At 67.1% G+C, this 56,382-nt stretch carries 57 protein-coding genes and 1 tRNA gene (2 of these 58 only partly in view); 26 read left to right on the forward strand and 32 right to left on the reverse strand.

The window, feature by feature from the left end; translation table 11 throughout:
* From QSJ19_RS09220 to QSJ19_RS09240, 5 genes are all read left to right on the forward strand, one after another.
* Positions 1–2,273: the 3' portion of a glycoside hydrolase family 65 protein gene (locus QSJ19_RS09220; protein ID WP_286319832.1), read on the forward strand. The gene continues 79 nt to the left of window position 1, outside the view; 2,273 of the gene's 2,352 nt are visible here — the last part of the coding sequence; the start codon falls outside the window, past its left edge; the stop codon is at positions 2,271–2,273.
* Positions 2,274–2,813: 540 nt separating this feature from the next.
* A complete protein-coding gene (locus QSJ19_RS09225) occupies positions 2,814–3,347 on the forward strand; it encodes a hypothetical protein (RefSeq protein ID WP_286319833.1) in 534 nt (177 codons plus the stop codon).
* Positions 3,348–3,444: 97 nt separating this feature from the next.
* The gene (gene metG, locus QSJ19_RS09230) at positions 3,445–5,007 is read left to right on the forward strand and encodes a methionine--tRNA ligase (protein WP_286319835.1); all 1,563 of its coding nucleotides are present in this window, start codon (positions 3,445–3,447) and stop codon (positions 5,005–5,007) included.
* Positions 5,004–6,185 carry an aminodeoxychorismate synthase component I gene (locus tag QSJ19_RS09235; protein ID WP_286319837.1) on the forward strand — a complete coding sequence of 394 codons (1,182 nt, stop codon included), beginning with the start codon at positions 5,004–5,006 and terminating at the stop codon, positions 6,183–6,185. The genes metG and QSJ19_RS09235 overlap by 4 nt, the downstream gene beginning before the upstream one ends.
* A 205-nt stretch (positions 6,186–6,390) precedes the next feature.
* The gene (locus tag QSJ19_RS09240; RefSeq protein WP_286319839.1) at positions 6,391–7,575 is read left to right on the forward strand and encodes a helix-turn-helix domain-containing protein; all 1,185 of its coding nucleotides are present in this window, start codon (positions 6,391–6,393) and stop codon (positions 7,573–7,575) included.
* Here the strand turns inward: QSJ19_RS09240 and rsmI are convergent.
* Positions 7,496–8,467, reverse strand: coding sequence for a 16S rRNA (cytidine(1402)-2'-O)-methyltransferase (gene rsmI / locus QSJ19_RS09245; protein ID WP_286319841.1), 972 nt, complete (start codon positions 8,465–8,467; stop codon positions 7,496–7,498). The two genes, QSJ19_RS09240 and rsmI, sit on opposite strands and share 80 nt — an antisense overlap.
* Positions 8,468–8,505: 38 nt before the next feature.
* Here rsmI and QSJ19_RS09250 point away from each other — a divergent pair, with 38 nt between their 5' ends.
* Positions 8,506–10,110, forward strand: a complete 1,605-nt coding sequence (locus QSJ19_RS09250; protein ID WP_286319843.1) for a dolichyl-phosphate-mannose--protein mannosyltransferase — start codon at positions 8,506–8,508, stop codon at positions 10,108–10,110.
* Here QSJ19_RS09250 and QSJ19_RS09255 read toward each other — a convergent pair.
* From QSJ19_RS09255 to QSJ19_RS09285, 7 genes are all read right to left on the reverse strand, one after another.
* Positions 10,046–11,806, reverse strand: coding sequence for a BCCT family transporter (locus QSJ19_RS09255; protein WP_286319845.1), 1,761 nt, complete (start codon positions 11,804–11,806; stop codon positions 10,046–10,048). The genes QSJ19_RS09250 and QSJ19_RS09255 overlap by 65 nt on opposite strands.
* A 55-nt stretch (positions 11,807–11,861) precedes the next feature.
* Complete coding sequence (locus QSJ19_RS09260) at positions 11,862–12,260, reverse strand: GntR family transcriptional regulator (RefSeq protein WP_286319846.1); 399 nt, start codon at positions 12,258–12,260, stop codon at positions 11,862–11,864.
* Entirely contained in the window at positions 12,257–13,483 is a 1,227-nt protein-coding gene (locus tag QSJ19_RS09265; RefSeq protein WP_286319847.1) for an arginine deiminase, read from the reverse strand. Before QSJ19_RS09265 ends, QSJ19_RS09260 begins: the two co-directional genes overlap by 4 nt.
* Before the next feature lie 50 nt (positions 13,484–13,533).
* Positions 13,534–14,757, reverse strand: coding sequence for an MFS transporter (locus QSJ19_RS09270; RefSeq protein ID WP_286319848.1), 1,224 nt, complete (start codon positions 14,755–14,757; stop codon positions 13,534–13,536).
* Positions 14,758–14,860: 103 nt separating this feature from the next.
* Positions 14,861–15,793 carry a patatin-like phospholipase family protein gene (locus QSJ19_RS09275; RefSeq protein WP_286319849.1) on the reverse strand — a complete coding sequence of 311 codons (933 nt, stop codon included), beginning with the start codon at positions 15,791–15,793 and terminating at the stop codon, positions 14,861–14,863.
* Positions 15,794–15,824: 31 nt separating this feature from the next.
* On the reverse strand, positions 15,825–16,271 hold the full coding sequence (soxR, locus tag QSJ19_RS09280) for a redox-sensitive transcriptional activator SoxR (RefSeq protein ID WP_286319851.1): 447 nt from the start codon (positions 16,269–16,271) through the stop codon (positions 15,825–15,827).
* Between the two features lie 76 nt (positions 16,272–16,347).
* Positions 16,348–17,208, reverse strand: coding sequence for a universal stress protein (locus QSJ19_RS09285; protein ID WP_286319852.1), 861 nt, complete (start codon positions 17,206–17,208; stop codon positions 16,348–16,350).
* A 162-nt stretch (positions 17,209–17,370) separates the two neighbouring features.
* Between QSJ19_RS09285 and QSJ19_RS09290 the strand changes: the two genes are divergently transcribed.
* Positions 17,371–17,718 carry a hypothetical protein gene (locus tag QSJ19_RS09290; protein WP_286319853.1) on the forward strand — a complete coding sequence of 116 codons (348 nt, stop codon included), beginning with the start codon at positions 17,371–17,373 and terminating at the stop codon, positions 17,716–17,718.
* On the opposite strand, the gene QSJ19_RS09295 is transcribed toward QSJ19_RS09290, so the two are convergent.
* The gene (locus QSJ19_RS09295) at positions 17,697–17,948 is read right to left on the reverse strand and encodes a type B 50S ribosomal protein L31 (RefSeq protein ID WP_286319854.1); all 252 of its coding nucleotides are present in this window, start codon (positions 17,946–17,948) and stop codon (positions 17,697–17,699) included. The two genes, QSJ19_RS09290 and QSJ19_RS09295, sit on opposite strands and share 22 nt — an antisense overlap.
* A complete protein-coding gene (gene mrf, locus QSJ19_RS09300; RefSeq protein WP_286319856.1) occupies positions 17,945–19,342 on the reverse strand; it encodes a ribosome hibernation factor-recruiting GTPase MRF in 1,398 nt (465 codons plus the stop codon). The genes QSJ19_RS09295 and mrf overlap by 4 nt, the downstream gene beginning before the upstream one ends.
* A 118-nt stretch (positions 19,343–19,460) precedes the next feature.
* Here mrf and rpmB point away from each other — a divergent pair, with 118 nt between their 5' ends.
* The 4 genes from rpmB to rpsR are packed head-to-tail and all read left to right on the forward strand — an operon-like array spanning position 19,461 to position 20,439.
* On the forward strand, positions 19,461–19,697 hold the full coding sequence (gene rpmB, locus QSJ19_RS09305; protein ID WP_286319857.1) for a 50S ribosomal protein L28: 237 nt from the start codon (positions 19,461–19,463) through the stop codon (positions 19,695–19,697).
* On the forward strand, positions 19,697–19,861 hold the full coding sequence (gene rpmG / locus QSJ19_RS09310) for a 50S ribosomal protein L33 (protein ID WP_286319858.1): 165 nt from the start codon (positions 19,697–19,699) through the stop codon (positions 19,859–19,861). Before rpmB ends, rpmG begins: the two co-directional genes overlap by 1 nt.
* A complete protein-coding gene (rpsN, locus tag QSJ19_RS09315) occupies positions 19,861–20,166 on the forward strand; it encodes a 30S ribosomal protein S14 (RefSeq protein WP_286319859.1) in 306 nt (101 codons plus the stop codon). The genes rpmG and rpsN overlap by 1 nt, the downstream gene beginning before the upstream one ends.
* Before the next feature lie 9 nt (positions 20,167–20,175).
* Complete coding sequence (rpsR, locus tag QSJ19_RS09320) at positions 20,176–20,439, forward strand: 30S ribosomal protein S18 (RefSeq protein ID WP_286319860.1); 264 nt, start codon at positions 20,176–20,178, stop codon at positions 20,437–20,439.
* A 34-nt stretch (positions 20,440–20,473) separates the two neighbouring features.
* Here the strand turns inward: rpsR and QSJ19_RS09325 are convergent, their stop codons facing one another.
* Complete coding sequence (locus QSJ19_RS09325) at positions 20,474–22,279, reverse strand: cation:proton antiporter (RefSeq protein ID WP_286319861.1); 1,806 nt, start codon at positions 22,277–22,279, stop codon at positions 20,474–20,476.
* Positions 22,280–22,494: 215 nt separating this feature from the next.
* Between QSJ19_RS09325 and QSJ19_RS09330 the strand changes: the two genes are divergently transcribed.
* From QSJ19_RS09330 to QSJ19_RS09345, 4 genes are all read left to right on the forward strand, one after another.
* Positions 22,495–23,511 (forward strand): AurF N-oxygenase family protein, encoded by a 1,017-nt coding sequence (locus QSJ19_RS09330; RefSeq protein WP_286319863.1) that lies wholly within the window; start codon positions 22,495–22,497, stop codon positions 23,509–23,511.
* Positions 23,512–23,567: 56 nt separating this feature from the next.
* Positions 23,568–25,106, forward strand: coding sequence for a 4Fe-4S binding protein (locus tag QSJ19_RS09335; protein WP_286319865.1), 1,539 nt, complete (start codon positions 23,568–23,570; stop codon positions 25,104–25,106).
* A 130-nt stretch (positions 25,107–25,236) separates the two neighbouring features.
* The gene (locus tag QSJ19_RS09340; RefSeq protein WP_286319867.1) at positions 25,237–25,734 is read left to right on the forward strand and encodes a hypothetical protein; all 498 of its coding nucleotides are present in this window, start codon (positions 25,237–25,239) and stop codon (positions 25,732–25,734) included.
* A 188-nt stretch (positions 25,735–25,922) separates the two neighbouring features.
* On the forward strand, positions 25,923–26,729 hold the full coding sequence (locus tag QSJ19_RS09345; RefSeq protein ID WP_502876122.1) for a maleylpyruvate isomerase N-terminal domain-containing protein: 807 nt from the start codon (positions 25,923–25,925) through the stop codon (positions 26,727–26,729).
* Here QSJ19_RS09345 and QSJ19_RS09350 read toward each other — a convergent pair whose 3' ends face one another.
* Positions 26,730–27,344, reverse strand: a complete 615-nt coding sequence (locus QSJ19_RS09350; protein ID WP_286319870.1) for a helix-turn-helix domain-containing protein — start codon at positions 27,342–27,344, stop codon at positions 26,730–26,732. It abuts the gene before it with no gap.
* A 19-nt stretch (positions 27,345–27,363) separates the two neighbouring features.
* Between QSJ19_RS09350 and QSJ19_RS09355 the strand changes: the two genes are divergently transcribed.
* Together QSJ19_RS09355 and QSJ19_RS09360 are read left to right on the forward strand one after the other, a co-directional pair.
* A complete protein-coding gene (locus tag QSJ19_RS09355; protein ID WP_286319871.1) occupies positions 27,364–28,107 on the forward strand; it encodes an AzlC family ABC transporter permease in 744 nt (247 codons plus the stop codon).
* On the forward strand, positions 28,104–28,424 hold the full coding sequence (locus QSJ19_RS09360) for an AzlD domain-containing protein (RefSeq protein ID WP_286319872.1): 321 nt from the start codon (positions 28,104–28,106) through the stop codon (positions 28,422–28,424). Before QSJ19_RS09355 ends, QSJ19_RS09360 begins: the two co-directional genes overlap by 4 nt.
* Before the next feature lie 21 nt (positions 28,425–28,445).
* Here the strand turns inward: QSJ19_RS09360 and QSJ19_RS09365 are convergent, their stop codons facing one another.
* Positions 28,446–29,909: a DEAD/DEAH box helicase gene (locus QSJ19_RS09365; protein ID WP_286319874.1), complete on the reverse strand. Its 1,464-nt coding sequence runs from the start codon at positions 29,907–29,909 to the stop codon at positions 28,446–28,448.
* Positions 29,910–30,398: 489 nt separating this feature from the next.
* Between QSJ19_RS09365 and QSJ19_RS09370 the strand changes: the two genes are divergently transcribed.
* Entirely contained in the window at positions 30,399–30,893 is a 495-nt protein-coding gene (locus tag QSJ19_RS09370; protein WP_286319875.1) for an FBP domain-containing protein, read from the forward strand.
* Between the two features lie 39 nt (positions 30,894–30,932).
* Here QSJ19_RS09370 and QSJ19_RS09375 read toward each other — a convergent pair whose 3' ends face one another.
* The 5 genes from QSJ19_RS09375 to QSJ19_RS09395 form a co-directional block, all read right to left on the reverse strand.
* Positions 30,933–32,702 (reverse strand): putative bifunctional diguanylate cyclase/phosphodiesterase, encoded by a 1,770-nt coding sequence (locus QSJ19_RS09375; RefSeq protein WP_286319876.1) that lies wholly within the window; start codon positions 32,700–32,702, stop codon positions 30,933–30,935.
* A gap of 903 nt (positions 32,703–33,605) precedes the next feature.
* On the reverse strand, positions 33,606–34,007 hold the full coding sequence (locus tag QSJ19_RS09380; RefSeq protein ID WP_286319878.1) for a TIGR03618 family F420-dependent PPOX class oxidoreductase: 402 nt from the start codon (positions 34,005–34,007) through the stop codon (positions 33,606–33,608).
* Positions 34,008–34,025: 18 nt separating this feature from the next.
* Positions 34,026–34,838: a mycofactocin-coupled SDR family oxidoreductase gene (locus QSJ19_RS09385; protein WP_286319879.1), complete on the reverse strand. Its 813-nt coding sequence runs from the start codon at positions 34,836–34,838 to the stop codon at positions 34,026–34,028.
* 46 nt (positions 34,839–34,884) lie between these two features.
* Complete coding sequence (locus tag QSJ19_RS09390; protein ID WP_286319881.1) at positions 34,885–35,487, reverse strand: TetR family transcriptional regulator; 603 nt, start codon at positions 35,485–35,487, stop codon at positions 34,885–34,887.
* Positions 35,488–36,073: 586 nt separating this feature from the next.
* Positions 36,074–36,241, reverse strand: coding sequence for a hypothetical protein (locus QSJ19_RS09395; protein WP_286319882.1), 168 nt, complete (start codon positions 36,239–36,241; stop codon positions 36,074–36,076).
* Between the two features lie 156 nt (positions 36,242–36,397).
* Here QSJ19_RS09395 and QSJ19_RS09400 point away from each other — a divergent pair, with 156 nt between their 5' ends.
* Both QSJ19_RS09400 and QSJ19_RS09405 read left to right on the forward strand, forming a co-directional pair.
* A complete protein-coding gene (locus QSJ19_RS09400) occupies positions 36,398–36,598 on the forward strand; it encodes a hypothetical protein (protein ID WP_286319885.1) in 201 nt (66 codons plus the stop codon).
* Positions 36,595–37,032 carry a type II toxin-antitoxin system VapC family toxin gene (locus tag QSJ19_RS09405; protein ID WP_286319887.1) on the forward strand — a complete coding sequence of 146 codons (438 nt, stop codon included), beginning with the start codon at positions 36,595–36,597 and terminating at the stop codon, positions 37,030–37,032. Before QSJ19_RS09400 ends, QSJ19_RS09405 begins: the two co-directional genes overlap by 4 nt.
* Before the next feature lie 216 nt (positions 37,033–37,248).
* Here the strand turns inward: QSJ19_RS09405 and QSJ19_RS09410 are convergent.
* Positions 37,249–37,321 (reverse strand) — tRNA-Ala (locus QSJ19_RS09410).
* Between the two features lie 132 nt (positions 37,322–37,453).
* Between QSJ19_RS09410 and QSJ19_RS09415 the strand changes: the two genes are divergently transcribed.
* A complete protein-coding gene (locus QSJ19_RS09415) occupies positions 37,454–38,197 on the forward strand; it encodes a hypothetical protein (RefSeq protein ID WP_286319889.1) in 744 nt (247 codons plus the stop codon).
* 135 nt (positions 38,198–38,332) lie between these two features.
* On the opposite strand, the gene sepX is transcribed toward QSJ19_RS09415, so the two are convergent.
* The 5 genes from sepX to QSJ19_RS09440 all read right to left on the reverse strand — a co-directional run bounded on the left by sepX (position 38,333) and on the right by QSJ19_RS09440 (position 43,673).
* Positions 38,333–39,691, reverse strand: coding sequence for a divisome protein SepX/GlpR (gene sepX / locus QSJ19_RS09420; RefSeq protein ID WP_286319890.1), 1,359 nt, complete (start codon positions 39,689–39,691; stop codon positions 38,333–38,335).
* 225 nt (positions 39,692–39,916) lie between these two features.
* Complete coding sequence (locus tag QSJ19_RS09425) at positions 39,917–40,576, reverse strand: SIMPL domain-containing protein (RefSeq protein ID WP_286319892.1); 660 nt, start codon at positions 40,574–40,576, stop codon at positions 39,917–39,919.
* 29 nt (positions 40,577–40,605) lie between these two features.
* Complete coding sequence (locus QSJ19_RS09430; protein WP_286319894.1) at positions 40,606–41,262, reverse strand: GNAT family N-acetyltransferase; 657 nt, start codon at positions 41,260–41,262, stop codon at positions 40,606–40,608.
* 21 nt (positions 41,263–41,283) lie between these two features.
* On the reverse strand, positions 41,284–42,588 hold the full coding sequence (gene glp / locus QSJ19_RS09435; protein ID WP_286319896.1) for a molybdotransferase-like divisome protein Glp: 1,305 nt from the start codon (positions 42,586–42,588) through the stop codon (positions 41,284–41,286).
* Between the two features lie 128 nt (positions 42,589–42,716).
* Positions 42,717–43,673: a UTP--glucose-1-phosphate uridylyltransferase gene (locus tag QSJ19_RS09440; RefSeq protein WP_286319897.1), complete on the reverse strand. Its 957-nt coding sequence runs from the start codon at positions 43,671–43,673 to the stop codon at positions 42,717–42,719.
* Between the two features lie 90 nt (positions 43,674–43,763).
* Here QSJ19_RS09440 and QSJ19_RS09445 point away from each other — a divergent pair, with 90 nt between their 5' ends.
* A complete protein-coding gene (locus tag QSJ19_RS09445; RefSeq protein WP_502876123.1) occupies positions 43,764–44,333 on the forward strand; it encodes a 5-formyltetrahydrofolate cyclo-ligase in 570 nt (189 codons plus the stop codon).
* Between the two features lie 49 nt (positions 44,334–44,382).
* On the opposite strand, the gene QSJ19_RS09450 is transcribed toward QSJ19_RS09445, so the two are convergent.
* Positions 44,383–44,703 carry an FmdB family zinc ribbon protein gene (locus tag QSJ19_RS09450; protein ID WP_286320028.1) on the reverse strand — a complete coding sequence of 107 codons (321 nt, stop codon included), beginning with the start codon at positions 44,701–44,703 and terminating at the stop codon, positions 44,383–44,385.
* 199 nt (positions 44,704–44,902) lie between these two features.
* Positions 44,903–46,195, reverse strand: coding sequence for a Na+/H+ antiporter NhaA (gene nhaA, locus QSJ19_RS09455; protein ID WP_286319900.1), 1,293 nt, complete (start codon positions 46,193–46,195; stop codon positions 44,903–44,905).
* A gap of 234 nt (positions 46,196–46,429) precedes the next feature.
* Between nhaA and QSJ19_RS09460 the strand changes: the two genes are divergently transcribed.
* Both QSJ19_RS09460 and mscL read left to right on the forward strand, forming a co-directional pair.
* Positions 46,430–47,107 (forward strand): SAF domain-containing protein, encoded by a 678-nt coding sequence (locus tag QSJ19_RS09460; RefSeq protein ID WP_286319902.1) that lies wholly within the window; start codon positions 46,430–46,432, stop codon positions 47,105–47,107.
* 185 nt (positions 47,108–47,292) lie between these two features.
* Positions 47,293–48,072 carry a large conductance mechanosensitive channel protein MscL gene (gene mscL / locus QSJ19_RS09465; protein WP_286319903.1) on the forward strand — a complete coding sequence of 260 codons (780 nt, stop codon included), beginning with the start codon at positions 47,293–47,295 and terminating at the stop codon, positions 48,070–48,072.
* A 495-nt stretch (positions 48,073–48,567) separates the two neighbouring features.
* Here the strand turns inward: mscL and QSJ19_RS09470 are convergent, their stop codons facing one another.
* The 6 genes from QSJ19_RS09470 to QSJ19_RS09495 all read right to left on the reverse strand — a co-directional run bounded on the left by QSJ19_RS09470 (position 48,568) and on the right by QSJ19_RS09495 (position 55,039).
* Entirely contained in the window at positions 48,568–49,236 is a 669-nt protein-coding gene (locus QSJ19_RS09470; RefSeq protein WP_286319905.1) for an MspA family porin, read from the reverse strand.
* 77 nt (positions 49,237–49,313) lie between these two features.
* Positions 49,314–49,958 (reverse strand): MspA family porin, encoded by a 645-nt coding sequence (locus tag QSJ19_RS09475; protein WP_286319907.1) that lies wholly within the window; start codon positions 49,956–49,958, stop codon positions 49,314–49,316.
* Between the two features lie 635 nt (positions 49,959–50,593).
* Positions 50,594–51,187, reverse strand: coding sequence for a MogA/MoaB family molybdenum cofactor biosynthesis protein (locus QSJ19_RS09480; RefSeq protein WP_286319909.1), 594 nt, complete (start codon positions 51,185–51,187; stop codon positions 50,594–50,596).
* Between the two features lie 39 nt (positions 51,188–51,226).
* Entirely contained in the window at positions 51,227–52,645 is a 1,419-nt protein-coding gene (locus QSJ19_RS09485) for a S1C family serine protease (protein ID WP_286319910.1), read from the reverse strand.
* Positions 52,646–52,847: 202 nt separating this feature from the next.
* Positions 52,848–54,266 carry a sensor histidine kinase gene (locus QSJ19_RS09490; protein ID WP_286320029.1) on the reverse strand — a complete coding sequence of 473 codons (1,419 nt, stop codon included), beginning with the start codon at positions 54,264–54,266 and terminating at the stop codon, positions 52,848–52,850.
* Between the two features lie 86 nt (positions 54,267–54,352).
* A complete protein-coding gene (locus QSJ19_RS09495) occupies positions 54,353–55,039 on the reverse strand; it encodes a response regulator transcription factor (RefSeq protein ID WP_286319911.1) in 687 nt (228 codons plus the stop codon).
* 109 nt (positions 55,040–55,148) lie between these two features.
* Between QSJ19_RS09495 and QSJ19_RS09500 the strand changes: the two genes are divergently transcribed.
* The gene (locus QSJ19_RS09500) at positions 55,149–55,679 is read left to right on the forward strand and encodes a DUF8021 domain-containing protein (protein ID WP_286319913.1); all 531 of its coding nucleotides are present in this window, start codon (positions 55,149–55,151) and stop codon (positions 55,677–55,679) included.
* Positions 55,680–55,811: 132 nt separating this feature from the next.
* Positions 55,812–56,382, forward strand: the 5' end (the start) of a protein-coding gene (locus QSJ19_RS09505) for a bifunctional nitrate reductase/sulfite reductase flavoprotein subunit alpha (RefSeq protein WP_502876127.1). It continues 3,515 nt past the right edge of the window; 571 of the gene's 4,086 nt are visible here — the first part of the coding sequence; its start codon is at positions 55,812–55,814; the stop codon falls past the right edge of the window.

A 56,382-nucleotide genomic window follows, 5' to 3' on the forward strand; every position in this document is an offset into this window, starting at 1 on the left:
TCGGCCGCACCGAGACGCTGTTCGCGTTGTCGAACGGCCACATCGGGTTGCGTGGCACCTTCGAGGAGGGTGAGCCGGTCGATCATCCCGGCACCTACCTCAACGGGTTCTACGAGACGCGCGGACTGCCGTACGCCGAAAGTGGCTACGGCTACCCGGAATCCGGGCAGACCGTCGTCAACGTCACCGACGGCAAGATCATCCGCCTCCTCGTCGAGGACGAGCCGATGGACCTGCGCTACGGACGCACCGTCGAACACGAACGCACCCTCGATTTCCGCACCGGCACGCTGCGCCGCCACACGCTGTGGACCTCGCCGACCGGACGCACGGTCCGCATCCGGTCCGAACGTCTGGTGTCGTTCACCAAACGCACGATCGCGGCCATCCGCTACGAGGTGGAGCCGATCGGCGAGGACATGAAACTCGTGCTGCAGTCGGACCTGCTGGCCAACGAACCGATCCCGACGCCGGGCAACGATCCGCGTCTGGCCGCTGCGCTCGATCAGCCGCTCGTCTCCGATCTCGCCGCGTGCCGCAACTACTGGGGCATGCTCGTCCACCACACCAAGACCTCCGGACTCCACCTCGCGGCCGGGATGGACCACGAGATCGACTTCCCGGACAAGGCGGACGCCTTCATCCGCGCCGACTCGGATCTGGCCCGCCTCACCGTCGCCGCGAATGTGCCGCAGGGCAGCAAACTCTCGCTGACCAAGTACATGGGGTACGGATGGTCGGCGCGACGTTCGGTGCCCGCCCTGCGCGCACAGGTCGACGCCGCCCTGGCGATGGCGATGGAAACCGGCTGGGACGCACTGAAAGCCGACCAGATCGCCTACCTCGAGGACTTCTGGCGCGACGCCGACGTCGAACTCGACGGCGATCCCGAACTCCAGCAGGCGGTCCGGTTCGCACTGTTCCACGTGCTACAGGCGGGCGCTCGCGGGCAGTCGCGCGCGATCCCCGCCAAGGGTCTCACCGGCCCGGGCTATGACGGCCACACCTTCTGGGACACCGAGAGTTTCATCCTGCCGATGCTGACCTACACCGTTCCCGCCGCGGCCGGCGAGGAACTGCGCTGGCGGCACGCGACGATGGACAAGGCGAAGAGCCGCGCCGCCGAACTCGGGCAACGGGGCGCCATGTTCCCCTGGCGCTCCATCAACGGCGACGAGTGTTCGGGCTACTGGCCCGCCGGAACGGCGGGTGTCCACGTCAGCGCCGACATCGCGAACGCGACGGCCCGCTACCTCCGCGCCACCGACGACGAGCAGTTCGAGACCGAATGCGGCGTCGAACTTCTCGTCGAGACAGCCCGACTCTTCGCCGGCCTGGGCCACCACGACGTCAACGGCAAGTTCCGCATCGACGGCGTCACCGGTCCCGACGAGTACACCGCCGTCGTGAACAACAATGTGTTCACCAATCTGGCTGCGCAGCAGAACCTTCGGGATGCCGTCGCGGCCGTGCACCGCCGCCCCGACGTCGCCCGCGAACTCGGGGTCACCGTCGCTGAGGCGGCGCACTGGGAGTCGTGTGCCGACGACATGTCGATCCCGTACGACGAGGCGCTCGGCGTCCATCAGCAGTGTGAATCGTTCACCTTGCTCGGCGCATGGGATTTCGAGTCGTCGGTCGGTAAATATCCGCTGCTGCTGAACTATCCCTACTACGACCTGTACCGCAAGCAGGTGGTCAAGCAGGCCGACCTCGTGTTCGCGATGTACATGTTCGGCGGCGCGTTCACACCGGAACAGAAGCTGCGCAACTTCGATTACTACTACCCGCTGACGGTGCGCGATTCGTCGTTGTCGGCGTGCTGTGAGGCCGTCGTCGCGGCGGAGGTCGGCTACCTCGACCTGTCCTACGACCTCATGTGCGAGTCGGTGTTCACCGATCTGCACGATCTCCACGACAACGTCTCGAGTGGCTTGCACATCGCGGCCCTCGCCGGCGCGTGGACCGACTGCGTCGCCGGCTTCGGCGGCATGCGTGACTTCGGCGGGAAGATCACCTTCGCGCCGCGTCTGCCGAGCCGACTCACCTACCTGTCGTTCCGCATGGCCGTGGGCGAGTCCAAGATCGTGGTCGCCATCGACCGTGACACCACCACCTATCGCCTGCTGTCGGGCCCGCCGATCGACCTCGCCCACCACGGCGACAAGTTCACCCTCGACGACGCACCCGTGAGCAAGCCGATCCCCGAGATGGTGCGTCGCGAGGCCCCCAAGGCCCCACCCGGTTGCGAGCCGTACCGCCGGATGGACTGAGGCTGTCGGCGGCCGGGCCCGCGGGGGACTGCCGGTAGCCACCTCATCTGTCGGCAGCCACCTTCGCCCGGGTGAAGGTGGCTGCCGACAGATGAGGTACGTGGCGTCGGCGACAACTCCGTGGGAGCCGATCCGACCGCCCCGGCGTCCAAATGACATGGACGACCTCCGCAAGTGCCGTCGCGCAGTCAACCGGCAGGAAATGCTCCGCGACGGGTACACCGACGCCGACCTGCGCATGGCGATCACGCTCGGCCAGCTCGAATCACTGGCGCCGGGTGTACTGATCCCTTCCGGAATCCTCGACGGGACGGACGAACACCGCCACCGCGAGCTGGCGCGCGCCTGGATTCGGCGGCCGCCGACCAAGAACCGCGCGCTCGCGGGTGTGTCAGCGGTGGCGACATACGGGCTACCGGTGTGGGGGCCTCGACACGAAGCGTGTCGTCGTCCTCGACACCGGGCGGTCGCCGGGATCGCGGACAACGACGGGGATGCGTCTCGTGACCGATCGCCGGAAACCGGACATCGTGGACGTCGATGGTGTCCCCCTCGTCACTGCCGCGCGCCGTGATCGATCTGGCCCGCACGTCGCCGCGAATCCCGGCGATCGCCGTCGGCGATGCGGCCCTGCACGCCGAATTGTGCACTGCCGGCGATCGGGAGAACGAACTCGATCTCATCAATGGCATGGTGGGGGCGTCACGTGCGCGGCGGATCGTGCCCGAGATGGACGGGCGCGCGGAATCCGTCCTGGAATCCCGCAGTCGGATCGAACTGACCGACGGCGGCCTGCCGATGCCCGAACTGCAAGTGGATCTGTACGACGACACGGGTGAGTGGGTGGCACGTGTCGACTTCCGCTGGAAGGAGTTCTCGGTCGTCGGCGAAAGCGACGGCGAGAAGAAGTACACGGGCGCCGACGGCACCTCGGTGATCTTGTACGAGAAGAACCGTACCGACGCTATCGTCGAGCTCGGCAATCGCGTGGTCCCCTGGGGCTGGTCTGATCTGGACGACCCCGCCGCGCTCATCGCTCGGCTCCGCCGCGCGATGAACCGGCCGGCCGCTTGAGGGTCGCTCTGACAGCTACCGGCGGCGGCGCGGGTGACACCGACAGCCCAGTGGGCGCGAACTGAGGCGACGGACCACCACGTATCCTGGCAGCACCATGACCTCTGACCAGATCAGCTCCTCGCACGGTGCGGGTGAGCCGTACTACATCACCACGGCGATCGCCTATCCGAACGGCGCACCGCACATCGGCCACGCCTACGAGTACATCTCGGCCGACGCCCTGGCCCGGTTCAAGCGCCTCGACGGCTTCGACGTCCGCTTCCTGACGGGTACCGACGTGCACGGTCAGAAGATGCAGCAGACGGCCGAGGCCGAGGGCATCCCGACCGCCGACCTGGCCAACCGCAACTCCGATCGGTTCCAGAAGCTGCAGGAGCGGCTGGGGTCGAGCTTCGACAGGTTCATCCGCACCAGCGACGCCGACCACAAGGTGGCGTCCGAGGCGATCTGGCAGCGGATGTTCGACGCCGGGGACATCTATCTCGACGCCTATTCCGGCTGGTACGACGTCCGCGACGAGACGTTCTACGCCGAGGGCGACACCGCGGTCGACGACGCCGGCAATCGCATCGCCGCCGACACCGGCCACGTCCTCACCTGGACCGAGGAGCAGACCTACTTCTTCCGCCTGTCTGCCTATCAGGACAAGCTCCTCGAGCTCTACGAGACCCATCCCGAGTTCGTGCGTCCCGATGTCCGTCGCAACGAGGTCGTCAGTTTCGTCAAAGGCGGGCTCACCGACCTCTCGATCTCGCGGACGACTTTCGACTGGGGCGTGCCCGTGCCCGGGCATCCCGACCACGTCATGTACGTGTGGGTCGACGCCCTGACGAACTATCTCACCGGCGTCGGATTCCCCGACGACGCAGAGACATTCGGCCGCTACTGGCCGGCGGACCTGCACATCATCGGCAAGGACATCATCCGGTTCCACTGCGTGTACTGGCCGGCATTCCTGATGAGCGCGGGGATCGAACTGCCGAAACGTGTGTTCGCACATGGCTTCCTGTTCAACAAGGGCGAGAAGATGAGCAAGTCCGTCGGCAACGTCGTCGACCCGGACAACCTGATCGACGAGTTCGGCCTCGACCCGGTCCGCTACTTCTTCCTGCGCGAGGTCTCCTACGGCCAGGACGGGTCGTACTCGACGGACGCCATCATCGGGCGGATCAACGCCGACCTCGCCAACGAGTTCGGCAATCTCGCCCAGCGCACCCTGTCGATGATCGGCAAGTACTTCGATGGCGCGGTGCCGGCCCCCGGCGACCTGACCGCCGACGACATCGCGCTTCTCGACAAGGCCGCGCGTCTGCTGCCGCGGGTCCGTGAGCACTTCGAGGTACAGGCCATCCACCTCGGCATCGAGACACTGTGGTCGGTGCTCGCCGACACCAACCGCTACATCTCGTCGCAGGAGCCGTGGAAGCTCGCCAAGACCGACCTCGACCGGACTGCGACCGTGCTGTACGTCTGCGCCGAGGTGGTGCGCGTGGTGGCGCTGCTGTCGCAGCCGATCATGCCGGAGTCGTCGAACCGACTGCTCGACCTGCTCGCCGTCGACGCCGACCACCGGACGTTCACCGCTGTCGACGACCGGCTCACGCCCGGGACCGGCCTGCCCAAGCCGTCGCCGGTCTTCCCCCGCCACGAGGCGTGACCGCGCCGGCGCTCGACGTCCTGCGTGCACTGCACACGTACACCAGGGCGGCCGGGCTGCCGCCCCCGGCCGCACTGATCGGTGACTGGTGGGATGCCGACGCCGTGATCGCACCGTCGATCAGGCTACGACCGGGTTTCCCGCCGCCCGACGATCCCGACCGGTTCTGGTTCGGCTATCTCGGATTCCCCGTGCGCGCCACCGAATCCGCACTCCCCACCGCCGTCGGCGGGCTGACCGCAGAGGTACTCGTCCTGCGTGACGGCCGATGGCACCACCACAGCGTCGACGGAACCCCCTGTGCCCCATGGGTCACCGACGCCCTCTCGACTCCCACTGCCGCCGAGAACGCGTGGTCGGCGACCTGGGCGGCCCCCGAACGGCAACCACATCTGGCCGCGATCGGGGAATGCCTCGAGGCCATCCGCGCAGGCGAGGTGTACCAGGCGTGCGTGTGCACCCGGTTCACCGGAGAGATCACCGGCGACGCGGCGGAGTTCTTCAGTTCGGTCACCTCCACCACGCGACCAGCGAAAGCAGCTTACCTGCATGGCGATTGGGGAACCGTGGCGAGTTTCTCGCCCGAGTCGTTCCTGCGCCGCACCGGAAATCTGGTGTCGTCGGCGCCGATCAAGGGCACCGTCGGCGCCGATGCCGCACCGGAGTCGCTGTCGGCGTCGTCGAAGGACATCGCCGAGAACGTGATGATCGTCGACCTGGTGCGCAACGATCTCGGACGAATCGCGGTGACCGGGACGGTGCGGGTCGCCGACCTCTTGTCGGTGGTGCCCGCACCCGGCGTCTGGCACCTCGTCTCACGGGTCGAGGCCATCGTCGACCCCGCCGTCGGCACGAATGAACTGCTACGCGCGACCTTTCCCCCGGCATCGGTCACCGGCACACCGAAGCAGCGGGCCGCGGAACTCCTCGCGGGATGGGAGGAGCATGCGCGCGGCGTGTATTGCGGCGCCGTCGGGATGGCCGGCCCCGGGCGCGGCCTCGACCTCAACGTGGCCATCCGGACGGTTGCGCTGACCCCGGACGGGAGCGCCACGCTCGGAGTCGGCGGCGGCATCACGCTCGACTCGGATCCGCTGAGGGAGTGGCAGGAATGCCTCGACAAGGCGGCCAGCATCGTCGGCCTGAGCGCGCGATCCGGCGTGAGTCGCGTCCGATGAGGCGTCGGGCGAGTCGTGGCCGGTGCGTTTATCGTGGTAGATCAAACGCTCGACGCCTGATGTGAGCCACTTGACCCATTTGCCGAATCCACGAACCGTGCCGGTCACAACACTGGGGTAACATCGCACTATGCGTCGATCCATACTGCCGAGTACGGATGATTCGCGGGCGCTCGACGGTCGGGGAGACCACTCCCCAGCTGAGATGACGGTCGATCTACCCGCACCGACCACCAGGGGTGATCTCATCGCCTCCTGGCAACGGGCCATGGACGCCGGGTTCCGCGCGGACCGACACGCCCCCCGTCATCTCGCACCCGCCGAGGTGACCGATCGTCGGCGCGACAACGCGCTCGGCGAGGGTGCGCGCCGACTGCAGCAGGTGTTCAGCGAGACGACCGACGACTCCGATCTCATGATGGGTGTCTTCGACGCCGACGGCGTCCTGCTGTGGCGCGGTGGTACGTCCCGCTGGCTCGATGCCGCCGACAACCTCGAACTCGTCGAGGGCAGCCGATGGGACGAGGCATCCACCGCGACCACCGCGGTGAGTCTGGTGATGACCGATCACCGGCCCACGCGGGTCGCCGGTGCTGAGCACTTCAACCACGCGCTGCACACGCTCTACTGCGCAGCGGCACCGATCCACGACCCACGCACGGGTTCGATGGCAGGCATCGTCGGGCTCGCCGGCCCAGTCGAGGCTCTGCAGCCGTCGTCGACGGCGTTCGCCGCGAGCATGGCCGCGCTCGGCGAACACGAGATCGCCGCCGCCCATTCGCGTTCGCTCATCGAACTGCGACGTGCGGCCCACGCCCGACTCGCCGGAATCCGCGGTCCGGCGCTACTCGTCGACCGCGACGGGTGGGTGGCCGACAGCCGTGGCTGCACCGCGCCGGACGCCGTCGCCACACCGACCGAGGGCGCCCATCAGTTCGTCCCGGGGATCGGCACCTGCGTCGCGATCCCCGTCGGCTCCGGGTGGCTGTTGCGCCGCGTCGGGCCTGCCAACCCGATCATCGCCGAGTTGGACCTGCGTGGCGAACCCTCACTGAGCGTGGTCGGCGGCGGCGAGGAGTGGCGCACCGTCCTGACCCGTCGCCACGCGCAGATCCTTCTGCTGCTGGCCGAGGCATCCGAATCGGGTCTGACCTCGGCCCGGTTGAGCCGCCTCATCTTCGGCGACACCGGCCACGTGGTCACGGTCCGCGCCGAGATGTCGCGGTTACGACGCGCTGTCGGGGCACTGCTGGCCAGTCGTCCCTATCGCCTCGCCCCCGGTGTGACGCTCCGCATCGCGAAGGACGGCTCTAGTCCTGCTGATCGCCCTCTCGACTATCAAGCACTGCTTGATACACCTCTCGGCGGGAAGCACCGCCGCCCCGCGTGACGTGTGCGCACGCATCCTTCAGTCGCATGCCACCCGCGACGAGCTGTTCGGCGTCGTCGACGAGATCGGCCATGTCGCGGACACGAGGGCTGCCACCCGCGACGACGACGGTGATCTCGCCGCGCACCCCGTCGGCCGCCCACTGCGCGAGTTCGGCCAGTGTCCCGCGCCGGATCTCCTCGTAGGTCTTGGTGAGTTCCCGGCACACCGCCGCGCGCCGATCGGCACCGAGGACCTCGACGGCGTCGGCGAGGGTGTCGGCCAGGCGATGCGGCGATTCGAAGAACACGGTCGTGCGGGGCTGATCGACCAGACCGGCCAGCCAGTCGCGTCGCGCCCCCGACCGGCGCGGGGCGAAACCGTCGAAGCAGAACCGTTCGGACGGCAACGCCGACACCGCCAGCGCCGTCGTGACCGCCGACGGACCGGGCAGACAGGTCACCCGGAGTCCGGCGTCGGCGCACGCCGCGACCAGCTTGAAGCCGGGGTCGCTGACCGACGGCATCCCGGCGTCGGTGATCAGCAGGACCGTCGACCCGCCGGCGATCGACTCCAGGAGACCCGGCGTCCGCGACGCCTCCACATGGTCGTAGTAGCTGACCAGGCTTCCGCCGATGGTCACGCCCAAGCCGGTGGCCAACGATCGTGCGCGCCGCGTGTCCTCCGCGGCGACGACGTCGGCGGACTCCAGCGCCGCCCGCAATCGAGGCGATGCGTCGCCTACCTGGCCCATCGGGGTCGCGGCCAGGACCAGACGGCCGCCGGCGCGCGCGGGGGGCTCGTCCCGGTTGGCGGACGGTCGGTCGACGGACGGTTGGTCGACGGACGGTTGGTCGACGGAGTGGTCGGTGAGGTCGGCGGTCGTCTCGTCGACCGGTTCCGGGGAGTTCATCACCGATCAGCTTACGAGGGGCCACTACGATCGGACGGGTGACCAACCCCGCCCTCCTCGATCGTCGACTCGACGGGGAGCGCGGTCTCTCCGTCGACGGCGATCGCGGCCTCGCCGAGGACCTCGGCACCACCCCCCACCGTTCCGTGCCCGCCGCCGTCTTCGGCGCCCCCGACCGGTTGCGCGGACTCGTCGTCGGACTGGTGATCGCCGGGGTCGCGCTGATCACCCGGCTGTGGGGTCTGGCACGCCCGACCGACCAGGGGACGCCGGTCTTCGACGAGAAGCACTATGTGCCACAGGGCTGGCAGGTGCTGACGGGTGGCAACTGGATCGAGGACAACCCCGCCTACGGTCTGGTCGTGCATCCACCGGTGGGCAAGTGGCTGCTGGCTGCCGGTGAGGCCGTCTTCGGCTACGGCCCGGTCGGCTGGCGGATCACCCCGGCGCTCGCCGGGGTGGCGATCGTCGTGATGATCTACTGCTGCGTGCGCCGGATGACACGATCGACGCTGATCGGCGCCATCGCCGGGGTCTTCGCCATCTGCGACGGCGTGCTGTTCGTGCAGTCGCGGATGGGCATGCTCGACATCTTCCAGGCGCTGTTCGTGGTCGCCGCCTTCGCCGCCCTCATCGCCGACCGCGATCAGGTTCGGGCACGCATGCACCGGGTCCACCTCGAGGGGCGCATCGCCGACAGCCCGTTCGGACCGCGACTCGGCTTCCGCTGGTATCGGTTCACTGCCGGAGTCATGCTCGGATTGGGCTGTGGCACCAAGTGGTCCGGCATCTACTTCGTCATCTTCTTCGTCGTGCTCGCACTCGGCTTCGACGTCGCCGCGCGCAAGGCCTACCACGTCCGGCGGCCCTGGATGGGGGTCCTGCGCCGCGACCTGCTACCGTCCGGCGCCGGTCTGGCGGTGATGCCGGTCCTCATCTACTTCGCGACGTTCGTGCCGTGGTTCACCAATGAGACCGCCGTGTATCGGTACGAGGTGGGCAATCAGATCGGCGTCGGCGGGCCGTTCGCGTGGCTGCCGGGCGCCTGGCGATCTCTGTGGTTTTACGAGGCCGGGATTCTGGAATTCCATGCCGGTCTGACGAATTCGGCCGGCAATCACCATCCATGGGAGTCCAAGCCGTGGACGTGGCCGATGAGTCTGCGACCCATGCTCTACGCGATCGAGAACGGACCGGATCAGTGCGGCGGCGGAGAGTGCATCCGCGCGCAGATGTTGATCGGGTCTCCGGCGCTGTGGTGGCTGGCGTTGCCGATGCTGGCGTGGGGCCTGTGGTCGTGGCTGGTGCGTCGCGATTGGCGCTATGCCGCCGTCGTCACCGGCTACGCGGCCGGACTGCTCCCCTGGTTCGCCGACCTGGACCGACAGATGTACTTCTTCTACGCGACGGTGATGGCGCCGTTCCTCGTGATGGGACTTGCGCTGTGCTGCGGTGATCTGCTGCGTGTCGGGGTCAGAACCGCGAGGGCACGTCCGGAACGACGTACCCTCGCGATCCTGGTGGTGGCGATCTACATCAGCCTGGTGGTGGTCAACTTCATCTGGTTGTGGCCGATCCTCACCGCGAGTCCGATCTCCCCGGCTCAGTGGCATCAGCAGATCTGGTTGCCGAGCTGGGGCTGACGACCTGGGCGAGCGGCGACTCCGACAACACCTCGTCGGCCGGGGCGTCGTCGGCGGCCGAGCCGTCGCGCGCCACCTCGACGGCGACGAATTCGCCGGTCCCGATCTCGTTGGCCTGCTGACGGATGTGCTCGTCGACCTGATCGCGCAGTTCGAGTCGCGCGACGATCAGCGGGTCGCGTCGGAGATCGCGATAGAGAGAGAAGCACATCGCGATCATGACGACGACGAACGGCAGTGCCGCGATGATGGCCATCTGCTGCAGACCACTCAGGGCGTCGTCACCGCTGATCGCGAGCAGCAGTGCGGCCACCGTACCCGTGAGCACACCCCAGAAGATCGTGACCCACCGCGACGGATCGTGCGTACCGCGTTGCGACAGCGATCCCATCACGATCGACGCCGAATCCGCACCGGAGACGAAGAAGATCGCCACCAGCAACATGACGAGCGCGGACGCGATCGCGGTCCACGGCATGTTCGCGAGCACGTCGAACAGGGTGTCCTCGCTGTTGTCCAGCGGGAGGCTGGCGCCGTCGGTCTGCTGGCGGATCGCGGTGCCACCGAACACACAGAACCAGACCAGCGACACCGTCGTCGGCACGACCATCACGCCGATGACGAACTCGCGGATGGTGCGTCCGCGGCTGATCTTGGCGAGGAACAGCCCGACGAACGGTGTCCACGACACCCACCACGCCCAGTAGAAGATCGTCCACGACGCGAGCCAGGACTGACCGTCGACGTCGACGGTGGCGCCCGACCGGGCGGACAGGAACGGCAGATCGTTGAGATAGGCACCGAGGGTCGTCGGGAGCAGGTTCATGATGAACACCGTCGGACCGACGACGAACACGAACACGGCGAGGATCAGCGCCAGCACCATGTTGATGTTCGAGAGCCATTGGATACCGCGGGCGATGCCGGAGACCGCCGAGGCGACGAAGCAGGCCGTCAAGATCGCAATGATCGCGACCAGCAGCATCGTCGACGGCTCGTTCACCCATTCGACCTTCACCAGGCCCGAACCGATCTGCAGCGCACCGAGTCCCAGCGACGCGACCGTGCCGAACAGCGTCGCGAAGATCGCGAGGATGTCGATGATCTTGCCGATGGGCCCCTTCGACCGACTGCCGAGCAGCGGCTCGAAGACCGCGCTCATCAACTGACCGCGGCCCATCCGATAGGTGCTGTAGGCGATCGCCAAGCCCACCACCGCGTACATCGCCCACGGGTGGAATCCCCAGTGGAACATGGTCGTCGCCATCGCGGCGCGGACGTCCTCGGCGGCCATCTCGGGCGGCGCGTTGACGAAATGATAGAGCGGCTCGTACGCACCGAAGAACATCAGACCGATGCCCATGCCGGCGCTGAACATCATCGCGATCCAGCTGACGGTGCGGAACTCGGGTTTCTCACCGTCCTGACCGAGCGGGATGCGACCGTACTTGCTCACTGCGAGGAAGATCGCGAAGACCACGAATCCGGTTGCCGACAGAATGAACAACCACCCGAGGTTGTCGGTGATCCAGGCGAGAGCGTTGTCGCCGGAGCTCTTCAGACTGTCCTTGTCGGCGATGCCCCAGATCAGGAAGCCGATGACGATGAGAGCAGTGATCCCGAACACCCAGGGATCGATGGTCGGTTTCCGTCGCGTGCTGCGCCCAGTACTGATGGCGCCGGCGCGCGACGTCATGTCCGTTTTCTGTTCTGTTGTCACCAGTTCACACAATCAAAGGTTGGTACAAGTCTCAACTCGAGCGTGTGGCCTGTGCCACCATTGTGACGATCGTGGCGTCGTCGATACCCAGTTCACGCAGGGCTTTCACGTGCTCGAGCGTCAACCGCTGCGCCGTGTCCCGGGTCGTGTCGGCGCCCGCCTTCACGAACGATCCATGCCGCCCGCGGGTCTCGATGATGCCCGCAGCCTCGAGTTCGCGGTAACTGCGCGCCACGGTGTTCGCGGCGAGGTCGAGGTCGGCGGCCAGTCTGCGGACGGTCGGGATGCGTGCGCCGACCATGAGGTCACCGCGACCGATCAGCTCGATGACGCCCGCGCGCACCTGCTCGAACGGTGGCGCGGCACCGTCTGCGTCGATCCGCAACAGCGCGGCCAGATCGACGGGCTCCACCGAGAGTCCGCCGCTCACAGTTCGTCCCGGGCAAGCGGGCACGACATGCAGCGTGGACCGCCGCGGCCCGATCCGAGTTCGCGGCCCTCGATCTCGAGGACCTCGATCCCCGAGTCCCGCAGCCGCTGGTTCGTCTCGACGTTGCGGTTGTAGGAGACGACCACGCCGGGCGACAGCGCCAGGGTGTTGTTGCCGTCGTCCCACTGCTCACGCTCGGCGGTGATCGGGTCGAGCCCGGTGTCGATGACCCGGAGTTTCTCGATCTCCATCGCCTCCGCCGCCGCCTCCACGAACGGTCGTGAACCGGTGATCTCGACGCTCGCTCCGGTGTGGCGCAACGTGAACGCCGACATGGACTCGGCGATGTTCGGATACATGACCACGGCGTCGACGTCGACCATCGTGCACACCGTGTCCAGATGCATGAACGCCCGTGCCTGCTCGATCGGCACGGCCAGCACCGTGTGCGCGAGGCCGTCGTCGAAGAGGCTGCGCGCCAACGCTTCCGCGCCGGCCGGAGTGGTTCGCTCCCCCACCCCCACCGCGACGACCCCGGGAGCGAGCAGCAGCACGTCGCCCCCCTCGACCGGCGCCACCTGCGACTCGTAGGCGCGCCGCGCGCCGATGAATCGCGGGTGATGGGCGTAGATGAGATCGGTCAGCGACGTCTCCCGGACCCGAGCCGGCAGCGCGAGCGAGGTGATCGCGAAGCGTGGCCCGATCCAGAACGAGCTGTCGCGGGTGAACAGCAGATTCGGGAGCGGCTCGATGGCGAACTCGGGGCCGTGGTGCATGCGTCGGACGAGCGACTGGGTGGCGGCCGCGGGCGTCACCGGGAGTTCGTCGAATGTCATCCCTGCAGTCAGCACGTGGGCGAGTTCGGGCGCGGGCAGCCCGCGGAGGTGACTTGCGAGGTCGTCGGCGAGATGGGTGCCCAGCCGACGTGAGCTGACGGCCGCGGCGATGCCCTGGATGCGAGCGGCCCCACTGTGCTGGATCGTCTGGGTCAGCAGGTCTCCGAGCAGGAACACGTCGACCCCGCGCGAGCGGAGCACCTCGGCGAACTCGTCGTGCTCCTCCTGCGCGCGGGCCACCCACGGCAATCCGTCGAACAGCAACTGATCGTTGTTACGAGGGGTCAGGCGGCGCAACTCGTCGCCCGGCCGGTGCAGCATCACCGCACGCAGTCTGCCCACCTCGGACGTCGACCCCAGCGTGTAGTCGGCTGCCGCGCTGCTCATGGGACCACGTTAATTCGTCGGCGGCCATCTGACCGGCTGACCGAGAGACGTCAGCCGTCCGTGTCGCGCTCCACCTCGGTGAGATGCGGTCCGGCACCGACGACGGCCGGTGCGGTCTCCGCCGCGAGCAGCCACAGGACGAACGCGACCGCGGTCACCGCGCCGGTGAGCACGAAGGCAGGTCCGAAACCTGCTTTGTCGGCGACGAATCCGACGACGATCGGTCCGCTGACCGCGCCGAGGTCCGACGACATCCCGTAGGCGGCGAGAGCCGAGCCACCCTGCCGCCGATTGCCCAGGACGTCGGCCAGGGCCGCCTGATGGGTCGGGGCGAACAGTCCCGAACCGATTCCCGCGGCAAGGCAGAGCGCCAGCGCCAGCGCGAGATTCGGCGCGAAACCAAGGGCCCCGGTGGCGACTGCCGCGACGGCGAGACCGGGCAGCATCACCGGCCGTCGGCCGAAGGTGTCCGACAGACGTCCCGCGACGACGATCGCGGCGACGTTACCGACGGCGAAGACGGCCAGCGCCACCCCCGACATCGCGGCCCCCTCGTCGAGGCCGTCGGTGATGAACAGCGGTACGACCGCGACCCGCACGCCCATCGAGGACCAGCCCTGCACGAAGTTCGACGACAGGATCGCGCGGTAGGTGCTGTCGCGCAGAGCGGCCCGGAAGTCCAGCACACCGACCGTGACAGCCTGGCTCGGATCGGGACGTCCCCCGTGATCGCGCAGTTGCGTGGCGACCACGATCGAGGCGATGACGAGGGCGATCGAATAGACGACGAACGGCATCCGCAGCCCGTACTGGACCAAGGCACTACCGATCAGCGGACCGGAGATGCTGCCGATCAGGAAGCCGGCGGAGAAGTACCCGGACACACGGCCACGGATGTCGCCGGGCGACATACGGATCAGCAGTGCCATCGCGGACACGGTGAACATCGTCGAGCCGACACCACCGGCAGCACGGAACAGCAGCAGTTGCCAGTATCCCTGCGCGAAGGCGCAGGCGAAGGTGCTGCCGGCGACGATGAGCAGACCGATGAGGTAGATCCGCCGTTCACCGAACACGGTGACGAGCCGGCCGGTCGCCGGCGCGAAGAGCAACCGCATCACCGCGAACGCCGACACCACCGCGGAGGCCGCGGTGAAGCTCACATCGAAGCTGCGGGCGAAGGCGGGCAGCGCGGGCGCGATGAGGCCGTAGCCGAGTGCGATGACGACGTTGGCGGCCAGCAGCACCCAGATCCCGCGGGGAATCTGTCTCACCGCGTCACGACTCCCGCGGCCTCGATGCACGCGAAGTGGAACCTCGTGGCGTGAATCCTCACAGGGTGCATCCTCACAGGGTGCATCCTCAGAGCGTGAGATCTCATTGGCCCGGCTCGGGCAAGTCGTCGAGGGCGTCGGCGGTGAGCGAACGTCCGAGGGCGATCATCTCCGACGCCTTGTGGAAGTCCAGGGTCCGCACCGAGCGGCGCGGCACGCGGATGAGGATGTCCGGCGGATATCCGGCCACCTGATAGCGCGTGAGCGCCTCCTGCATGATGTCGAGCGACCGGCTGAGCACCTCGATTCGACCCATCCGAAGGCTGTCGCCACCGGCCGGCTGTGGTTGGTCGGTTCCGGCCAGTTCGAGCCCGAAGCGATCCCGCACAGACCGCACGAACTCGCTGTCGAGGATCGGGGCCACGTTGCGCCGGAGCAGCCCTTTGGCCTTCGGTTCACGGGTCACCCCTTGCTCGGGGCCGCCGTCGGTGCCGAGCACGACACCGATGGTCACATCACTGGTCACCGCCGATGTCGGCGCGACCGGGAGCGGATCCAGGATGCCGCCGTCACCGAGAAGACGCCCGTCGAGTTCGTGCGGGCTGATCACGCCGGGGATCGCGATCGACGCACGGATCGCATCGACGAGCCCGCCACGCTGGAACCAGACCGCGCGTCCGGCGTTCAGGTCGGTCGCGACCGCCGTGAACGGGGTGTCGAGATCCTCGATCCGGGTGTCCCCCAAGATCTCCCGCACGCGGGTCAGGATGCGCTCGGCGCCGATGACACCGGGTTTCGACAGCGAGACGTCCATCAGACGCACCACGTCGAGCTGCGTCAGTCCGCTGGTCCACTCGACATACTCGTCGAGTTTGCCCGCGCAATGCAGGCCGCCGACGAGGGCACCCATCGACGACCCGGCGACGGTGACGACCTCGAATCCGCGATCGGCGAGCTCCGCGATCACCCCGATGTGGGCGTAGCCACGTGCCCCGCCGCTGCCGAGGGCGAGCGCAACACGGGTGGGTCGGGCCATGGACCGATGCTATCGACCGGCTCGACCGGGCTCAGTCCCGCATCAGCCGTCGCGGCCCTGGACCGAGTTTGTTCATCTCGTCACCGGGATTGAGCAGATGGCATTCACCGAGCGACAGACACCCGCATCCCACGCAGGAGCCGATCATGTCGCGCATGTTCTCCAGCAGGGCGATCCGGTTGTTGATGTCGTCGATCCAGCGCTTGGACGCGGACTCCCACAGCGACTTCGGCGGCGACTCGCTGTGTCCGAGTTCGGAGAGGACATCGGCGATGACGGCCAGCGGGATCCCCGCGGCCTGCGACGCGCGGATGAACGCGACGCGCCGCAGCATCGCGCGGTGATACCGACGCTGGTTGCCCGAGGTGCGGCGACTGAAGATCAGCCCCTGGTCCTCGTAGAACCGCACCGCCGACGGCGCGATACCGGCACGCTGGGCCAGCTCCCCCACCGAGAGTTCGAGCTTCCTGAGCGTCACACGACCATGCTAGGTGACCTCAAGTGAACTTGAAGTCACTGGACCCTGAGGATCGAGCGTGCGAGCGTCACGAAGGTCAGCTCCGGACGACCATCACCGGGCGGTCCGCCTGATGCAGGATCTTCTGGCTCGTGGAGCCGAGCAGGAGACCCTTGAATCCCCCGCGTCCACGACTGCCGACGACGATCAGCTGGGCGCCATCGTCCGCGGCGTCGAGCACTGCCTTCGCCGGCTCCTCGGGGATCACCACACGCTCGACGACGACGTCGGGATAGTCGGCCGTGTAGCCGGCGAGACGCTCCGCGACCGCCTCGACCGCGTCCTGCGACATCCGGGCGATCTCGTCGGGATCGATGCCGTATCCGTGCAGCGCGTCGACGTCGAGCGGGGTCCAGGTGTGCACGGCCACCAGTGTGGCGTTGCGCAGCGATGCCTGGCGGAAAGCCTCGGCGACCGCCGCATCACTGACCGGCGAGTCGTCGACGCCGACGACGACCGCACCGTCTCCGCCGGCGCCCGCGACGACCACGACACGACCGTGGAAGTGGGCGGCCACGCTCGTACTGACCGAACCGAGGAACAACCCCTTGATCGACCCGAGGCCGCGCGTGCCGAGGACGATCGTGCCCGCGTCCTTTCCGAGTTCGAGCAGGGCACGGGCGGCGTCACCCTCGACGAGGGTCGTCTGCACCGACACCCCGGGCGCTGCCTCCTTGGCGAGTTCGGCGGCCGCATGGACGGCGTCGGTCGCATCCTGCTTGATCGCATCGACGACATCCTGCGGGATGATCAGTCCCGGCGCGTAGTTGCTGGTGCTGATGTCGTACACGCCGACCAGTTTCAGGTCGACGTTCTCGATGGTCGCGGCCGTGGCCGCCCATCGCACAGCCGCATTCGACGCATCCGACCCATCCACGCCGACGAGAATCGCGCTCATGTCCGGTCTCAACTCCTCACTCGATATGCCTCACAGGACCTTCATCTCCCATCCTGCCCCGCCGACGGCCAAGCGGCAATGAGGAGAAAGTCCCCGGTCACAGCCGATTTCGCACAGGGTAGGGTGGAGTCGAGGTGAACGATCATCGAACACGAAGCGGATATGACCACTCCCGACAAGCCCCCCGGCAGCACCGACGAACTGCGTCAATCCGTCCTACATGGCGCTGTGACAATAGGTTTCGCGCTGGCCGCACTCATCGTGGCCTGGGCCTCCGACGACGGGTTGCGCACGACACTGATCGTCGCGGCGCCGATCATCATGCTCGTCGGCGCACTTGCCGCCCTGTGGCGTACCTATCGGTGCTGGCGGTCCGGCGGCCGGTGGCAGATCTGGCAGGGCGCCTCATGGTTCATGCTCGCGATGTTCATCGTGTTCCTGTTCGGCACCGGACCGGCCCCTGCTGACCTGACGACCGTCGTCGGCGGTCAGCGGTTGAGATGCGGGTAGCGCCTGCGGAATTTCTCGACCCGGCCGGCGACGTCACTGATGCGGGCGACGCCGGTGTAGAACGGGTGCGATTCGCTGGTCACGTCGACCGTGATGCGCGCATAGCGCTGCCCGTCGGACCATTCGACGACGTCCGACGATGTCGCGGCCGACCGCGTGAGGAACTCTGCGCCGGTCGATGCGTCGCGGATCACCACGGGATGATAGTCGGGGTGGATGTCACGCTTCATGCTCGTCCCTCTCGATTGTCGGCCCGATCCTCGGACCGGTGGTCGGTGATGCCGCCACTGATCTCCGCGATCGGCAGTGCGTCGACACCCACTCCGGTCTCGAGGTCCTTGCAGGGATCGCTGTGGAACTGTCCGAACGGATCCTCGAAGGTGGACCAGAACTCCTGACCGGCAGCGACTTCGACGTCGTTGAGGCATGCTGCACGCAACGCGTCCCGGATGTCGTCGGCGTCGGCCCGATGTGTGAGGACCACCAGCGAGGTGTGACGATCGCCTGCGCTCTCGTCCCACCGCAGCGCGCCCATCGCGCGCCGTTCGGGGTCGGTCCGCGTCAGCTCGGCCTCGTTCATCGCAGCGAGCCATCGGCCACCGGGCGCGACACGTAGCCCGCCCCCGGCTGATTCCAGCCAGAGCGCCTCGTCGGGCTGGGTCGCCAGCCACAGTCGACCCCGCGAACACACCACTCCGTCGAGCAGCACGTCGATCGCGTCGTGCAGCCGCGTGGGATGCAATGGAATGTCGGAGTGGAACTCCACCCAGCTCACACCGCAATCCGGCTGCAGCGGGGGCTGGTCGGAGAGCAGTGGGTCGTGGGGGCCGTCGACACGTCCACGGCGCGCGGTCGGCCCGACCGCGGCGAGCAGGCGTTCGAGCAGCGCCGGCCCGACCTGCCGTTGCGGGAGTTCCATCATGATCGGAGCCTGGGGCGCAAGCCGTTTCAGGACGGCGGCCAGGCGTGCGGACTCCCACGCGTCGCGCGTCGCCGGGTCACAGCCGGCGACGACGAGCGCATCCGCGAAAGACACCTGCGCGACGGCCACCTGAGCCAGCGTGCGGTCGTCGTCGACCTGCTCGAAACCCGCCTCGGCGAGCGTGAGGTCCCCGGTGGCCGCATCGAGCCACTCGTGTTCTGTCACGCAAGAGATGGTCGCCTCGATGCGGACGTCGCGCGATGCCGGACCATCGACGAATCCGGGCATGTCGGCCACCAGCACCTGCTCGATCGCCCAGCTGATGCGTTCCGGTTCGAGGATGGGGTCGAGCGTCAGCACGATCCGGCGTACTGCCGACTGCCGATGCAGTCGACGCAGCAGTGGCAGCAGATCCTCGCGCAGTGTGCACGAGACACATCCGTGCGCGAGCTCGACGCCGACGCGCCGCTCCCGACGACTCCCGTCCGGATCGAGCCAGCTCATGCGGCGCGTGACGCGGCCATCGGCGACATGCGTCAGATCGTGGTGGATCTGCATCGTGCCCGAGCCCTCGCCGGCCTCGAGTGCGTCCGCGGTGCGGGTCACCGCCGCCGGGTCGAGACCCGTCACCAGGATGATCGGCGTCCGATCGTCCTGCCCCGCAGCGCCGGTCGATGGATTCGCCGCTCGTTGGTCCGTCACGGTCCGCCTTTCCCTGTTATTGGCAACAATTTCCATTTACTGGCCTCTGACGGTACCGTGACCGAGGCGTTAACGCCAATCGTTTCCAATAAGCACGAGAGGTCGAGGAGGACCCACCATGTCCCCACGGTGCCAGGTCACCGGACGCGAGCCCGGATTCGGCAAGCAGGTGTCGCACTCGCACCGGCGTACATCGCGTCGGTGGAATCCGAACATCCAGCGCCGTCGGTACTACGTGCCCGGGGAGGGTCGGTGCGTCACCCTGCGCGTGAGTGCCAAGGGCATCGCGACCATCGACAAGCACGGCATCGAATCGGTCCTCGCGACGATCCGAGCCCGCGGAGAGAGGATCTGATGGCGCGCAACGAGATCCGGCCGATTGTCAAACTCCGGTCGACGGCCGGCACGGGCTACACCTACGTCACCCGCAAGAATCGGCGCAATGACCCCGACCGGATGGTCCTCCGCAAGTACGACCCGGTCGCACGCAAGCACGTCGATTTCCGAGAGGATCGCTGATGGCCAAGAAGTCCAAGATCGCCCGCAACGAGCAGCGCCGGGTGGTCGTCGCCCGGTACGCCGAGATCCGCGCTGAGCTCAAACGAATCATCGCCGCACCCGCGTCGACGCAGGAGCAACGGGCCACCGCGCAACGTCGATTGCAGCGGCTACCGCGCGATTCGAGTCCGACGCGCCTGCGCAACCGGGACGCCGTCGACGGACGTCCGCGCGGATACATCGGCAAAGCAGGGTTGTCGCGCGTGCGGTTCCGCGAACTCGCCCACCGCGGCGAGTTGCCCGGTATCCACAAGTCGAGTTGGTGAGGAGCCCCGATGAACCGCAAATCCACCCGCCGCCGTTCACCTGAGCCGACCAAGAAGACTCGAAACCTGTTGTCGGCGTCCGGGGTCCGGGTGAGCGCCGCGAGCCCCGTCGACTACAAGGACGTGGCGCTGCTGCGTCAGTTCCTCTCGGACAAAGGCCGTATCCGCAGTCGGCGGGTCACCGGCCTGACGCCACAGCAGCAGCGGCAGGTCGCCACCGCGATCCGCAACGCCCGCGAGATGGCGCTGCTGCCCTACGACTCACGCCGCTGAGCGCAGGCCGCGATCGTGTCTGTGGCCCGGGGGGTCAGTCGTCGACCCGAAGATCGAGGCTGATCTCCTCGGCATCGAGCTGGGCGAGTTCCTGCGTGAGCAGGGCCGAGTGATATGTGCCGTTGTCACGCATCCTGAGCAGCGTCTCCCGCTGAGCCGTGATGGTCGCGCGACGCACCTCCTCGAACGCGGAACGATAGGCGAGGTTGATGCCGGTGGCGCTGCCGTCCTCCTCGGCCTGCTCCTCCATGCGTTCGATCCGTTCGCGCACCCACGGATACCGGGCCGCGAGATCGGAGCCGGCGAGCACGTCCTGAGCGGTACGGCTCAGTTCGGCGCGCAGCCGATCGTGTTCGGCGGCACGGTCGTCGGTCACGTCGACCAGTCGCAGCGAGCGGATCAACCATCCGAGTGTCCCGCCCTGGACGATCAGTGATGCGGCCGCCACCACGAACGCGATGAGCACCAGCAGTGCGCGCGACGGGGTGTCGTCGGGGAGGGTCTGGGCGGCGGCCAGCGTGACGACGCCGCGCATACCGGCCCAGACGATGATCGTCCCCTCCTTGGGCCCCATCGGCGCTGCGGTGTAGTAGTCGATGTCGGCGATGGCACGAGTGACCCGTCCCTGGATACGTTGCGCCGCTGCCGGGTTCGCGGCGAACGCCTCGGTGGAGATGTGCGGCTCGGCGTCCGGATCGCCACGCTTGCGACCCGGGCGCGGCCGCAACCGCAGTCGACGGGGCGGCCGATGGTCGGCGGTGCCCGACGGTGTGTCGGGCACCTTCTGCACCTTCTCGGCGATCTTCGCGTCCATGTTCTTCAGGTAAGGCCGCATCGCGGTGCCCCGCCGCGCGATCCGGTCGAGCCACCAGATCAGCGGCGTCACGTAGATCGCGCGCACGACAATGGTGATCGCCAGCGCTGCCAGGCCGATCCAGAGGGCGGTGGTCACGCCGCCGTGCTCGTTGCGCACCGCCTCGATGAGCCCCGAGAGTTCGAGCCCCATCAGCAGGAAGACGCCACCCTCGAGGAGGAACTCGACGGTCCGCCAGTTCTGTGTGTCGGACAGGCGATGCTGCGGCGAGAGGTGCTTCACCGCGCCGGCACCGGTGATCAGGCCGGCGGTCACCGCGGCCACCAGCCCCGACGCGCCCAGTTCCTCCGCCGGCAGGTAGGCGAGATACGGCACGGTGAACGAGATCGCAGTGTTGACCGTGGCGTCGGGTAGCCGCCGGCGCACCCACAGGTTGCACCAGCCGACCACCGCGCCGAGGAGAACCGCACCCACGACCGCCCACACGAAGCTCAGGGCGACCACTCCGAACGAGATGCCCGCGGCGGTCGCGGCGACGGCGGCGCGGAGCAACACCAGTGCGGTCGCATCGTTCAGCAGACTCTCGCCCTCGAGGACGGCGATGACCCGGCCCGGCACCCCGAGCCGCTTGGCAATCGACGTCGCCACCGCATCCGTCGGCGACACGATCGCACCGAGCGCGATGCCAGTGGCCAGGCTGATGTCCGGCAGCACCCAGTGGAAGAACACCCCGAGGACGACCGCGCTGACCAGTACGAGCGCCACCGACAGCGCACTGATCGCTGTGAAGTCGCGCCGGAAGTCCATCGTCGGCATCGAGACCGCCGCCGAGTAGAGCAGCGGTGGCAGCACCCCGATCAGAATCCACTCGGGGTCGATGTCGATGTCCGGCACGAACGGCAGGATGCCGATCAGCGCACCGGCGACGACCAGCAACAACGGCGGTGCGATACGGATACGCGGACCCAGCACATGGGCCGCCGCGACACCGAGGACGGCGAGGATCACGAGGAGGATTTTCTCCATGCCGACCATCCTGACGCACGCGTCGCCGTCGCGGCCCGGCACGCGGTGCCATCGTGGATTGTGACATTGAGTGTTGACAAATGATCGACCGCCGACTTACGTTCGTGACAACACCAGGGCGTCGTCGGAGCGTCGTCGGATCACCCCCCGCAGATCACCTCCGACAGACCGCCCGGTACCGCCCGCACCTCCGCCGACGAGAAGGTCAGCCGATCATGACGAACGCACTCGAACGCACCGGACACGCCTATGTCCCCGAGCACGCGAAGTCCACGACCGACGACGACTACACCCAGGTCCTCGACGACCTGTCCGCCGCGTCGGTGCACCGCAACTTCGATCCGTACGTCGACATCGACTGGGACGCGCCACACATGGCGATCACCGAGGACGATCCGCGGTGGATTCTGTCCTACGAGGTCGACCCCATCGGCCGTCACCCCTGGTATCAGCAGCTTCCCCAGGCCAAGCAGATCGAGATCGGGATGTGGCGACAGGCCAATGTGGCCAAGGTCGGACTCCAGTTCGAGTCGATCCTCATCCGCGGGCTGATGCAATACAGCTTCAAGCTACCCAACGGCGCCAAGGAATTCCGGTACACGACGCACGAATCGAAAGAGGAGTGCAATCACACCCTGATGTTCCAGGAGTTCGTCAACCGAACCGGGATGGACGTTCCCGGCGCGAAGGTCGGCTATCGCCTGATCTCGCCGTTCGTCCCGCTCGCGTCGACCCTGTTCCCGACCATCTTCTTCTTCGGTGTCCTCGGCGGCGAGGAGCCCATCGACCACATCCAGAAGGACTTCCTCCGGACCCGCGCGAGCCTGCACCCGACGATGGCCGCGGTCATGCAGTTGCACGTGGCCGAGGAAGCCCGCCACATCTCGTTCGCGCATCACCTCCTGCGGGAGACCGTCCCGCGCAAGGGTCGCTTCCAGCGCTTCCTGCTCTCGCTCATGTTCCCTCTCACCATGCGCATCCTGTGTGGCGCGATCGTCGTGCCGCCGAAGAGCTTCCAGAAGCGTTTCGACGTCCCGGACGAGGTGATGCGCGACATCTTCTGGCGCTCGGACGAGTCGAAGAAGTTCTTGCGCAACGTGTTCGGTGACGTCCGCATGCTGGGTGACCAGTGCGGTCTGATGAACCCCCTCTCACGCGTGCTGTGGAAGATCCTCGGCATCGGCGGCCGCCCGTCGCGGTTCCGGAGCGAACCGACCTACACCGCCGCCTGATCGACCACCGTCCGCCCCGGTCGGTCGCTCCTCCTCGTCACATCGGATCGAAGAACATGCCCCACGTAGTCACGCAGGCGTGCTGCGGCGACGCCTCGTGCGTCTACGCGTGCCCGGTCAACTGCATCCATCCCACACCGGAAGAACCCGGCTTCGGCACCTCGGAGATGCTGTACATCGACCCGTCGACGTGCGTCGACTGTGGCGCGTGTGTCAGTGCGTGCCCCGTCGGCGCGATCGTGCCCGGCCACCGTCTCGACGAGCAGCAGGCGCGATTCGCCGACATCAACGCCGCACACTTCGACGTCACCGCCACCGGTGCCGCCGCACGGTTCCCGGTCGACCCGGCACACCGACTCCCGTTGGCGCCCATCGACAATCCCCGCAGGCTCGCGGTGAACGAGACCCTCTCGGTCGGCATCATCGGCTCGGGGCCGTCGGCCATGTACGCCGCCGATGACCTGCTCCGCCACCCGCAGGTGACGGTCACGATCTATGAGCGTCTGCGGCGGCCGTTCGGACTCGCGCGCTACGGGGTCGCGCCCGATCACCTCGCCACCCGCTCGGTGATGCGACTCTTCGACGACATCGCCGGCCACCCCCGATGCGACATCCGGCTGGGTGTCCGCATCGGCCGCGACGTGACACTCGACGAGGTGCGTGCTCGGCATCAGGCGGTGATCTGGGCGGGCGGCGCTCCGACGGATCGTCGGCTCGACGTCGACAATGCCACCGCACCAGGCGTTCTCAGCGCCACCGCGTTCGTCGGCTGGTACAACGATCATCCCGACCATGACCGCCTGTCCGTCGACCTCGGGACCGAACGCGCCGTCGTCATCGGCAACGGCAACGTCGCACTCGACGTCGCCCGGATCCTCACCACCGATCCGGATGCGCTCGCCACCACCACGATCTCGCGGCACGCACTGGCCGAGCTACGACGCTCCCGCATCGGCGAGGTCGTCGTACTGGGTCGTCGTGGTCCCGTCCACGCGGCCTTCACGCTTCCCGAACTCGTCGGTCTGGTCGACCATGGCTCGAACGTCGTGGTCGATCCCGCCGATCTCGAATCCGCCGCCGAGATGGTCATCGACGACCCGACCACCCGGGCCAAGCTCGACCTCCTCGGCGAGGTCGCCGCGCGGACCCCGGCCGACGGACCGCGCATCCGACTGGCCTTCCACCGCTCCCCCGCGGCGATCCGCGTCGACGAGTCCGGCCGGGCCGACGGTGTCGTCGTCGACCGCACTCGTGTCGGGGAATCCGGGGCGATGGAGCCCACCGGCATCACCGAGACCATCGACGCGTCGCTCGTACTCACCTCGATCGGGTACCGCGGCGTCGCCGTGCCCGGGCTGCCGTTCGACGACACACGCGGAGTCATCCCCCATGACGCCGGCCGCGTCCTCGACGACGAGACGGCGATCCCCGGCCTGTATGTGACCGGCTGGATCAAGCGCGGGCCGTCGGGCTTCATCGGCACCAACAAGACCGACTCCGCCGAGACCGTCGCGTCGCTGCTGACCGATTTCGAGGGCGGCCTCCTCCCCGCCCAGCGCGCCCGGCGACGCCGCGTGCTCGACCGTCTCGGCTGAGCTGTTCCCACGCACCCCGAATCTCGAACACCATTGTTGTTTCGAACCATGGTGGTGTTCGAGAGGAGGGGTGTGTGACCGCAGGGGCGCGGCGTCGTCGATCGACGTCACGGCACCGTAGATTGACGCCATGGCACCCCACTACGAGCGCACGACCGTCGCAACCGATCTGGACGATCTGCCGACCGACATGCGGGCGGCGCTCGGCGCCTACGGCCTCGCCCACCAGCTCTCGCTCGACGATGCGCTCCCGGCGTGGTCCACACGCAGTGTGAATCCGCCATCGACGACCATGATGGGCAAGCTGTTTCGGCGTCGCGCCAATCCCACCGATCCGGATTCGGAGCATCAGACCGTCGTCATCGTGCACCCCTCGCATGTGATCGTGGTGATCTCCGGCTCCGAACGCGGGGTGACCGTGTTGTCGACGCCGCTCGCGATCGCATCGATCACCGACGGTCCGACCATCGGTGGTGTCGGGTCCGGCGAGACGGGTTTCACGATCACCGGACTACCCGGCGATGCGGGCTGGCCCGGCAGCTTCTACGTCGGCCTCGGCCCCGAACCGGCAGGACGGGACTGCGCCGAGGCGGTACGCGCTGCCGTGGTCGCAGCGAAGAATCGGTGACTACGGCCGTAGGCTGGCCCACCCTGGGACGACCGATCCGCTGTCGCGATTCCACTGACACGGGAAATGCCCCCGTTGACAATCGAATACAGCGAAGTGCATCAGGGAACAGTTCAGTCACGATCACCCCCACCGGCACCGTAAGCGGGGTTATCCTGAGGCCTCGCCATTCTGGGGGGTGACCACGGGTGAGGACCATGTTCTCTCGGTTCGACTACATCGATGCCGCACGAGCCACCGGCGGCGCGTTCGCCGACCTCGTGCGCAGTGTCGACGAGCCGGAGACCCGGCTACGACACACGCCGGGATGGACGGTCACCGACTGCCTGGGTCACGTCGCCTGCGCCCCGTCGCGCTATCTGGCGCTCGCCCGCGGGGAGGGTAGCTGGGCCCACCGCGCCACCGATGTTCCCGACCTCAACGCCAAGCAGATCGCCAATCTCACGACCCGCGACGTCTCGCTGCTCACCGACCGGCTCCTCGAGGACCTCGACACCCTGCTGGACACTGTGTTTCACTTCGGCGCCTGCGTCCCGATGATGGACTTCGACGGGGACACGCGCGTCCGTTCGGACGCCGCACTCGGCATCCTCATCGGCGAGTTCGTCGTCCACGGTCACGACATCGCCCACGTGATAGGCACTCCATGGGAGATCGACCCCGAGGTCGCTGCGCTCATCGCCCGTGGACGCCACCAGATCCTGCCGGCGTGGGTCGACGACGCCACATGCGGACATCACACGGCGACCTACGACATCCGGCTCAGGGGTTGCTCGGAGCGATTCGTCTACGAGTTCACCGACGGCCACCTGGAGATCGACCCCGACCGGCCGCGCCCCGCCGACGTCCACATCAGCGCCGATCCTGTCGTCGCCCTGTTCGCCTCGTACGGCCGGATGTCACCGACGTGGGCGATGCTGACCGGCCGCGCGTTCGCCTGGGGTCCTCGCCCGTGGCTGGCCACCTCGCTCAACCGTCGGTTTGTCCCGGCCTGATCACGTCGACTCACTGATCATCACGGCCACCGTGCCCGGTTCCAGCGCGGCGAAGACATGCTCCACGTCACCGGCATACGACACGTAGTCACCGGGGGCGAGCTCGACCTCGGAGCCCGTCGGCCCGACATTCGCCCGACCCGCGCTCAGGACCACCAATTCGACGACCCCACGAGCGTGCGGTGCCGAGATCCGCGCCTCACCGGGTTCCGCGCGGATCAGGTACATGTCGCGACGGGTTCCGGGGCGAGCGGTCGACAACAGGGTCGCCGAATAGTCGGCGGCCGCGGCCGGGATCACCGGACCGTCACCGAAGCGGATCACCTCGACAGGTTGGACCGGGGCGTCCAGGAAGGCGGAGAACTGCACGCCGAGCGCCGTCGACAGCGCCCATAGTGTCTCGACGCTGGGGTTGCCCTCCCCTGATTCCAGTTGCGAGAGAGTCGATTTGCCGACACCGGCGCGACGGGCGAGTTCACCGATCGACAGTCCCGCCCGGGTCCGCTCACGCTTGAGCGCGGCCGCGACGACCTGCTTCGGGTTGATCGGCGCGGCGCCGCCGGACAAATCGTTCGGTTCGCCGGACGATCGGCCATCTTGACGAACATTGTCCATGGTGTTCATCATAGTGGTCATGCGTTCCATCTGGAGAACACTCGACGTCGCGACCGTTCGCGCCGTGCTGGTGATGAGCGTGTCGGTGCTGGTCATCGGCGCGTCCTACGGGGTCGCCGCGCACACCGCCGGATTGGTGTGGTGGCAGATCCTGGTCATCGCCACCGTGGTGTTGGCCGGTTCGTCGGAGTTCGTGTTCGTCGGCATCATCGCCGCAGGCGGGGCACCGATCGTGGCCGCGCTGGCGGGCCTACTGGTGAACACCCGCAACTTCGGGTACGGGCTGTCGGTCGGACGACATCTCGGGCGGGGTCTGCCACGCGCGATCGGTGCACATCTCATCAACGACGAGACCGCCGTGATGGCGGCCGCAGAACGTGATCCGCGTCGAGCCCGCGCGGCGTTCTTCCTGTGTGGACTCGGCGTGCTCATCACTTGGCCACTCGGGTCCATGCTCGGAGCAGCGATCGGGGAAGTCGTCGCGAGCCCGGAGGCGCTGGGGCTGGATGCCGCGTTCCCGGCGCTGCTCGCCGCATTGGCGATCCCGGCACTGCGCGACCGCAGAACGCTGACCGCGGCGGTCGTCGGCGGCGCGATCGCGGTCGCGGCGTCGCCGTTCCTGCCGGCGGGTCTGCCGATCCTGATGGCGCTGCTGGGGCTGGTCGTGGTCGAGGCGATCCGTCGCCGGACGGCCGGAGACGATCTCAACCCCGGCGAACCGGGCAGGCGTGCCGACGATGCCGTGTTGGAGCACGCCCGATGACCGGCACCGGCCTGCTCATCGGGGTGGCGATCCTCGCCGTCGGCACCTACCTGATCCGCTTCGCCGGACCCGCGCTGCGTAGCCGGTACGAGGTCAGCCCGCAGGCAGCGGCGCTGATGGACCGGGCGGCCATCGTGCTGCTGGTGGGTGTCGCCGCGACCGGCGCACTGTATGACGGTTCCGACTTCGTCGGCTGGGCCCGACCGGCCGGAGTGGCCGTCGGTGTCGTCGCGGCACTGTTCAAGGCGCCGCTGGTGGTCGTCGTCGTCCTGGCGGCCGGCGCCGCAGCGGGGCTGCGCGCGCTCGGCGTGGCCTAGAAACCGGCGGACGTCAGGAGGTCAGCGTCTCGCCGCAGCGACGCCGTGGCCCGAGCGCTGCGCACCCTGACCGCGTCGGCGCTGCTGCCCCGACGGGCGGCGCCCGCGTGACGCCGAGTCGCCGGCGTGGGACTGACCTCCGCCCGAGCGACCGGCAGATGCGGTACGGCTGCCGCTGTGACGGCGACCCGACGAGTCGCCGCGTGCTCCGCCGGACTGGCCGCGCTGGCCGCCGGTGCGAGCGCCCGGTCGGCCGTCACGACGCGGCTTCGACGATCCGGAGCGGGCCGGAGCCGCGACCGGCTTGGGCTGGGGGGCGACGAACTCGGCACGGGGACCGACGAGGGTGTCGACCTCGGCCGACGATGCGTCGACGCGCGTGGGCGCCACCTTGATGTTCGCCTTGCGGAGCAGACCGGACAGGTCGCGGCGCTGGTCGGGCAGGCAGACGGTGACCACGTCACCGCTGCTGCCGGCGCGCGCGGTGCGCCCCGAGCGATGCAGGTAGGCCTTGTGCTCGGCCGGCGGATCGACGTGGACGACGAGTTCGACGCCGTCGACGTGGACGCCACGGGCCGCGACGTCGGTGGCGACCAGCACGCGCACGCCCTCTCCGCCGAATGCCTTCAGGTTCCGGTCACGCTGCGCCTGGCTGAGGTTGCCGTGCAGGTCGACGGCCGGGATCCCGGTGTCGGTGAGCTTCTTGGCCAGCTTCTTGGCCTGATGCTTGGTGCGGGTGAACAGGATGCGACGACCCTGCCCCGACGCGAGTTCCTGGACGAGTGCGTTCTTGTCGCCCGGGGAGACCTCGAACACGTGATGGGTCATCTGCACCGGGGCAGACGTCTCCTCGGTCGAGTGCACGGTCGGCTTGTCGAGGAAGCGCTTGGCGACCTTGTCGACCCCGTTGTCGAGGGTGGCGGTGAACAGCATGCGCTGCCCGTCGGCGGGGGTGGCCGCGAGAATGCGCGTCACGCCGGGGAGGAAGCCGAGATCGGCCATGTGATCGGCCTCGTCGAGCACGGTGATCTCGATGTCGCCGAGCTTGACGATGCCCTGACGGATCAGGTCCTCGAGTCGTCCGGGGCATGCGACGACGATGTCCACGCCCCGGCGGAAGGCCTCTTCCTGACGGCTCTGCTTCACGCCACCGAACACGGTGGTCACAGTGAGATCCATGGCACGGGCCAGCGGCGTGACGACGGCCGCGATCTGTGTCGCGAGTTCCCGCGTCGGCGCGAGGACGAGCCCCGTCGGCAGGGCCGGGCGACGAGTGACACCCATTTCGGCCAGCCCGGCGACGAGAGGGAGGGCGAATGCCAGCGTCTTTCCGGACCCGGTCTTGCCGGAACCGATCACGTCATTGCCGGCGAGGGTGTCGCCCAGGGTTTCCGTCTGGATGCGGAAGGGTTCGGTCTTGCCTTCGGCGGCAAGGACTTTCACGAGCTCGGCGGGCACGCCGAGGGAAGCGAATGTAGTGGACAAGGTCCGTTCTCTCTGTTGTGGACGCGCGCAACAGCACAGGGCTCTGGCACGGTCTCGGTGGCGAAGGCGCGTCTGTCGCGCATTCGTTCGCCGTATGAAGTCGATGATCAGGCGCTGAATGGGCTGGCCTGTCGAAGAAGCGTTCTACGACGCGTTGACGCCCAGCAAGTGGTGCGTCAATTGACTCCACGGTACGTGAGGTCGGGCCGGGGGGCCAAATCATGGTGACCAGCGTCATGTCGGCGGAACGACAACGTCCCACGACACGGTCGCGGGTGACTGCGAAACCACGTTGACACGCGTGTGCCCGCGCGGGAGCATGCCTACCGTGAGCTTTGTCGAGTCGTCGCCCGCAGGGCGTGGGGAGGTTGTCCGCGTCGTGCACGCCGACAACTGAGCATCCCGCCCCGACAGACGCGAGTCCCGCCCCCGCGCGGCCGCGTCGGTCGAGACGTACCCTGCCCACGACGACCCGATTGGTCACCTCTCATGCAGTCCCTCACCGAATCACAGATCCGCGCGTCCTTCGTCAATACGACGGTCCGCGAACGCAAGTCTGTTGCCCTGCCCTCCGGATTCGACCGAATCCGATGGGAGGACAACGATTTCCTCGGCTGGCGCGATCCGAAGCTTCCCCTTGCCGGATACATGGTCATCCCCACCGATGACAGACCCGTCGGCATCATGCTGCGTCTTGGCGGACGCCAGCCACGGGCCCGTCCCCAGTGCTCGTTCTGTCAGGATGTCCAGTTGCCCAACGAGGTCGCGTTCTACAGCGCGAAGATCGCCGGCGCCGCGGGCCGCAAGGGCAACACCGTCGGCACACTCATCTGCTCGGGATTCGAATGTTCGGCGAACGTCCGGGTGCGCCCATCAGCGATCTTCGCCGGTGACGACCCCGAGGCCGTCCGACAGTCGCGGATCGCCGTGCTGCGCGATCACCTCGGTGGTTTCGCCCAGCGCGTGCTCGGTCACGGGTCCTGACGACGGGTTCGGGCGACCGGTCGACGAGGGCATGGCAACTCAGTGGATGTTGGCCAATCGCTGGGGAAATGCGTAGAAATATCCTTGCGCGAAGTCGCAGCCGACACGTTCGATGGCCGCGGCCTGTCGGGAGGTCTCCACGCCCTCGGCGACGACCTGCACACCGGTCGCGTGCGCCGTCGCGACGATGCCGGAGAGCACGATCTCCGCGCGGTCCCCGTCGTCGAGGGCGTCGACGAAGGACTTGTCCGTCTTGATGATGCTGATCGGAAGCCGATAGAACTCGCTCAACGTGGAAGCGCCCGTTCCGAAGTCGTCGATCGCGACCTGACATCCGAGCGCCCGGACCGCGGCCAAGGTGGCCACGACACCGTCGTGGTCCGCGGCCGCGAGGACGCGTTCAGTGATCTCGATGCACAGTCGTCCGGGTGCGAGACCGGTCTCGGCAAGGGTCATCTCGAGTCGCGCCATGAAATGCCGCTCGGCCAGTTCACGCCGGGAGAAGTTCAGGCACAGGGTGAGTTCGGCGGTGCCGTCGTGCCGGATGAACTCGCGCACCGCCTGATCCAACACATGGGCACCGAGGAGTTCGATGAGGTCGCTGCGGTCCGCGACGGCGAGGAACTCGCTGGGTGAGATGAGCCCCAGTTCGGGGTGGCGCCACCGCATAAGCGCCTCGAGAGCGACGGGTTGATGGCCGCGTTTGACGTCGACGATCGGCTGGTAGTCGAAGTAAACCTGCGCCGGGTCGGAGTCGATCGTCTCCCGCAGTTCCCGTTCGATCCGCTGTCGGCGTTGCAGATCCAGTCGATGCTGCGGTCGGAATCGCACGTAGGGACGGCCTCGCGACGTCGTCTTCGCCTGATACAGGGCGATGTCGGCGTCACGGAGAAGATCGGTGGGCGTCGGCCGGACGTCACCGAATCGTGCGACGGCCACCCCGACGCTCACGCTGATCCGTTCGCTGTGGGTGGTCAGTTCGATAGGGACACCGACCGCCTCGTGGATGTGGGAGACGAGGTCGTCCACGCGGGTCGCGTGGTCCTTGTGGACGAGTTGGACGATCACGTACTCGTCACCACCGAGCCGGCCGATGGCCGAGTCCTTCCCCATGGCCTCGCGGAGGCGGTTGCCGATCTCGGTCAGGATCTCGTCGCCGATCATGTGTCCGAGGGCGTCGTTCACGAGCTTGAAATCGTCGAGGTCCAGGTAGTGGACGACGACGCAGTCCTCGAGGGCCTCGAGACGGTCGGAGTAGGTCTCGATGGCCCGGATGATGCCCGCACGACTCAGCAGACCGGTCAGCTGATCGTGATACGCCTCCCACTCGTACTGGTTGGCCTCCCATTCGAGGCGCGATGTCTCCCGATGGCGATCGGTGATGTCGTCCATCGACACGACGACGGCACGCTCCTCGCCGTCGCCGATCGCGCGGCAACTGCAGGAGATCCAGCGGCGACCCGCCGGGGCGACGACGGTCGCCATGTGGTCGTCGGTGGCCACGCCCGTACGTAGGCAGGCCCCGATCGGCGACTCCTCCTGGGTGGAGAAATCGAGGGTGAGGTCCGTGAGTCGGAGTCCCGCGACCGCGTCGTCGGCGAGATCGAGGAGCGCCAGCGCGGCGGGGTTCACGAGTTCGACCACCCCGTCGCGGCCGACGACGATCACTGCACGCTCGAGCGAGTCGAAGATGGCCCGCATCCGCTCGACGAGGCGACGCTGACGGTCGATCTCCGACACGTCGCCCGGAGCTCCGATCGGCGTCACCGCAGAAATGGCGTCGTCGTCGACGCGGTCACCGTCGGTCATCGCCACCTTCCTTGCCGTCTGTCGGTCCATACCCGTCGGTCGGTCGCCGAACATTCGCGACGGTAATCGAAACTCACGTGCCGTGACCCCGAAGAGAGAACATCGTCCATAGATCGTGGACGCCGCACGCGGCCGATTCAGCCGTTTGACGAAAAAGAAGCGCAGGTCACAGTCGTGTCGGCTGGGCAGACGACAGGGCTTGGCCGGGACCACGGTTGTCTGCTAGTGGCCGTGCTCGCAGGCCGGCGCTGCAGGATTTCGCTCCCGCACAGATCGATGTGGCCCACCTCAGGCGTCTTCCCACAACCCCTATTTCCGCGGCCAATGGCATCTGGGCGCCATCACCTCTGATCCGAAGCAGTTCGGCAAGGGCCTCGTCGACGCAGACGCCTGGGCCGAGAATCCCGCACGTGCCGCTGGCAGCCTCGTTCCCGATGCGCTCCTGACGGTCCTCGGCGGCGGCGTGGGCGGGGTGGGGCGCCGAACCGTTGTTGACACTCTCGAGACCGGCGCCGAGAAGCGTGTTGTGGAGAGCGCCGTCGAAGAGACCGGTCGCAACGCCCTTCCGATGAAGTACAAGGACGCCCTGACTCCTCTCGGAACCACCAACTGTTGGCCGCTGGGTCGACGTCGAACTGGTGACGCTCGACGCGAATGGGTTGTTCATCCGAGAGTCGGCCCTTGCCCCACGTCTTGGTCAGCGAGGTTCCGGTCAGACGTGGGGCGTTCTCGACATCGAACAGGAAACTGAGGGCGCGCATCGTCGATTCCAGATCTGTCGCCATCTCCTCGACCCTGTAAGCCAGACAACGAGTGCTTCGGATACCGGATTATCGTGGCACTGACGACATGGCTGACCGTTTTGCCGTTGATCGCGAGATCCTCTCGCTTCCCCGAAACCGGTTAGGGTGTCGCGATCACGCGATAGGGGTGCAGCGTGAGGGTGTAGCGGTCGCCAGGGGTGGCGGTGATAGCAGCGAGTTCGATGCCATAGGCGCGGGCGAGTTGGGCAACTCGGGTGTTGTCCGGATCCGGAGTGACCTCTACGCGGGCACGGACTTCGAGGGTACGCATCGGAGCGTCGGGGTCGATCACCAGGAACGCGACATAGGGGTTGGTCAGGAGGTTGCGGTACTTCTGCCGGGTACTGGTGGTGGAGCAGAAGAGCACCCCGTCGTCGCCAACGAGGTACCACACCGCGGTCGATTGCGGGCGTTGCCGAGGGCCCACGGTGGTGAGCACTGCGGTCAGCCGGCTCGTCAAGAGTTCGAGGTGCGTCTCGGGCACGAGGTTGAGCACGGTCATGAGCAGCCTTGCCTACGGTCAGATGCGGGTGGCGCCGTGGTCCACGGTCAACTGGGCGGCGGTGATGGTGCGGGATTCGTCAGAAGCCAGGAACAGCACGGTGTTAGCGATATCTTCAGGTTCGGATATCGGTGGGTCGAAGAGGATCTGGCCCATCGATGCCGAGTAGCTGGGGTTGTCGGCGAACAGCTTCTCCTGTTCTCCGCCGAAAACGGCCATCGCCGTGTTGACTCCCCACGGGTGGATCGTGTTCGCCCGAATACGGTAAGGGGCCAGTTCGATCGCGGCAGTCTTGATCAGGCCAACGACGCCGTGCTTGGCGGCACTGTAATGTGCTTGTCCGGGCAGGGACTTGATGCCGGCGGTGGAGCTTGTGGCAATGATCGACCCGCCATTGCCTGCTGCGATCATCGCCGGAGCCGCGGCCCGCAGGGTGTGATAGACACCGGTGAGGTTGATGTCGATCATGTCCTGCCAACGCTGTGGTGTCATCTCCCAGAACCGGCCCCAGGTCACGATGCCGGCGTTGGCGACAACGATATCCAGCCTTCCGAGCTGCTCGGTTCCGGCTTCGACCAAGTGATCGAGGGCGGCAAGGTCGCGCACGTCCGCGACCGCACTGACTGCACGCCGGCCGTGTTTCTCTACCATCTCCACCGTGGCGGCCAGCTCAGCCTCGGTGGCAGAGACGTAGTCAACCCCGGCAACCGGTGCACAGAGGTCGGTAACGATCACATCGGCACCCTCTTCGGCGAGTTTGACAGCGTGAGCACGGCCCTGACCGCGAGCTGCGCCAGTAACGAGGGCGACCTTGCCCTGGACTCGGTTCATTGCTGGTGTCCTTTCAATGTCTGTCTCAGTGAGAATCTGTTGGCTGTCAGTGGAAGGCTGTAGCAGATCGGAGTAGCGCGCCGTCGATTGTCACCAGGCATTCGCGGGCAGTCGCGACAATGGGTTGCGAGGGGTTGTCGGCCCAGAGCTCGACAGCAATCTGATTGGCGGCCGCCACACATGCCACGGCGTAACGGGCACGGACCGAGTCCGAAGACAACTCGAGCCGCGCCGCCAGTGCCGGCCGCAGATCGTCGGCGAAGCGTTGCTGTACGCGCAGCCACACCGGCTCCAGGGCCGGTGACGACGACATCGACCGCAGAAACATCCGGTGCCGCCGCCCAGTCGCGCTGCTCAACGCGGACTCCAAGGCACCGACCAGCGCCTCAAGCACCGGCTGCTCCGGCTCAGAAGCGGCGAACGTGGCCACGTAATCGCGCCACCCAGCCTCCAGTATCGGCGCGACGGCGTCCTCTTTAGCGGGGAAATAACGGTGGAAGGTGCGAACCGACACCCCCGCGGCGCGTGCGACCTCCTCAACTGTCGTCTCGCTGAAACCTCGCGTCGCGAACAACTCCAGCGCGACATCGGATATGTCCCTCAGGGTCTGCTGCTGTCGCCGTTGCCGCAGCGATACCACACCGCTCACACCCCCACGGTAACCGCTAGTGACAGAAAGTGCCATAGAGTCACATTCTGCAGACATCATCGACCTCGCGTGACAACTCCATGCAGAGATGACGCGTCTCGTCGCTCGATCCTGAACGTCACGGGGTGCCTGTTGACTGCCCTTGGCGTCTCCCACGCCACCATCGCCAACGTCCTCAAGCATCGCGCATCCGACTGCGACCGCGTCCAGGCTGGCGAATCTTCAGCTCATTCTCGAACTGGCCGAGCAGTGCCTCCAGCACCGGTATCAGCTCCGATACATCTATCGTCACCGCTGCCCAAACAATCGAGCTGCCTACCTTCGCATAGCCATGCACAGGACGTTACGCATGCCAATGGTCTTGTGCACGTGCAGTATTCGCCCCGCCAGATCCTCATCGACCCACCGAAGGCGACGAAGTGCTTCCCGACAATCTCTAACTGCCGTTCGATCGCAGACTCCACCAACAAGTCACCGATGTAGTGCTCGATCGGGACATTGGCGACAATCAGCCGAATGTTTCGTGCGACGGTTAGCGCAACCCAAATGTATGCCGCCTCACTATTGTTCGGCCGCATAGACATCGTCAGCGCTGTCGAAGATCGATTTGACGACATTGGGGTTCTTCACGGCGTTGGCCATCACCAGGTCGACCCTCGCGCTCAACGATCTGTTCAAGCGCCGATTGAAGGTCGAAGTAGTGATGAAACACCACGTACGGATATGCATTGCCGCCATACGAGCCGGTGCTCATCTGAACGATCATTCGATCGGAACCTTCACCGGGTCTCGTAGTTGTGGCCAGAGGGGAGGGCAATCGAAGTCGTGATCGCTACGGCATCGAGTCGCCGGGTCAATGCTCGTTCATATCACTCGCTCATCAACACTCTCCGAGCGTATTCTCGCAAGTATGACGGTCACTCGCGAGCAGCTCCGCGCGCTGGTTGATCGGGTGCCCGAAGAGCAGCTCGATAGCGCGGCGGCCGCATTGTCAGCGCTATCCGACGACGCTCCCTCTCGACGACGACCCGGTTCCTTGGGGCTGGTCGAAGGAGAGCCGAACGACTCCGAGCAAGTCGACAAGCTACTGGCCGACGGCTTCGGACGTTGATCCTCATCGACACCGGTGTGCTGGTCGCACTGGTCAACGGTCGAGACGTCAATCACCAGGTGTGCACGGAGTGGTTCCTCTCCAGTGCGATCGCCGACCTGCTCATCCCGTCTCCCTTGATCTCCGAGATCTGTTACATGGTCGCATTGCGCGGCGGCCCGAACGCCGAACATCTACTCTTGCTTGATCTCGCCGAAGGCCTGTACGGCCAAGTCGTCGAAGTGACCCATCAAGATCTCCAACGCATGGCCGAGCTGGTCGATCAGTACGCCGACCTGCCACTTGGAGGCGCGGATGCCTCGATCATCGCCATCGCCGAGCGCCTCGGTATCACCGAAGTCGCCACCGTCGACCGCCGACGCTTCTCCGTCGTTCGTCCTCATCACACTGGCGCGCTCACTCTCTTGCCTCAGCAGTTGAGCTCATCCGGCTGATGCTCGTCGCGTCAACGACGGTTCTCGGCTGATAGATCTATCGACCCAACGAAACCACACGAACACTGCAACAGGTCTTACGTGCGTCGTCATCGAGCGAGACCGCAGTGGCCACGGGCTCAGTTTCCAGGCTGCGAACCGCATCTCTCTAATACTCAGCCCGATTAGAGCGCAGCCATCTGTGGTTCGAGTACGGACACTTACCTATCCGATCGGTGGAGCTAAGGGGAATCGAACCCCTGACCTACTCGATGCGAACGAGTCGCGCTACCAACTGCGCCATAGCCCCGGGCGATCACGGTGTGACCGGCCGTTGGCCACTCTAGCAGTTGGGCGGGCGGTACCTGCAAACCGCCGTTCCGGCCCAGTCGTCCGCGGACCGAAGACGTCGGCGCGCCCGCGGGTTCGCTAGCCTCGGACCATGGCTGAGATGTCGGATGCCCAGGTCGCTGCGGTACTCGACCGCGCCGTCGCCGGTATCAACCCGGTGCTCGATACACTCGCGGAACGCGACCCACTCGGACTCAAGAAGCACACCTTCGACGATGACCCACACGAAGATTCGAGGCTGCAGCACGCACTGCACCTGCTGGCCGAGGGACTGAACTTGACGGACTGGCCGGGCACGAAGGGCTGGTCGTCGCGGTCGATGAACAGTCGGGCGGATTGGTGGATCTCGCGGATCGGGACGGTCAACACGGTGGCGGTCGCGTACCCCGGATTGTTCGGCGGCTGGACTCGCCGCCTACCGCTGGCGTCGGTTCTCGGGTTCGCCAACCAGGCGATGGTGCTCGTCGCGGTCGCGCGCGAGTACGGCGTCACAGCAAGGGCGCATCAGGTGCAACTGCTGGCGTCGGTGCTGTGTGGTCGTGACGTCGGCCACCCGCGAACGGACGGCACCGCCGACAAGGTGTTGCCGACCGAGGGCACGTCACGCAAGCGGACCCTGGTCGGGACGGTCTGGGAGACCGCGATGACACTGCGCAGCCTGTCGAACGAGTTCGAACGCCGGCCACAGCCCGTGCTCCCGCTCCGCGCGCTGGCCTACATCCCGATCGTCGGCGCCCCCGTCATGTATGTGGGCGAATGGTTCGCGCTGTCGCGGGCCGCACGTCTGGGCCGCGCTTGGATCGCCGACCATCCGGAGGCAGTGCGCGCTTCCTGACCGCACGTCTCAGCCGGGGTGACAGAAACCGCATCTGTCGGTGCCCACCTTCGCCGCAACGAAGGTGAGAACCGACAGATGCGGCGGCTCCGGCGGCTTCCGGCTCCTGCGAGCTCGGCTGCCTCGGCGTGTGAATCAGCCTGCGACGCGGCGCAATCCGTCGTCCTCGCGCATCATGCGTCGACGCTGGAACGGCGGAAGATGCTCGAACACGGGGTCCTCGTCGTCGATCTCGAGGACGATGGCGCCGCCCGGCCGACGCAGGCGCGGTGGAGGGGGCGTCGAGGCGAACTCGGGTACCGCTTCGGCACGACGCCGACGTTCGGTCCGGTCTCGCTCGGCGCGACGGGCCCGCGCGGCACGTTGCGCACGGATCTGGGCTTCGGTGGCAGCACTGCGTCGCAGGTAGGCGAGGTAGGCCACCATGATCACGCCGACGACGCCGGTCGCGATCCAGCCCGTCATCCCCAGGAAGAGCCCCGACGCCGCCGCGGCAATGGTGAGCATCACGAGGGCGATCAGGACGCGCTGGCGCTCCCGATAGCGGAGTTCGGAGCCCCGGGCGTCCGGTGAGTACGCGGTCCGACGACGCGTGGAGCGTGCAGGTTTGCTGACCGCGGGATCGTCGATCTCCGCCTCGACAGCATCGTCGTACTCGTCCTCGACCGCGTCGTCCTCGTCGTAGTCGTCGTACTCATCGTCGAGGTCGTCCTCGTAGGCGTCGTCGTACTCGTCCTCGGCCTGATCGGCGGCGTCGTAGTCGTCGTAGTCGTCGTAGTCGTCATCGTCGTACTCGTCATCGAGGTCGACGTCGGCGTCCGTCGTGTCCTCCGACCCGACACCGGTGTCGTCGTCCAGGTCGTCGGACTCCGCGATCTCGGCGATCTCGGCGATCTCGGCGTCCTCGACATCGTCGAGTTCGTCCTCGAGGTCGTCGTGTTCCGGGTCCACGAACTCGCCGTCGACGGTCACTTCCTCGTCGACCTCATCCGTGGTGCCAGCGTCCTCTGCGCGCTCGTCATCCTCTGCGCGCTCGTCGCCTGCGGTCGTCGCAGCGACGAGATCGTCACCCTCGTCGAGGCTTTCGGCGATCTCATCGTCGGAGTCGTTGGCGTCGTCGGCGGCCGGAGCGGTCACGGACTCACCGGTCGCGTGTCGGACCTTCGTCGTCGCGCCGCTCACGGATTCTGTTGCGGTGGTCGGCTCGTCGACCTGCTCGTCGTGGGTCCCGTGTTCGTCCCTGTCGAGGACGGCCGTGCTGCTCGTCCGGGTGGATCGCCGGGTGCGATCGGACTTCCACGACGGATCGTGTGGATGCGCACCGGAAGCGCGACGCCGGGTCGGCCGTGCACGGGTGCCGCCACGGTGGAGCAGACGGGTCTCCTTCACCGCATCAGTCGTCTTCCGCATCTGCGGGCGACCTTTGATGACCATCGGAACCAGGACGAAAAGCCATATGGCCACCAGGCAGACCCACAAGACTGAGTTCGGCATGCGACTCTCCCTTCTTTCACTCTGGTTACACGAGGCCACCTCACAATCTAGGGCCGAGCAGGTGTCGGCCAGTGCAGACGCGCCGAGCCGCGGCCACATTCGTGGATTCACAGGATCGGCTCAGGCGCCGGGAGCGAAGCGAGCGGGCCGCATCAGGTCAGGCGCCGGGAGCGAAGCGAGCGGGCCGAGTGACACCGGCGCCGGGAGCGAAGCTCTCGACAGCTGCTAGTCGGCGACGAAGCGAGCGTCGACCGACATCCCGATCTCGATGTCGTCGGAACGCAGTTCGAGAGAGGGGCCGCCACCGGGAGGTGGAGCTCCGGCGGGCACGGCGCGCAGTGCCATCGGGGCGTCGTGCCGCTCGGCCAGCATTCCCGGGTCGGCCAGCTGTGTGGCAGCGACGGCTCCGCGTCCGACGGCGTCAGCGTAGGCCTGAGCCTTGGCCACCGCGTCGTCGACGGCGGCTCGCCGAAGATCACGTTCATAGGTCCGGCGATTGTCGTCGGTGACATCCCAGTGCACGCCACCGATGTCGACGCCGTCGAGGGCACCCCATCGCTCGGTGTGTTCGGAGAGCGCCTCGAAGTCGCCGAACTCGACATCGAGTCCGATGCGACTGATGTACACCGTCTCTCGTTGCTCACCGTCGCGGTCGTATGGGCGGTGGCTGGTGACGCGGATCGAGTCGCTGGACCAGGTGGTGACGGTCCCGGCGGCGGCGAGTGCGGTGATCTCCTCGACGAGTGCGGCGTGCACGGCAACCGAGTCCCGGTGAACGGCCTCCCTGGTGTCGCCCTCGATGTGCACGGTGAGGTGAAGAATCGCCCTCTCGGGGCGGTATCTTCGGTACGCCCGTCCCCGGACGACGATCTCCAGCGGTGCCATGCAGGCGACCATACGTGCTGGGTGAGACGTCAGCGGAACGACGCCCGGCCGGCACGCACGAGCGTCTCCGCGGCGCTGCCGACCACTTCCTCCGCGGTCAGCGCGAACAGGATGTGATCGCGCCAGCGTTTGTTGACGTCCATGTACCTCTCGAGGAGCCCTTCGCGCCGGAACCCGATCTTGGTGAGCACCGCCTGCGACGCCACGTTGGCGGGCTGGACGGTCGCGTCCAAGCGGTGGAGACCGACCGGCCCGAAGCAGTGATCGACGCCGAGAGCGACTGCGGCGGTGGCGATTCCCTGCCCGACATGTCGCGAGTCCACCCAGTATCCGATCCAGGCGCTGCGGACCGCGCCGCGCTGGATGTTGCCCACCGTCAACTGTCCGATATAGGTGTCGTCGAGTTCGATGACGAAGGGCAGCACCGTCCCCCGTTTGGCCTCGGACCGCAGGACTGAGAAGAGCGGCGGCCATGCGCTCGGATGGTGGCGTTCGGCCCAGGAGCCGATGCCTGTGGGTTCCCAGGGCAGCAGTGTGTTCTGGTTCGCGATGCGTAGCTCGCTCCAGGATTTGGCGTCACGCAACTTCACCGGCCGGAGGGTCACCGCGCCGGCCTGGGTGATCAGCGGTCCCAGGGTCGCGGGCCAGCCCGGATTGATCTGCGCCCCGGTCAACCACCTCAACACGATGACGAGTTTATTTCGGTGTCAGCCCCGCTGCGCCAGGAATGCCACCTCGACCTCGTCGCCGGTGCCCAGTTCCTCCACATCGGGTTCGACGATGATCAGACAGTTAGCCTCGGCCAGCTCGGCCAGCAGGTGGGAGCTGCCGGTCGGGGACGCGCCGATGACCTGCACCAGGTACTCCCCCGACCGCTCGTCACGCATCAACTGGCCGCGGAGATATCCCTTTCGCCCTTGGACGGACGCGATCGGCCCGATGGTGCGTGCGGTGACCACCCGCCGCATCGGCTGGCGCTTGCCCAGCGCGATCCGGATCAGTGGGCGCACCATCACCTCGAAGGTGACGAGTGCACTGACCGGGTTGGCCGGAAGAAGAAAGGTCGGGACCTCGTCTCGGCCGAGCCGGCCGAATCCCTGAACCGAGCCGGGATGCATGGCGACGCGGACGATCTCCAGTTCGCCGAGGTCGCTGAGGGCGTCGGCGACCGCCTTCGATGCCTTTCCGCCGATGGCTCCGCAGATGACCACGATCTCGGAGCGGATGAGTTGGGCCTCGACGACCTCGCGCATCCGGGAGGTCTCGCGCTCGGCGATGCCCACGCGGTTGACGTCGGCACCGGCATCGCGTGCGGCGGCCGCCAGCGCGTAACTGTTGACGTCGTAGATCTGCCCGGGACCGGGTGACCGGTCGATGTCGACGAGCTCGCTCCCGATGGAGATCACCGACAGTCGGGGACGGGGATGCACCATGACCCGGGCCTGTCCGACGGCGGCCAGCAGGCCCACCTGCGCCGGCCCGATGATCGATCCGGCCCGCACGGCGACATCGCCGGGCTGGACGTCGTCACCGACGCGGCGGACATACTCTCCGCTCTCCACGGCATGGCCAACCTTGACCTTCTTCTCGCCCCCGTCGGTCCAGCGGACGGGGACCACGGCGTCGGCGAGGGTGGGCATCGGCGCACCGGTGTCGACGCGGACCGCCTGGCGGGGCTGCAGTCGGGTAGGGGTCCGGGCTCCCGGCTCGACCTCGCCGACCACAGGGAGTTGCACGATCATCGGTTCGCCCGGGGTGAGTTCGGCCAGGTCGGCACCGCCGGAGTCGAACTCCTCCACGTCGTCCGGCGCGATCGTGCCCGCGAGGTCGACATCGACCGCACGGATCGCGTATCCGTCGATAGCGGCTTGATCGAATCCCGGCATGGGCCGTTCGGTGACGACCTCCTCCGCGCACATCAAACCTTGCGCCTCGGAGATCGCGACCCGAACGGGTCGCGGGGCGACCGCGGCGGCGGTCACCCGGGTCAGATGATCTTCGACCGAACGCATCTCACCTTCTCGCCCCATCTCGGCTGACAGATTTCCGCTCGACGGTAGCCGCCGCAGGTCGTCGGATGCCCGAGGCGCGCTGATATCGCTGCGATCAAATGTGTCGAATCGGCGGTGGAGGCAGACTCTCAGCCGTCGGCGAGTCGCTTCTCGAGCCACTCGCGCAGATCGGGTCCGTAGTCGTCGCGATCGAGGGCGAAGTCGACGGCGGCCTTCAGATACCCGCCCGGGTTGCCCAGGTCGTGGCGCGTGCCGCGGTGCACGACGACGTGTACGGGCTCACCCTCGTCGATGAGAAGCGCGATCGCGTCAGTCAGCTGCAACTCACCGCCTGCGCCGGGTTCGATCCGACGGAGTGCGTCAAAGATCTTGCGATCCAGGATGTATCGGCCTGCGGCTGCGAGGTTCGACGGTGCGTCCTCGGGTTCGGGCTTCTCGACCATGCCCTTCAGCTTCTTGACGTTCGGGTTGTTCGCGTCCGGCAGTTCCTCGACGTCGAAGACGCCGTAGGCGCTGATGCGGTCGCCGGGCACCTCGATGGCACACAGCACCGAGCCGCCCCGCCGCTGACGGGTCCGCGCCATCACCTCGAGGACACCGCCGGGCAGGACGAGGTCGTCGGGCAGCAGCACCGCGATGGCGTCCTCGTCGTCGTCGAGGTAGTCCTCGACGCAGCCGACCGCATGTCCGAGGCCGAGCGGCTTCTCCTGGATGACCGAGGCAACCTCGAGTAACGACGGTGCCTTGCGGACTTTCGCGAGCATCGAGGCCTTGCCACGTTTGGCGAGGGTGTTCTCCAGCACCAGGTCCTCGACGAAGTGGGCGACCACCCCGTCCTTGCCCGGCGAGGTGATGATCAGGAGCCGTTCCGCGCCTGCGGACTTCGCCTCCTCGGCGACGAGCTCGATGCCTGGGGTGTCGACGACCGGCAGGAGTTCCTTCGGCACCGTCTTGGTGGCCGGCAGGAATCGCGTCCCCAGACCCGCGGCCGGGACCACCGCGGTACGCGGGATCGGCGGGGTGTTGGGCACCGACTCGTACTCGGTGAACGCCTCGGTAGTCTGGCTCACGTCACTGGTGCTCATGGGAACACCCTAATGGCGATTTCTGCGAAGATCCTGTTGGGAAGATCTCAGTCTTTCGGGCGGCGAGACGAGGACAGACGGGTGCGGACGATGAAGAGACGACTGCGAGCCGAGTTCGAGGAACGTCGCGGCTCGAGACCGTTCGCGGCGCGACAACGAGCCGCGAACGACCTCGCAGGCTGGATTCTGTCGGCGCCGTTCCGTCTCGAATACGACGTCACGGTCGCGGCGTATGTCCCCTTCGGCTCGGAGCCCGGCTCGCTCGCCCTCCTGGATGCGTTGGCCTCTAGGGGTGTCACCGTGCTGGTGCCCGTGGTGCCCGGCGGCGGGCCGACGGCCCTGGACTGGGTGCGTTACGACGGCGTGGATTCGCTGGCGCGTGGGCGTTGGGGTCTACTCGAACCGACCGGTGATCATCTGGGCCCGGACGCCATCCGCGCAGCCACGGTGATCTTCGTGCCGGCGTACGCCGTCGACAAGTCGGGCACGCGCCTCGGGCGCGGAGCCGGCTACTACGACCGCACCCTGACCGGACTGACGGCGGAGACGGTTGCCGTGGTCTACGACGACGAGTTGGTGGATGCTCTACCCGCCGCACCGCACGATGTCCGAGTCGGTTGGGCACTGACCCCCGACGGCGGTTTTCATCAGCTGGGCTGAGACGCACCACCCGATCCCTGAGGACCGAGCTTGCTAGCGTCTCGAAGGGTCAGGACGCAGCGGCTGCGGCAGGCTTGCTGTCCGACGAGGACGAGGAGCTCGCCGAGGACTTCTCCGACGACGTGCTGCTGCCGCTCGAGGAGGAGCTGCTGTCCGACGACGAGGACGACGAGCTCTCGCTCGACGACGAGGACGACCGCGAGTCGTTGCGGTAGAAGCCGCTGCCCTTGAAGACGATGCCGACCGAGTTGAACAACTTGCGCAGACGGCCCGTGCACTGCGGGCATTCGGTGAGCGCATCGTCGGAGAACGACTGCACGATGTCGAACTTGTTGTCACACGCCGTGCATGCATACGAGTAAGTGGGCACCGACAACCTCCGGAAGAGTAGTGAATCGCTGCTGAGTGTAACCGATATTGGCACTCCACCATTCCGAGTGCCAATACATGCTCGTCGGGGCGCTGTTGTGCCTGCTCCGCGCCCTTCTGTCGATCCGCAACGGTGATGGACGGCGGACAGACGCGAGGTCGCGGGAGAAACGATCCGGCGGCCGGAAGCAACAGCAGCGCTATTCGATGACCGCGATGTCGCGGTCGACGACGCCGTCGCGGTTCATGTCCGGGTCCCGTTTCCGGCGGGCATCCCAGCGGAGCAGGACCGCGGCGGCCAGGGCGACGACGACACTGGCCAGCAGGATCGCCGCCTTGGCCGCCGACGCGTGGTCGTCGGAACCGTGCTCGAAGGACAGTTCGGCGATGAGTAGTGCGACGGTGAAGCCGACCCCAGTCAACATGCCGACGGGGAGCAGATCACGGACGCCGATCGAGTCCGGCAGGCGCAGCGGGGTGAACCTGGTCATGACCGCCGTCGCGGCCATCACACCGATGACCTTGCCGACGACGAGGCCGAGGAAGATCCCGATCGAGACCGGTTGCACGATCCCGGATTCGCCGACGACGGTCACCCCGGCCGACAGGAACGCGAACACCGGCAATGCGATCGCCGACGACGTCGGACGGATCGCGATGTCGAATTGGTGTGTCCGCGAACTCGACTCACCGAATCTGGCGATCGCGGGAACTGTGAATCCCAGCAGCACACCGGCAACCGTCGCGTGCACCCCGGACGCATGCATCAACGCCCAGGCCACCACCGCCAGGGGCACCAGCACGACGGGGATCAGCCACGCCTGCCGCGGCCGCTTGAGCCGCACCAGCACACCGAACACCGCGATCACCAGCAGCGCCGCACCGAACATCACGGAATCGATGGTCTCCGTGTAGAACGTGGCGATCACGGTGATGCCGAGGAGATCGTCGACGACGGCGAGTGTCAGCAGGAACGTGCGAAGTGCGAGCGGGAGACCACGTCCGAAGATGGCCAACACGGCCAACGCGAACGCGATGTCGGTGGCAGTGGGAATGGCCCAGCCACGCAACGCCTCCGAATCCCAGATCGCGACGACGGCGACGTAACACAGTGCGGGGACGACCATTCCGCCGATCGCGGCGACGATCGGGACACCCGCGAGTTTCAGATCACGCAGACTCCCCGCCACGAACTCCTGCTTGAGTTCGACACCGACGATGAAGAAGAAGATCGCGAGCAGGCCGTCGGCGGCCCATTCCGCCACCGACAGATGCAGATGAAGTGATTCCGGGCCGAACTCGAACGAGATCAGCGACTCATAGGCATCGCGCCACGGCGAATTGGCCCACACCACCGCGGCGACAGCGGCCACGAGCAGCAGGGCGCCGCTGGTGACGTCGAGCGACACCCATCGGCGAAAGCGCTGCCGTGCGGAGGGTTGATGAGCGGCTCGTTCATGCGCGGCGGGCTCCGGGGCGGCGGGGGTCGACATCTGCGAACTCCTGGTCGTCGTGCGTGACTTGATCACCTGCGATCACTGATCCCGCAATCAGCGGGAGCCGACCAGACTTCCCGGCACACCGCGGACCATTCTCCCCGATCAACGTCGGCGGATCCAATCGGGTCGTGCCGCTCGATCATCCACACACGTCGACCCCTCGATGCTTCATGCACAGATCCGTCCTCGGCGTACAGCGACGGCCACGTCCGCGACTACGGTCCCGGCATGCGCTCGATATCCCGTGACACCCTGTCCCCCCGCGTCGTCGACCGCGTCCGTCACGCGCTCCGACCGGGATGGTCCAGATCGGTGATCACCCGGCGCCTCGCGTCGGTTCTGCTGGTGATGGTCGCGGTCGCGACCACCGTCGCCGGCCATCGGGGCGAACAGTCGCGGGCCGTCGTCGTCGCGGCAAGGGACCTGACTCCCGGACATGCCGTCGTCGCCGGCGATCTTGCACTCCGCGAGATCCCCGGTGGCCTCGTGCCGGGAGGCGCATTGCGGCTGACCGCCGACGGGATCGGACGCGCGACGGTCGGTCGCGTCCACGCGGGTGAGATCGTGACCGACGCCCGCCTGTTGTCACCGCGCCTGCCCGTTCAGCTGACCGGTCGTCGAGACGCCCGGCTGGTGCCGGTTCGGCTGTCGGACGAGACCACGACGTCCCTGCTGCGCGAGGGTGACGTCGTCGACGTCCTGACCGCGGCCGACGACCACACGTCCGAGGTGACCGTCCTCGCGCGTGCGGCGGTCGTCGCGTTGTCGGCGCACGCGTCCGCCGACAGTTCGCTCATGGGCGGCCGTGCCGGCGCGCGTCCGGTCCTGCTCGCGATGGAAGAGTCGGCGGCACATCGGGTTGCCGCGGCGGGTCTGGATGCGTCGCTGGCCGTCGTCATGCATTGACGCCAGACCGTGACGCCGCCCCTCACCCGGGCGCGGTTTCCGGAAATCACTGCAACGGTCGTTTACGATCCTGGATAGGGTTGTCGTCTTCACACACAGAATTCGATGCTCCATGGGCTGCGTACATCCGCCCGCGCGAGTACCTGAACAAGAGCGGTAAGCCGAATACGAGAGGACCGCACACCGTGCTCAAGGGATTCAAGGAATTCATACTCAAGGGCAACGTCATCGAATTGGCCACCGCGGTCATCATCGGTGCGGCCTTCACCGCCATCGTCACCGCATTCACCGACAAGATCATCCAGCCGCTGATCAACGCGATCCCCATCGGCACTGACGCCGCCGAGGGTCTCGGCTTCCAGATCACCGACAATCCGTCGACATTCGTCGACATCGGGGCGGTGATCACCGCACTGATCAACTTCCTGATCGTCGCCGCGGTCGTGTACTTCCTCATCATCGCCCCCTACAACAAGCTGGCCGAACTGGGCGGCTTCGCCAAGAAGGCCGAGGTCACCGAGGTCGCGCTGCTGACCGAGATCCGCGACCTCCTGGATCCCGACGGTTCGTCGAAGGCCAAAGAGGAGGCGCAGGCCGACCTCCCGGCGCACCTGCAGGAGCCCGCTGCGCCGCTGGCCGGCGTGGATCCCGGTGTGACGCACCGCTTCAGCGCGCCCGGCGACCCCACGGGTCAACCCGCACCCGCACAGTCGGCGCCGCAACCACCGCAGGCGCCGCAACCACCGCAGGCACCGCACCAGGCGAACCCGCCGTATCCGACGCCGCAGCCGGCGCCGGGTTCCTATCCCCCGCCCGGGAGCTTCCCGCAGCAGGGCAACTATCCGCCTCCGGGGAACTATCCGCCCCAGGGCACTCCATCCCAGGGCAATCAGTACCCCCAGCCCGGCCAGTTCCCGGGTGAGTACCCCGAGGGCCCGGACGCCCCCGGCCGTCACTCACGCTGACCCACAGCCACATCGGGCCGCGCTCTCCACAGAGCGCGGCCCGTTTCGTCGGATCCGCCGGTGTCCGTGTCGGACGGGGTGCCCACGTAGCGCGCTCAACGGCGGATGCGTCGTCGTACGGGCAACGACTCCCAGCCGCTTCCCAGGCCGGCCACCAGCAAACCGCAAGGTTGCGCTCCTACTGTCGGTCAGGTCGGCGGATATGTCCACCGGCACACAGAGACAGCCACGACATGGAGGGGGCATCAGTATGCCGCACAATCAGAATCCGCGAGGACACAGCGACCGTCGCCCGGGCCCGTCGCCGCGACCCCAGGCCCGGCCACGTCCGCGGCCGCGCACCTTCCCGTTCCCGTTCTTCGGGAGCTGACCGGCAGGCCAGTAGTCGCACTACCCGGAGAACGGGCAACGGGGCGGGATCGGATATCCGATCCCGCCCCGCGCGGTTCTGCTGGTGTTCGTCTGGCCGCCAATGCCGACGACGAGAAGAGCAGATCAGCCGATGCTGAACGGCTTGCCGTATAGGGTGATGACACCCTTCACTGAATCCGTGTTGACAGTGACCTTGACCTTCGCCTTGGCCGAGGCGTACCCGGCGCAGCCATCGAGACCGAACTTCTCCTGGCTGTAGGCGACACCACCGCGAGCACCCTTGAAGGCGTACGAGTGAACTTCGTAGTCCTTGTATGCCGTGCTGTCACCCGAGGTGGTATCGATCACCGGGAAATACGTAGCTTGCCCGGGGCCCAGGGTGAACCCGACATTTCCACTGCCGGATGGTTCTGCGCTGACGCCACCGTCGGGATTCGGACTGGCGGTGACGCCACCATCGGCGCCGCCGCCCGCACCGAAATCGACCTGGCAGCCGACAAGGTAGCCGGCGTCGATGGAGCCGCCTTCAGCTTTTCCGCCGACAGTGACGGTGACCTTGCCCGACAACCACACCTCGCGGCTGGTGGCGACGTTGGTCACGGCCCTCTGGACGTTGACGAACTCGTTGCTCAGACGAACGGTGACCGGGGTGCCGTCGACCAGGGTCTTGGTGACGAAACCACCGGGCAGCGGGCCGGCCACGGCGCCACCGGCACCGAGGCTGGTCAGGCCCATCACCGCAGCACCGGCGAGGCCGACACCGGCGGCCACGCGGCTGTTGATCTTCTTCATGATTCCCCTTCGTGGAATATCAATCTGCTCGGGGCAGATAAGTCAGAGAGTTGTGACTGGATTTATCTGCGTGCCGCTCAGTTGAGGCTGAAGGGCTTGCCGTAGAGGGTCGACTGGAGGTAGGTACCTTCACCGTTCACGGAACCTTCGTCGGTGTTGTACCCCTTGGCGCCGACGGTCTGCACGATGGTCCGTGCCGATGCGTAGCCACCGCACTTCTCGACATTGATCCCGAACTGGTCGAGCTGGATCGCGGCGACCCCGCCGTCGCTGATGTCCTTGTCCGTCACATCGACCTTGGCGACCTGTCCGGGAGTGAGTGGAATCGTGAGCGAACCACTCAGTGATGCACTCGGCGCGATGTCGACACCCAATCCGAGACCGCCCTCGAGTCCGGTGATGTCGACCTGGCAGCCGATCAGGACCTTGACCGCGATGTTGCCGTTGACACCGGCACTGGCCTTGGCCCGGTAGGTACCCGAGATGACAGCGGCCCGGCCTGCACCGTTGTTGGCGACCGAGGGAGCCGGCAGTGCCGATTCACCGGTACGCCAGGTCTGCAGCGACTCGCCGTCGATGCCGGTGGCGTTCTTGTAGCCGTTGGGCAGCGGAGCTGCCGCTGCTCCCCCCGCCCCCATCGTGGCCAGGCCCACTGCCGCGACCGCGGCGACGGCGCTCGCGCCCACAACGCGACGCAGTCCAAGCTTGCTGAACTTGCTCATTCGTTCCCTCTCACAGGATTCGGTTGTTATCCCGCACAGCACAACCGCGTGCTGCACGAGTCGACCCTTGTGGGCTGCGGACCCCCGCCCCGCAACCGAACCCTCATAGGCTCCGGTTCCCTGGAAGTTGCCTTCCGCAGACCCCTGGTCACTGCTGCGTCGTCAGTCGCGACAGATCGCAGGACTCCCCACCGGTGCTCGTCGCCAAGTACCGAGTTCGTCGATGCGAACGTTATCGGAGCGAGATGGAGACGAGCAACAGATGCAATCCGACGTGTCTCAACGCCGCCTCTCACCATCCCAAAGATCACATTCGAAATCTTTGAAAGTGCGAATGTTAACGGAAGGAAAACACGCTGCGTCAGCCATGTCAGCAGCGTGCTGGACTATTCGTGATGGGGTGGGCGGTTGGCTTCATACCAGTCCTGAGAACGCCCTGAGTGACCTTGGTCACAATCATCTGAACTCTGCTCTGGGAGGTCGTCTCCGAACACATCGTCGATCCTGCGCTTGGCGCGCCAATCCCTCGCCGGACGCGAATGATCCCCGGAATCGCTGGTCATCGGCGGTTCCGGGGATCGGTCGGACGGGTCACCCATCACCGCTCCCGACGGTGCTGAGAATGCGCATGCGGCTCAGAACTCGCTGATCGCCTCGATGACGTGTTTCGCCAGTGGCGCGACGGTGGCCATGCCGTCGCGGACCGCTGCACGCGAGTTGGCGATGTTGACGACGAGGGTCTGGCCGGAGATTCCCGCCAATCCTCGGGACAGGCCGCCGTCGGTGGCTCCTGCCGCCAGCCCGGAACTCCGGACGGCCTCCTCGATGCCGCGGAGGCGGCGGTCGATGAGTGCCTCGGTGGCCTCCGGTGTGACATCGCGGGCGCCGACACCGACGCCGCCGACCGAGACGACGAGATCGACTCCGCCGATCACCGCGGTGTTCAGCGCGTTGCGGATCTCCACCTCGTCGCCGGACACCGCGACGGTCGCGTCCACGTGGAAACCGGCCTCGCCGAGCAACTCGCCGACGAGTGGCCCGAGAAGGCTCTGATCCTCACCGTGCGCAGCGCGATCGTCGACGACGACCACGAGGGCACGGCCGATCTCGTCGCCGGTCGGTGAGGTGCGGCTGTCGTCGTCGCTGTGCCGTGCGACGAACTCCCGGGCGGCCGCGTCTGCGGCCACCACGTCGTCAGGATCGATGGCGGTGGATCGGGGGTCGCTCATTCTCAAGCCTTTCTGCTCCCATGCGCGAGGATCATGCAACTAGCCGACCTGGAGGGTTTCCAACGTGACCTGAGCGGTCCTCGTCTGTCCTCCGGCCACGTACGTGATGGTGACGGTATCGCCCGGCGCGTGGGACCGGACAGCCGCGACCAGCGCATCGCCTGTCGCGATGGTCCGGTCGTCGACCTTCGTCACGATCGCACCTTGCGCGATTCCTGCCTTGGCGGCCGGTCCACCGGCCGTGACGTCCGAGATGTAGGCGCCCGGCTGATCGACGTCGGTGTTGGCACGGACCGAGACCCCCAGCCCGGCCTGTGTCGCCTTGCCGGTCTGCTCGAGCTCGCGTGCCACCCGGATGGCCTGATCGATCGGGATGGCGAATCCCAGACCGATGCTGCCGCCCTGCTGCTCGGCCGAGGCGCCCAGCGTGGCGATGGCCGTGTTCACCCCGATGAGGGCCCCTCGCGCGTTGACCAGCGCACCCCCGGAGTTGCCGGGGTTGATCGCAGCGTCCGTCTGGATGGCGTCGATCACCGACGTCGTACCGGACTCGCGGGACGTGGAGACCGGACGATTGAGCGCACTGATGATGCCCGTGGTCACCGTGCCTTCGAGACCCAGGGGCGCACCGATCGCGATGACGTCCTGTCCGACGGCGAGGTTCTTCGACGTACCGACGTTCATGGGTTTGAGCCCGGTCTTCTCCACCTTGATCACCGCGATATCGGATACCGGATCGGCCCCGAGCAGTCGCGCAGGTGCACGGGTGCCGTCGGAGAAGATCACCAGCACCTGACTGGCCCGCGCCGATCCGGCCTCGGAGACGACGTGATTGTTGGTCATGATCACGCCGTCGGCAGACAGCACCACGCCCGAGCCGCCCCCTTCGGCGTTGCCCGAACGGACGATGATCGACACGACCGACGGCAGGACGTTCGACGCGACCTCCTGGACGGATCCCGCGGGCGCCTGCGGCTGTCCCTGCGAGTCACCGGTGGGATCGCCGCCGAGAGGACCGTTGTGCGCCGACGACGAGTCGTCGTCGATGAACCGGGCGCCGACGACCCCGCCGACCGCTCCGGCCACGAGCGCCAGGACGACCGCGCCGACGACCAAGGCCGCCTTCAGACCGCCGGACCGTTTCTTTTGTGGTCCAGGGCCGTACGTGGGCCCACCGCGGCCACCCGGCCCCGCCTGGCCGACGGGATACGGCGATTGCGCCGGAAACGGGGCAGATGCGGGCGGGCCGTACGGATCGGCGTAGCGCTGAGTGGATGCCGCATGGTGACCGTAGGTGTTCGCGTCCGATGAGCCGGCTCCCGGCGCATAGGGACTCTGCCCTGGGTTCTGGCCGGGATTCGCGCCATAACCGGGCGTTCCGTACTGTCCGGGGGCACCGTAGGGATTCTGCCCCTGGCCGGCACCGTACGGATCGCCCTGCGAACCGCCACTCGTCATGTCGTCTTCCTTAGCTCTTACCGTCGCCCATTCGGCGAATGTCCCGACTGCTGCCACGGCCGACGCGACCGGGCGGCCCACCACTGCTGATCAACAACCCTAGTGTCCTGCCTTCGGCCGCGATGACCGAAGTCGAGGTCTGTCCACATCGGCCGGTCCGTGCCGGTGTGGCCCGGCGGATCCGTCCACGGGCCCGTTCACACTATTGACGAACGACCTGGGGGGAAGGTTCCTCGGGTGTGGGACTCCCCGGCAATGTCATTCGGATGAGTGCCCCACCGAGCTCCGATTGCTCGGCGCGGACCCGGCCACCGTGTCGGGACACCACCTGCCGCACGATCGCAAGGCCCAGACCTGACCCGGGCATCGAGCGCGACTGGGTCGATCGGTAGAACCGTTCGAACACGAGCTCGCGGTCCTCGTCCGGAATGCCCGGTCCCGCATCGGCAACGGTGAGTTCTGCGGTCGTCGCGTCGATCTGGGCGAGTCGCACCAGGACCGGCCGGCCGCGGGGACTCCATTTCGCGGCGTTGTCGAGCACGTTGAGAACGGCCCGGTTGAGTCCGTGCTCCTCACCGAAGACGAACCATGGCGTGAGGTTGGTGTGGAAGTCGACGTCACTGCGGCGGCGACGGACCCGCTCGAGCGATCGCGTGATGACCTCGGTCAGGTCGACCTCCTCATGCACGACGGCGGGCGCGTCCTCGCGGGCGAGATCGACGAGATCGCCCACCAGCGTGGACAGTTCCTCGATCTGGGCCATCACGTCGGATCGGAGTTCGACCATGTCCTGCGCCGGCATCGCCGGTGCGCCCGGCTCACTCGCCGCGATGAGCAACTCGAGATTGGTCCGCAACGAGGTGAGGGGTGTCCGCAGTTCGTGGCCGGCATCGGCGACGAGGCGTGACTGTCGGTCCCTCGACTCCGCGAGACCGGCCAGCATGGTGTTGAAGCTCTCGGTGAGTCGTGCCAGCTCGTCGTTTCCGGTCACCGGGATTGGCGTGAGATCCTGTGTGCGAGCGACCCTTTCGGCCGCTCGGGTGAGTCTGCCGACGGGCCGCAGGCCGGCTCGGGCGACCGTGGTGCCGGCCAGCGCGGCCAGTGCGACGCCGCCCCCACCGACGACCAGGAGAACCCAGGCCAGTCGTTTGAGCACGCGATCGGTGTGTAACAGGCTCTGCGCCAGGACAAGTGTGTTGCCGTCGTCGAGTTTGCGCGCCAGCACACGCTGATTGTGGATGGTACGAAGACTCTGGTTCACGCTGCCCGGGCGATAGGTCGACCGCGCGATGCTGCGTTCCGCGTCCTCGAACGGGACCTCCCCGATGAGGTAGCTGCGTCCGTCGGGTCGCACCAGGGCCAGAGAGATGTTGGTGGAGAACACCGTGCCGGTGACCAGCGACTCGGGACGATCGTTGAGCAGACCGGTGCGGGCCAGCGCCGTCATGCCGTCGGCGCGGCTCTCCAGCTGCGAATCCACCTCGTTGTACATCGCGCGGTAGACGACGAAGTACGCGGCGGCGGCCATCAGGCTCACCGAGACGAGGACGACCGTCGCGGACAGCAGGGTGACGCGGGTCTTCAGGGAGACGGCCCGCGTCAGCGGCATCGGGGCGCGCATCTCCGTGATCTCGTCGCGACGACGACGCAGGAACCCTCGCCGCGACGACGACGGTGTCGGTGCGGCCCCCGGAGTGTCGGCGGGCACTAGGGCGGGGTCTCCCGCAGCACATAGCCGACACCGCGGACGGTGTGGATCAACCGGGACTCTCCGTCGGCCTCGGTCTTGCGACGCAGGTAGCCCACATACACCTCGAGGGCGTTGCCGGACGTCGGGAAGTCGTAGCCCCAGACCTCCTCCAGGATGCGACTGCGGGAGAGGACACGGCGCGGGTTGGCCATGAGCATCTCCAGCAGCGCGAACTCGGTGCGGGTGAGGCTGATGCCGCGCTCACCGCGGGACACGTCGCGGGTGACCGGGTCGAGCGTGAGGTCGGCGAAGGTCAGCGCCTCCGACTCCGCCGCGTCGTCGGGTGCGGCACGGCGCAGCAGCGCCCGCAGGCGTGCGAGCAGCTCCTCGAGCGCGAAGGGCTTGGGCAGGTAGTCGTCGGCCCCCGCGTCGAGCCCGGAAACCCGCTCAGACACCGAGTCGCGGGCGGTGAGCACGAGAATCGGCAGGTCATCGCCTGCCGACCGCAGGCGTCGGCACACCTCGAGCCCGTCCAGGCGCGGCATCATCACGTCGAGGATCGCCATGTCCGGGCGCTCGGCGACGATCTTCTCGAGGGCCTCGAGGCCGTCGGCCGCGGTGTCCACCGAGTAGCCGTTGAAGGTCAGCGACCGGCGAAGCGACTCACGGACCGCCCGATCGTCGTCGACCACAAGGATGCGCATGCCTACAGTCTTATCGTGAACTGCTGAGATGTGTCTGAGGACGACCAGTGTGTCTCGAGGACATCTGCGCAGGTGCGCGGCGTGTGACCGAGCCGGTCCGGGCGAGTCGGTGGCATACCATTCGCCGCTGATCACCTCGCGCCATCGGCTCCTCCGCGCAGTCCTGACCGCCGGCGTCGCCGGGGCCGCCGTCGCGGTGTGCCTCGTCCCACCGGCCGCGTCCGCCGCGCCGACTCCGTATACCACCGAACGTCAGCTGGCGGCGGCCGACACGTATCTGACTGCTCTCGGCGATCGCACCAAGGCGTCGGACGTGCCCTTCGCACGCGATGCCGTCCGGTTCGAGAACGGCCTGCAGACGGGGTTCTCGGGCGATCAGATGCGCCGTGACCTCGACCTGCACATCCAGTATTCGGTGATGACGGCACCGGTGGTGACATCGCGGGCGGCCGATCCGCGCGACCCCGATGTGCTCCGTTACCGATTCATCGTCCCGGTCGTGATCGGCGGCGCACACATCGTCGACGCCCCCACCGACGAGACCTTCCGGATCCCCCGGTCGGTCTGTCGGATCAGCCGCATCGACGCGCAGATCTCCATCACGCCACCGGCGAGCGGTCCACGCACAACCGTCGGATGAGGCTGTGAGGCCAAGTTGACGGTCGCGTAACTGGACGCTTCGCATCAGGAAACACACCCCCCGCACGCTGGGAGCGTGAAGTCCCTCGACGTCGTCCATTCGCTGTGCGCCTATTGCGGCGTGGGGTGCGGCATGGACCTGACCGTCGGCGAGAACGGCCAGGTCGTCAAGACCACCGGCCGCAAGGACCACCCGACCAACTTCGGCCGTCTGTGCACGAAGGGGTCGACCACCGCCGACATGCTCGCGGGTGGCGGTCGACTCCTGACCCCGATGATCCGGACCGAGCGGGGTGCACCCCCGCAGCCCGCGGACATGGACCAGGTCATCACCGACACCGCCCACCGCTTGCGTGCCATCGTCGACGAGCACGGTCCGGACGCGGTGGCCCTGTACGTCTCGGGCCAGATGTCGATGGAGGCCCAGTACCTCACGAACAAACTCGCCAAGGGATTCATCGGTACGAATCAGATCGAGTCGAACTCCCGTCTGTGCATGGCCAGCGCCGGGACGGGCTACAAGCAGTCCCTCGGCGCGGACGGGCCGCCCGGGTCGTACCAGGACTTCGATCACGCCGACGTCTTCTTCGTGATCGGATCGAACATCGCCGACTGCCATCCGATCCTGCATCTGCGGATGATGGACCGCATCAAGGCGGGCGCGAAGCTCATCGTCGTCGACCCGCGCCGGACCACCACCGCCG

The organism is Gordonia sp. ABSL11-1, from assembly GCF_030315685.1.
Classification (GTDB): domain Bacteria; phylum Actinomycetota; class Actinomycetes; order Mycobacteriales; family Mycobacteriaceae; genus Gordonia.

Coding starts and splice junctions, on each gene's coding strand:
- QSJ19_RS09290 (WP_286319853.1), top strand. CDS start 17,371: ATGACCACTCCCGACAAGCCCCCCGGCAGCACCGACGAACTGCGTCAA.
- QSJ19_RS09295 (WP_286319854.1), bottom strand. CDS start 17,948: ATGAAGCGTGACATCCACCCCGACTATCATCCCGTGGTGATCCGCGAC.
- QSJ19_RS09340 (WP_286319867.1), top strand. CDS start 25,237: ATGGCACCCCACTACGAGCGCACGACCGTCGCAACCGATCTGGACGAT.
- QSJ19_RS09425 (WP_286319892.1), bottom strand. CDS start 40,576: ATGGCACCGCTGGAGATCGTCGTCCGGGGACGGGCGTACCGAAGATAC.
- QSJ19_RS09325 (WP_286319861.1), bottom strand. CDS start 22,279: ATGGAGAAAATCCTCCTCGTGATCCTCGCCGTCCTCGGTGTCGCGGCG.
- QSJ19_RS09265 (WP_286319847.1), bottom strand. CDS start 13,483: ATGAGCAGCGCGGCAGCCGACTACACGCTGGGGTCGACGTCCGAGGTG.
- QSJ19_RS09460 (WP_286319902.1), top strand. CDS start 46,430: ATGCGCTCGATATCCCGTGACACCCTGTCCCCCCGCGTCGTCGACCGC.
- rpsN (WP_286319859.1), top strand. CDS start 19,861: ATGGCCAAGAAGTCCAAGATCGCCCGCAACGAGCAGCGCCGGGTGGTC.
- QSJ19_RS09415 (WP_286319889.1), top strand. CDS start 37,454: ATGGCTGAGATGTCGGATGCCCAGGTCGCTGCGGTACTCGACCGCGCC.
- QSJ19_RS09330 (WP_286319863.1), top strand. CDS start 22,495: ATGACGAACGCACTCGAACGCACCGGACACGCCTATGTCCCCGAGCAC.
- QSJ19_RS09240 (WP_286319839.1), top strand. CDS start 6,391: ATGACGGTCGATCTACCCGCACCGACCACCAGGGGTGATCTCATCGCC.
- QSJ19_RS09255 (WP_286319845.1), bottom strand. CDS start 11,806: ATGACGTCGCGCGCCGGCGCCATCAGTACTGGGCGCAGCACGCGACGG.
- QSJ19_RS09480 (WP_286319909.1), bottom strand. CDS start 51,187: ATGAGCGACCCCCGATCCACCGCCATCGATCCTGACGACGTGGTGGCC.
- QSJ19_RS09335 (WP_286319865.1), top strand. CDS start 23,568: ATGCCCCACGTAGTCACGCAGGCGTGCTGCGGCGACGCCTCGTGCGTC.
- glp (WP_286319896.1), bottom strand. CDS start 42,588: ATGCGTTCGGTCGAAGATCATCTGACCCGGGTGACCGCCGCCGCGGTC.
- QSJ19_RS09470 (WP_286319905.1), bottom strand. CDS start 49,236: ATGAAGAAGATCAACAGCCGCGTGGCCGCCGGTGTCGGCCTCGCCGGT.
- rsmI (WP_286319841.1), bottom strand. CDS start 8,467: ATGAACTCCCCGGAACCGGTCGACGAGACGACCGCCGACCTCACCGAC.
- QSJ19_RS09355 (WP_286319871.1), top strand. CDS start 27,364: ATGCGTTCCATCTGGAGAACACTCGACGTCGCGACCGTTCGCGCCGTG.
- QSJ19_RS09370 (WP_286319875.1), top strand. CDS start 30,399: ATGCAGTCCCTCACCGAATCACAGATCCGCGCGTCCTTCGTCAATACG.
- QSJ19_RS09350 (WP_286319870.1), bottom strand. CDS start 27,344: ATGGACAATGTTCGTCAAGATGGCCGATCGTCCGGCGAACCGAACGAT.
- QSJ19_RS09400 (WP_286319885.1), top strand. CDS start 36,398: ATGACGGTCACTCGCGAGCAGCTCCGCGCGCTGGTTGATCGGGTGCCC.
- metG (WP_286319835.1), top strand. CDS start 3,445: ATGACCTCTGACCAGATCAGCTCCTCGCACGGTGCGGGTGAGCCGTAC.
- QSJ19_RS09475 (WP_286319907.1), bottom strand. CDS start 49,958: ATGAGCAAGTTCAGCAAGCTTGGACTGCGTCGCGTTGTGGGCGCGAGC.
- rpmG (WP_286319858.1), top strand. CDS start 19,697: ATGGCGCGCAACGAGATCCGGCCGATTGTCAAACTCCGGTCGACGGCC.
- QSJ19_RS09385 (WP_286319879.1), bottom strand. CDS start 34,838: ATGAACCGAGTCCAGGGCAAGGTCGCCCTCGTTACTGGCGCAGCTCGC.
- nhaA (WP_286319900.1), bottom strand. CDS start 46,195: ATGTCGACCCCCGCCGCCCCGGAGCCCGCCGCGCATGAACGAGCCGCT.
- QSJ19_RS09495 (WP_286319911.1), bottom strand. CDS start 55,039: ATGCGCATCCTTGTGGTCGACGACGATCGGGCGGTCCGTGAGTCGCTT.
- QSJ19_RS09380 (WP_286319878.1), bottom strand. CDS start 34,007: ATGACCGTGCTCAACCTCGTGCCCGAGACGCACCTCGAACTCTTGACG.
- QSJ19_RS09485 (WP_286319910.1), bottom strand. CDS start 52,645: ATGACGAGTGGCGGTTCGCAGGGCGATCCGTACGGTGCCGGCCAGGGG.
- QSJ19_RS09275 (WP_286319849.1), bottom strand. CDS start 15,793: ATGGCCCGACCCACCCGTGTTGCGCTCGCCCTCGGCAGCGGCGGGGCA.
- QSJ19_RS09360 (WP_286319872.1), top strand. CDS start 28,104: ATGACCGGCACCGGCCTGCTCATCGGGGTGGCGATCCTCGCCGTCGGC.
- rpmB (WP_286319857.1), top strand. CDS start 19,461: ATGTCCCCACGGTGCCAGGTCACCGGACGCGAGCCCGGATTCGGCAAG.
- QSJ19_RS09490 (WP_286320029.1), bottom strand. CDS start 54,266: ATGCGCGCCCCGATGCCGCTGACGCGGGCCGTCTCCCTGAAGACCCGC.
- QSJ19_RS09440 (WP_286319897.1), bottom strand. CDS start 43,673: ATGAGCACCAGTGACGTGAGCCAGACTACCGAGGCGTTCACCGAGTAC.
- QSJ19_RS09225 (WP_286319833.1), top strand. CDS start 2,814: ATGGTGTCCCCCTCGTCACTGCCGCGCGCCGTGATCGATCTGGCCCGC.
- QSJ19_RS09375 (WP_286319876.1), bottom strand. CDS start 32,702: ATGACCGACGGTGACCGCGTCGACGACGACGCCATTTCTGCGGTGACG.
- QSJ19_RS09445 (WP_502876123.1), top strand. CDS start 43,764: ATGAAGAGACGACTGCGAGCCGAGTTCGAGGAACGTCGCGGCTCGAGA.
- QSJ19_RS09395 (WP_286319882.1), bottom strand. CDS start 36,241: ATGAGCACCGGCTCGTATGGCGGCAATGCATATCCGTACGTGGTGTTT.
- rpsR (WP_286319860.1), top strand. CDS start 20,176: ATGAACCGCAAATCCACCCGCCGCCGTTCACCTGAGCCGACCAAGAAG.
- sepX (WP_286319890.1), bottom strand. CDS start 39,691: ATGCCGAACTCAGTCTTGTGGGTCTGCCTGGTGGCCATATGGCTTTTC.
- QSJ19_RS09285 (WP_286319852.1), bottom strand. CDS start 17,208: ATGAGCGCGATTCTCGTCGGCGTGGATGGGTCGGATGCGTCGAATGCG.